This is a genomic window from Pseudonocardia sp. DxW, from assembly GCF_058448985.1.
In genome coordinates this window covers 1-57309 of sequence record NZ_JBZFLK010000017.1, presented here as the reverse complement: position 1 = coordinate 57309, position 57309 = coordinate 1, and the positions used below count along the sequence as shown (strand labels likewise).

At 74.8% G+C, this 57309-nt stretch carries 49 protein-coding genes and 1 pseudogene (1 of these 50 only partly in view); 28 read left to right on the top strand and 22 right to left on the bottom strand.

Annotated features, from left to right (window positions below):
• From mdo to ACVJO7_RS24320, 4 genes are all read left to right on the top strand, one after another.
• Nucleotides 1-929: the 3' portion of an NDMA-dependent methanol dehydrogenase gene (gene mdo, locus ACVJO7_RS24335; protein WP_491674799.1), read on the top strand. Its footprint begins 364 nt before the window's first position; only the last 929 of its 1293 coding nucleotides appear in the window; the start codon falls outside the window, past its left edge; its stop codon occupies nucleotides 927-929.
• Nucleotides 930-1062: 133 nt separating this feature from the next.
• The gene (locus tag ACVJO7_RS24330) at nucleotides 1063-2328 is read left to right on the top strand and encodes an AAA family ATPase (RefSeq protein ID WP_344021026.1); all 1266 of its coding nucleotides are present in this window, start codon (nucleotides 1063-1065) and stop codon (nucleotides 2326-2328) included.
• Nucleotides 2329-2337: 9 nt separating this feature from the next.
• Entirely contained in the window at nucleotides 2338-3879 is a 1542-nt protein-coding gene (locus ACVJO7_RS24325; protein WP_491674798.1) for a VWA domain-containing protein, read from the top strand.
• 118 nt (nucleotides 3880-3997) lie between these two features.
• Nucleotides 3998-4603, top strand: coding sequence for a hypothetical protein (locus ACVJO7_RS24320; RefSeq protein ID WP_491674797.1), 606 nt, complete (start codon nucleotides 3998-4000; stop codon nucleotides 4601-4603).
• Between the two features lie 19 nt (nucleotides 4604-4622).
• Here the strand turns inward: ACVJO7_RS24320 and ACVJO7_RS24315 are convergent, their stop codons facing one another.
• Complete coding sequence (locus ACVJO7_RS24315; RefSeq protein ID WP_491674796.1) at nucleotides 4623-4775, bottom strand: hypothetical protein; 153 nt, start codon at nucleotides 4773-4775, stop codon at nucleotides 4623-4625.
• Nucleotides 4776-5320: 545 nt separating this feature from the next.
• Here ACVJO7_RS24315 and mftM point away from each other — a divergent pair.
• On the top strand, nucleotides 5321-6070 hold the full coding sequence (gene mftM / locus ACVJO7_RS24310) for a mycofactocin oligosaccharide methyltransferase MftM (protein ID WP_491674795.1): 750 nt from the start codon (nucleotides 5321-5323) through the stop codon (nucleotides 6068-6070).
• Here the strand turns inward: mftM and ACVJO7_RS24305 are convergent.
• On the bottom strand, nucleotides 5991-7163 hold the full coding sequence (locus tag ACVJO7_RS24305) for a DUF418 domain-containing protein (RefSeq protein WP_491674794.1): 1173 nt from the start codon (nucleotides 7161-7163) through the stop codon (nucleotides 5991-5993). The genes mftM and ACVJO7_RS24305 overlap by 80 nt on opposite strands.
• Nucleotides 7129-7752: a hypothetical protein gene (locus tag ACVJO7_RS24300; protein ID WP_491674793.1), complete on the bottom strand. Its 624-nt coding sequence runs from the start codon at nucleotides 7750-7752 to the stop codon at nucleotides 7129-7131. Before ACVJO7_RS24300 ends, ACVJO7_RS24305 begins: the two co-directional genes overlap by 35 nt.
• Nucleotides 7753-7863: 111 nt before the next feature.
• Here ACVJO7_RS24300 and ACVJO7_RS24295 point away from each other — a divergent pair, with 111 nt between their 5' ends.
• Nucleotides 7864-9174 (top strand): sensor histidine kinase, encoded by a 1311-nt coding sequence (locus ACVJO7_RS24295; RefSeq protein ID WP_491674792.1) that lies wholly within the window; start codon nucleotides 7864-7866, stop codon nucleotides 9172-9174.
• On the top strand, nucleotides 9171-9809 hold the full coding sequence (locus ACVJO7_RS24290; protein WP_491674791.1) for a response regulator transcription factor: 639 nt from the start codon (nucleotides 9171-9173) through the stop codon (nucleotides 9807-9809). The genes ACVJO7_RS24295 and ACVJO7_RS24290 overlap by 4 nt, the downstream gene beginning before the upstream one ends.
• A gap of 962 nt (nucleotides 9810-10771) precedes the next feature.
• Here the strand turns inward: ACVJO7_RS24290 and ACVJO7_RS24285 are convergent.
• From ACVJO7_RS24285 to thiD, 4 genes are all read right to left on the bottom strand, one after another.
• Nucleotides 10772-11596 (bottom strand): FAD binding domain-containing protein, encoded by an 825-nt coding sequence (locus ACVJO7_RS24285; RefSeq protein ID WP_491674790.1) that lies wholly within the window; start codon nucleotides 11594-11596, stop codon nucleotides 10772-10774.
• Nucleotides 11593-12141: a (2Fe-2S)-binding protein gene (locus tag ACVJO7_RS24280; protein WP_344021067.1), complete on the bottom strand. Its 549-nt coding sequence runs from the start codon at nucleotides 12139-12141 to the stop codon at nucleotides 11593-11595. The genes ACVJO7_RS24285 and ACVJO7_RS24280 overlap by 4 nt, the downstream gene beginning before the upstream one ends.
• Nucleotides 12138-14396, bottom strand: a complete 2259-nt coding sequence (locus tag ACVJO7_RS24275; protein WP_491674789.1) for a xanthine dehydrogenase family protein molybdopterin-binding subunit — start codon at nucleotides 14394-14396, stop codon at nucleotides 12138-12140. The genes ACVJO7_RS24280 and ACVJO7_RS24275 overlap by 4 nt, the downstream gene beginning before the upstream one ends.
• 154 nt (nucleotides 14397-14550) lie before the next feature.
• Nucleotides 14551-15408, bottom strand: a complete 858-nt coding sequence (thiD, locus tag ACVJO7_RS24270; protein WP_491674788.1) for a bifunctional hydroxymethylpyrimidine kinase/phosphomethylpyrimidine kinase — start codon at nucleotides 15406-15408, stop codon at nucleotides 14551-14553.
• A gap of 579 nt (nucleotides 15409-15987) precedes the next feature.
• On the opposite strand from thiD, the gene ACVJO7_RS24265 reads away from it, so the two are divergent.
• Nucleotides 15988-16230: a Uma2 family endonuclease gene (locus ACVJO7_RS24265; protein WP_491674787.1), complete on the top strand. Its 243-nt coding sequence runs from the start codon at nucleotides 15988-15990 to the stop codon at nucleotides 16228-16230.
• 52 nt (nucleotides 16231-16282) lie between these two features.
• Here the strand turns inward: ACVJO7_RS24265 and thiC are convergent, their stop codons facing one another.
• A complete protein-coding gene (thiC, locus tag ACVJO7_RS24260) occupies nucleotides 16283-17920 on the bottom strand; it encodes a phosphomethylpyrimidine synthase ThiC (protein WP_491674786.1) in 1638 nt (545 codons plus the stop codon).
• Nucleotides 17921-18126: 206 nt separating this feature from the next.
• Here thiC and ACVJO7_RS24255 point away from each other — a divergent pair, with 206 nt between their 5' ends.
• The gene (locus tag ACVJO7_RS24255; protein ID WP_491674785.1) at nucleotides 18127-18561 is read left to right on the top strand and encodes a nitroreductase family deazaflavin-dependent oxidoreductase; all 435 of its coding nucleotides are present in this window, start codon (nucleotides 18127-18129) and stop codon (nucleotides 18559-18561) included.
• 189 nt (nucleotides 18562-18750) lie between these two features.
• Here the strand turns inward: ACVJO7_RS24255 and ACVJO7_RS24250 are convergent, their stop codons facing one another.
• Nucleotides 18751-20904, bottom strand: coding sequence for an FtsX-like permease family protein (locus tag ACVJO7_RS24250; RefSeq protein ID WP_491674784.1), 2154 nt, complete (start codon nucleotides 20902-20904; stop codon nucleotides 18751-18753).
• Nucleotides 20901-21680, bottom strand: coding sequence for an ABC transporter ATP-binding protein (locus ACVJO7_RS24245; RefSeq protein WP_491674783.1), 780 nt, complete (start codon nucleotides 21678-21680; stop codon nucleotides 20901-20903). Before ACVJO7_RS24245 ends, ACVJO7_RS24250 begins: the two co-directional genes overlap by 4 nt.
• A 231-nt stretch (nucleotides 21681-21911) precedes the next feature.
• Here ACVJO7_RS24245 and ACVJO7_RS24240 point away from each other — a divergent pair, with 231 nt between their 5' ends.
• Both ACVJO7_RS24240 and ACVJO7_RS24235 read left to right on the top strand, forming a co-directional pair.
• Entirely contained in the window at nucleotides 21912-23084 is a 1173-nt protein-coding gene (locus tag ACVJO7_RS24240; protein ID WP_491674782.1) for a sensor histidine kinase, read from the top strand.
• Nucleotides 23081-23722, top strand: coding sequence for a response regulator (locus ACVJO7_RS24235; RefSeq protein ID WP_358485293.1), 642 nt, complete (start codon nucleotides 23081-23083; stop codon nucleotides 23720-23722). Before ACVJO7_RS24240 ends, ACVJO7_RS24235 begins: the two co-directional genes overlap by 4 nt.
• Nucleotides 23723-23726: 4 nt before the next feature.
• Here the strand turns inward: ACVJO7_RS24235 and ACVJO7_RS24230 are convergent, their stop codons facing one another.
• Together ACVJO7_RS24230 and ACVJO7_RS24225 are read right to left on the bottom strand one after the other, a co-directional pair.
• Nucleotides 23727-24005 (bottom strand): hypothetical protein, encoded by a 279-nt coding sequence (locus ACVJO7_RS24230; protein ID WP_491674781.1) that lies wholly within the window; start codon nucleotides 24003-24005, stop codon nucleotides 23727-23729.
• Between the two features lie 107 nt (nucleotides 24006-24112).
• Entirely contained in the window at nucleotides 24113-24703 is a 591-nt protein-coding gene (locus ACVJO7_RS24225) for a peptide deformylase (RefSeq protein WP_491674780.1), read from the bottom strand.
• Between the two features lie 214 nt (nucleotides 24704-24917).
• Between ACVJO7_RS24225 and ACVJO7_RS24220 the strand changes: the two genes are divergently transcribed.
• Together ACVJO7_RS24220 and ACVJO7_RS24215 are read left to right on the top strand one after the other, a co-directional pair.
• Nucleotides 24918-25232 (top strand): DUF3263 domain-containing protein, encoded by a 315-nt coding sequence (locus ACVJO7_RS24220; protein WP_491674779.1) that lies wholly within the window; start codon nucleotides 24918-24920, stop codon nucleotides 25230-25232.
• A 58-nt stretch (nucleotides 25233-25290) separates the two neighbouring features.
• On the top strand, nucleotides 25291-25983 hold the full coding sequence (locus ACVJO7_RS24215) for a LytR C-terminal domain-containing protein (protein ID WP_491674778.1): 693 nt from the start codon (nucleotides 25291-25293) through the stop codon (nucleotides 25981-25983).
• 82 nt (nucleotides 25984-26065) lie between these two features.
• On the opposite strand, the gene ACVJO7_RS24210 is transcribed toward ACVJO7_RS24215, so the two are convergent.
• The 4 genes from ACVJO7_RS24210 to moeA form a co-directional block, all read right to left on the bottom strand.
• Nucleotides 26066-28492: an AAA family ATPase gene (locus ACVJO7_RS24210; protein ID WP_491674777.1), complete on the bottom strand. Its 2427-nt coding sequence runs from the start codon at nucleotides 28490-28492 to the stop codon at nucleotides 26066-26068.
• Between the two features lie 17 nt (nucleotides 28493-28509).
• Nucleotides 28510-29520 carry a CDP-diacylglycerol--serine O-phosphatidyltransferase gene (gene pssA / locus ACVJO7_RS24205; RefSeq protein WP_344021098.1) on the bottom strand — a complete coding sequence of 337 codons (1011 nt, stop codon included), beginning with the start codon at nucleotides 29518-29520 and terminating at the stop codon, nucleotides 28510-28512.
• A gap of 5 nt (nucleotides 29521-29525) precedes the next feature.
• Nucleotides 29526-30248, bottom strand: coding sequence for a phosphatidylserine decarboxylase (locus ACVJO7_RS24200; RefSeq protein ID WP_491674776.1), 723 nt, complete (start codon nucleotides 30246-30248; stop codon nucleotides 29526-29528).
• A 498-nt stretch (nucleotides 30249-30746) separates the two neighbouring features.
• On the bottom strand, nucleotides 30747-32009 hold the full coding sequence (gene moeA, locus ACVJO7_RS24195) for a molybdopterin molybdotransferase MoeA (RefSeq protein WP_491674775.1): 1263 nt from the start codon (nucleotides 32007-32009) through the stop codon (nucleotides 30747-30749).
• 216 nt (nucleotides 32010-32225) lie between these two features.
• Here moeA and groL point away from each other — a divergent pair, with 216 nt between their 5' ends.
• Nucleotides 32226-33854, top strand: coding sequence for a chaperonin GroEL (gene groL / locus ACVJO7_RS24190; protein ID WP_344021104.1), 1629 nt, complete (start codon nucleotides 32226-32228; stop codon nucleotides 33852-33854).
• Nucleotides 33855-34180: 326 nt separating this feature from the next.
• Here groL and ACVJO7_RS24185 read toward each other — a convergent pair whose 3' ends face one another.
• The 3 genes from ACVJO7_RS24185 to ACVJO7_RS24175 all read right to left on the bottom strand — a co-directional run bounded on the left by ACVJO7_RS24185 (nucleotide 34181) and on the right by ACVJO7_RS24175 (nucleotide 36874).
• A complete protein-coding gene (locus ACVJO7_RS24185; RefSeq protein WP_491674774.1) occupies nucleotides 34181-34807 on the bottom strand; it encodes a PspC domain-containing protein in 627 nt (208 codons plus the stop codon).
• A gap of 80 nt (nucleotides 34808-34887) precedes the next feature.
• Nucleotides 34888-35106, bottom strand: a complete 219-nt coding sequence (locus ACVJO7_RS24180; protein WP_491674773.1) for a hypothetical protein — start codon at nucleotides 35104-35106, stop codon at nucleotides 34888-34890.
• A 106-nt stretch (nucleotides 35107-35212) separates the two neighbouring features.
• Complete coding sequence (locus ACVJO7_RS24175) at nucleotides 35213-36874, bottom strand: DNA repair helicase XPB (protein ID WP_491674772.1); 1662 nt, start codon at nucleotides 36872-36874, stop codon at nucleotides 35213-35215.
• Between the two features lie 408 nt (nucleotides 36875-37282).
• Here ACVJO7_RS24175 and ACVJO7_RS24170 point away from each other — a divergent pair, with 408 nt between their 5' ends.
• The 4 genes from ACVJO7_RS24170 to ACVJO7_RS24155 are packed head-to-tail and all read left to right on the top strand — an operon-like array spanning nucleotide 37283 to nucleotide 43407.
• Entirely contained in the window at nucleotides 37283-41683 is a 4401-nt protein-coding gene (locus tag ACVJO7_RS24170; protein WP_491674771.1) for a nitrate- and nitrite sensing domain-containing protein, read from the top strand.
• Entirely contained in the window at nucleotides 41680-42108 is a 429-nt protein-coding gene (locus ACVJO7_RS24165) for a roadblock/LC7 domain-containing protein (RefSeq protein WP_085910464.1), read from the top strand. Before ACVJO7_RS24170 ends, ACVJO7_RS24165 begins: the two co-directional genes overlap by 4 nt.
• Before the next feature lie 53 nt (nucleotides 42109-42161).
• Nucleotides 42162-42809 (top strand): DUF742 domain-containing protein, encoded by a 648-nt coding sequence (locus ACVJO7_RS24160; protein ID WP_344021119.1) that lies wholly within the window; start codon nucleotides 42162-42164, stop codon nucleotides 42807-42809.
• The gene (locus ACVJO7_RS24155) at nucleotides 42790-43407 is read left to right on the top strand and encodes a GTP-binding protein (RefSeq protein ID WP_425563600.1); all 618 of its coding nucleotides are present in this window, start codon (nucleotides 42790-42792) and stop codon (nucleotides 43405-43407) included. Before ACVJO7_RS24160 ends, ACVJO7_RS24155 begins: the two co-directional genes overlap by 20 nt.
• Here ACVJO7_RS24155 and ACVJO7_RS24150 read toward each other — a convergent pair.
• Entirely contained in the window at nucleotides 43404-45680 is a 2277-nt protein-coding gene (locus ACVJO7_RS24150; protein WP_491674770.1) for a helicase-associated domain-containing protein, read from the bottom strand. The genes ACVJO7_RS24155 and ACVJO7_RS24150 overlap by 4 nt on opposite strands.
• Before the next feature lie 112 nt (nucleotides 45681-45792).
• On the opposite strand from ACVJO7_RS24150, the gene ACVJO7_RS24145 reads away from it, so the two are divergent.
• Both ACVJO7_RS24145 and ACVJO7_RS24140 read left to right on the top strand, forming a co-directional pair.
• A complete protein-coding gene (locus tag ACVJO7_RS24145) occupies nucleotides 45793-45975 on the top strand; it encodes a hypothetical protein (RefSeq protein WP_344021125.1) in 183 nt (60 codons plus the stop codon).
• 2 nt (nucleotides 45976-45977) lie between these two features.
• Nucleotides 45978-46604, top strand: a complete 627-nt coding sequence (locus ACVJO7_RS24140; protein WP_491674769.1) for a nucleotidyltransferase family protein — start codon at nucleotides 45978-45980, stop codon at nucleotides 46602-46604.
• Here the strand turns inward: ACVJO7_RS24140 and ACVJO7_RS24135 are convergent.
• A complete protein-coding gene (locus ACVJO7_RS24135; RefSeq protein WP_344021129.1) occupies nucleotides 46594-47196 on the bottom strand; it encodes a LysM peptidoglycan-binding domain-containing protein in 603 nt (200 codons plus the stop codon). The genes ACVJO7_RS24140 and ACVJO7_RS24135 overlap by 11 nt on opposite strands.
• A gap of 442 nt (nucleotides 47197-47638) precedes the next feature.
• Here ACVJO7_RS24135 and moaC point away from each other — a divergent pair, with 442 nt between their 5' ends.
• Together moaC and ACVJO7_RS24125 are read left to right on the top strand one after the other, a co-directional pair.
• Complete coding sequence (moaC, locus tag ACVJO7_RS24130) at nucleotides 47639-48136, top strand: cyclic pyranopterin monophosphate synthase MoaC (RefSeq protein WP_344021132.1); 498 nt, start codon at nucleotides 47639-47641, stop codon at nucleotides 48134-48136.
• Nucleotides 48133-49037, top strand: a pseudogene (locus tag ACVJO7_RS24125) (molybdenum cofactor biosynthesis protein MoaE). The gene moaC and the pseudogene ACVJO7_RS24125 overlap by 4 nt, the downstream one beginning before the upstream one ends.
• 131 nt (nucleotides 49038-49168) lie before the next feature.
• Here ACVJO7_RS24125 and ACVJO7_RS24120 read toward each other — a convergent pair.
• Entirely contained in the window at nucleotides 49169-49729 is a 561-nt protein-coding gene (locus tag ACVJO7_RS24120; protein WP_344021138.1) for a LysM peptidoglycan-binding domain-containing protein, read from the bottom strand.
• A 550-nt stretch (nucleotides 49730-50279) separates the two neighbouring features.
• Between ACVJO7_RS24120 and ACVJO7_RS24115 the strand changes: the two genes are divergently transcribed.
• The 6 genes from ACVJO7_RS24115 (at nucleotide 50280) to ACVJO7_RS24090 (ending at nucleotide 56889) form a co-directional block, all read left to right on the top strand.
• Nucleotides 50280-51179, top strand: coding sequence for an AAA family ATPase (locus ACVJO7_RS24115; protein ID WP_491674768.1), 900 nt, complete (start codon nucleotides 50280-50282; stop codon nucleotides 51177-51179).
• Between the two features lie 2 nt (nucleotides 51180-51181).
• Nucleotides 51182-52315: a vWA domain-containing protein gene (locus ACVJO7_RS24110; protein WP_491674767.1), complete on the top strand. Its 1134-nt coding sequence runs from the start codon at nucleotides 51182-51184 to the stop codon at nucleotides 52313-52315.
• Nucleotides 52308-53423, top strand: a complete 1116-nt coding sequence (locus ACVJO7_RS24105; RefSeq protein WP_344021147.1) for an XdhC family protein — start codon at nucleotides 52308-52310, stop codon at nucleotides 53421-53423. The genes ACVJO7_RS24110 and ACVJO7_RS24105 overlap by 8 nt, the downstream gene beginning before the upstream one ends.
• Before the next feature lie 94 nt (nucleotides 53424-53517).
• Nucleotides 53518-54798, top strand: a complete 1281-nt coding sequence (locus ACVJO7_RS24100; protein WP_491674766.1) for an iron-containing alcohol dehydrogenase — start codon at nucleotides 53518-53520, stop codon at nucleotides 54796-54798.
• Nucleotides 54799-54823: 25 nt separating this feature from the next.
• On the top strand, nucleotides 54824-56200 hold the full coding sequence (locus tag ACVJO7_RS24095; RefSeq protein ID WP_491674765.1) for a MadS family sensor histidine kinase: 1377 nt from the start codon (nucleotides 54824-54826) through the stop codon (nucleotides 56198-56200).
• Nucleotides 56197-56889: a MadR family response regulator transcription factor gene (locus ACVJO7_RS24090; protein WP_344021153.1), complete on the top strand. Its 693-nt coding sequence runs from the start codon at nucleotides 56197-56199 to the stop codon at nucleotides 56887-56889. The genes ACVJO7_RS24095 and ACVJO7_RS24090 overlap by 4 nt, the downstream gene beginning before the upstream one ends.
• Nucleotides 56890-57309 lie beyond the last annotated feature (420 nt).

The following is a 57309-nucleotide window of genomic DNA, read 5'->3' as shown; positions in this document are numbered from 1 at the left end:
ACGGCCGCAACGTCAACGAGTTCGAGGGCTTCAACAAGTCCGAGAACCCGGCGAACCCGCCGCACATCGCGGTCTCGACGACGGCCGGCACCGGCTCCGAGACCTCCTGGGCGTACGTGATCACCGACACCACGACGGACCCGGACAACCCGCACAAGTACGTCGCGTTCGACGACGCCTCGGTCACCACCCTGGCGATCGACGACCCGGTGCTCTACTACGACTGCCCGATCGACTACACCGCGCAGTGCGGCTTCGACGTGCTCGCGCACGCCTCCGAGCCCTACGTCTCCCGGCTGAACTTCCAGCCGTCGCTGGGCAACGCGCTGCACGCCATCAAGCTGACCTCGCAGAGCCTGCGCCAGGCCGTGTGGAACGGCCAGGACCTGGCCGGCCGCGAGGGCATGATGTACGCGCAGTACATCGCCGCGCAGGCGTTCAACTCCGGTGGCCTGGGGATCATCCACTCGATCTCGCACGCGGTGTCGGCCTTCTACGACACCCACCACGGCCTGAACAACGCCATCGCGCTGCCGCGGGTGTGGGCGTTCAACATGCCGGTCGCCTACGAGCGGTTCGCCGACATCGCCGAGGCGATGGGCATCGACACCAGCGGCATGACCAAGCCGCAGGCCGCCGACGCCGCGCTCGCCGCGTCCATCCGGCTGCTGCGCGACGTGGGCATCCCGGAGAAGTTCGCCGACGTCAAGCAGGACACCTACTCGAAGAACCGGCTCGGGATCGGCCCGACGAAGTTCTACGAGAACGCGCCGACCATCATCGGCGACGCGGCGGACGTCGACCGGATCACCAACCACGTCCTGGGTGACGCCTGCACCCCGGGCAACCCGAAGGAGTGCACCTTCGAGACCGTCCGCCCGGTCGTCGAGCACTCCATCAACGGCGACCTGGACGACCTGCTCACCTGATCGTCCGATCAGCCCGACCCGTTCGCGCCTGCGGGCCCACTCCGTGCGAGGTCATACTCGCCACGGGTGGGCCCGTCGGCTGCGCGGCCCGCCGCACCCACCTCCGGTGCGGCCTGTGAAGGAGATTCCCAGCGTGACTCCCGTTCCCGGCTCCACGAGCGCTGAGAGCCCCGTCCCGAACACGGCGCCGTTCGAGTCCGTCGACGAGGTCGTGGAGACCCTGCGCGAGCAGGGCTACATCGCCGACACCCGGCTCGCGACCACGGTCTTCCTGCTCACCCGGCTGGACAAGCCGCTGCTGCTGGAGGGGCCCGCCGGCGTCGGCAAGACCGAGCTGGCGAAGATGCTCGCGCTGGCCACCGGGCGCCGGCTGCTGCGGCTGCAGTGCTACGAGGGCCAGGACGAGACCAAGGCCCTCTACGAGTGGGACTACGGCAAGCAGCTCATGTACACCCAGATCCTGCGCGAGAAGATCGGGCAGGTCGTCGAGGACGCGCCGGACCTGGCGTCGGCCGTCGACCGGATCGGGTCGCAGGAGAGCGTCTTCTTCTCCGAGCGGTTCCTGGCGCCGCGCCCGCTGCTCGAGGCCATCCGGTCCGAGCAGCCGTGCGTGCTGCTGATCGACGAGGTCGACCGGGCCGACGAGGCGCTCGAGGCGGTGCTGCTGGAGACCCTGGGCGAGTACCAGATCTCGGTGCCCGAGGTCGGGACGTTCCTCGCGAAGCACCGCCCCTACGTGCTGCTGACCTCGAACAACACCCGGGACCTCGCGGCCGCGCTGAAGCGCCGCTGCCTGCACCTGTTCCTCGACTACCCCTCGGCCCAGCGCGAGCTGGAGATCGTGCGGTCGAAGAAGACCGGGCTCGCCGACCAGCTGGCGGAGGAGCTCGTGGGCGTGGTGCGCGGGCTGCGCGAGCTGGAGTTGCGCAAGGCGCCGTCGATCTCGGAGACGATCGACTGGGCGCGCACGCTGGCCGTGCTGGGCGTCGAGGAGCTGAACTCGCAGGTCCTGTCGGACACCGTCTCGGTCGTCGTGAAGTACGACAAGGACGTCCGCAAGGCGCTCGACGCGATCCCGAACCTGGTCGACCCGAACGCCGTCGTCACCGAGCCGGGGCACGGCCACGGGCACGGGCACGGCCACGGGCACGGGCACGACGGGGACCACTCGCACGACGCGGGCCATGCGCCCGACACCGGCCCCGGCCGCCGTCCCGACGACGGGCCGGACGACGGCGACGTCGACGGGCGGGCCCGCCGCGCCGCCAAGGACCAGCCCGGCCGGCACGCCGACGGCTACGGCAACAAGGCCGCGGCCGGGCGGTCCGCGCCGCCGCTGCGTTCCGTCACCCCCGGCCAGGGGGCCCGCTCGTTCGGCGCCCGCAAGCGCCCGATCTGAGGCCGCGACGTGGAGGCGAGCATCCACCGCTTCGTCCGGCTGCTGCGGATCCGGGCGGTCCGCATCTCGGTCTCGGAGGCGCTCGACGCGATGGCCTGCGCCGCCCAGCCCGGGGTGCTGGCCGACCGGTCCGTGCTGAAGGAGGCGCTGCGCGTCGCGCTGGTGAAGGACCGGCGCGACGAGGCCACCTACGACGAGGTCTTCGACCTGTTCTTCGCCCTGGTCAAGGTCGGCGAGTCGGACACCGGCCACGGGCACGGGCACGGCCACGGCGACATGAGCGACGACACGCCGCTGGAGAACTTCACGCTGTCCGAGGAACCGTCGGAGACCCCGCAGGAGGGCCACGACCACGGCACCCCCGCCGACATCCGGGACTTCTTCGATCCCGAGGACCTGGCCGAGCAGTACAACCTGCACCAGGAGGCCAACAAGATCGACATGGCGTCGATGACCGACGAGATCGTGCTGTCCAAGGAGCAGGCCGGTGACGTCGCCGACGGGCAGCGGGTGCAGATCGAGACCGACCGGTTCTCCGGTGGCGGCCTGCCCGGTGACATCTCGCAGGCCCAGGGCACCAAGGTCGACGCCGATCTCTCGGTCGCCCAGCAGGACGCGCTGCTCGGCTGGCTGACCTCGGAGGAGGACCGGCTCGCCGAGGAGGCGCAGGGCACCGAGGACGACGCCGCCGCGCTGCGCCGCCGGCTGGCCGGGGTGCTGGAGAACCTGCCCGAGCTGCTCAAGGCGCACCTGGAGAAGCTGCTGGAGATCGAGCAGCGGATCGTCGAGGGGCACGACGACGCCGAACGCGTCGCCGAGGTCGACCGGGCGTCGGAGACCGAGCGGATGCAGCTGGAGGACTCGCTGCGCCGGCTCGCCAAGTCGCTGCACGGCGCGCTGACCCACCGGCGCCGGGTGTCGCCGCGCGGCCGGATCGACTCGGCCCGGACGATGCGCCGCAACATGCGCTACGACGGGGTGCCGTTCGCCCCGGTCACCGTCGCCCGGCAGGAGGACAAGCCGCGGCTGGTGGTGCTCGCCGACGTCTCGCTGTCGGTCCGGGCCACCGCCCGGTTCACCCTGCACCTGGTGCACGGCCTGCAAGACCTGTTCGGCCAGGTGCGCTCGTTCGCGTTCGTGGCCGATCTGGTCGAGGTGACCGACCTGTTCGCCGACCATCCGGTGGAGCACGCCCTCGGGCTGATCTTCGGCGGGGACCAGCTCGACGTCGACGCCAACTCGAACTACGGCCTGGCGTTCGGCCAGTTCCTGGAGGACCACGGCTCGGCGGTCACCCGGCGGACCACGGTGCTGGTGCTCGGCGACGGGCGGGGCAACGGCAACGACCCGAACACCGAGGCGTTCGTCGAGATCACCCGCCGCGCCCGGGAGACGATCTGGCTGACCCCCGAGCCCCGCTACTCGTGGGGGCTGGGCCGCTGCGACCTGCCCACCTACGCCGAGTTCTGCGACCGGGTCCGGGTGGTCCGGGACCTGTCCGGCCTGGAGACGACAACGAACGAGATGGCGGGCGAGCTGATCGGTCGCTGACCCGGGGCCGCACCGGGTGCGCACCCGGTGCGCTCTAGGCCGTTCGACCGAATCGTCATCACGTTCCGTTCCCGCGGAGGTACAGTCGGTCGTCCCCCCTGTGAAGGAGCGTCCGGCGATGGGTGACGGTGGGCTGGTGGTCCGCCTGCTCGCGCGCATGTGTACCGCGATGTGGGGATACATGCCGGGCGTGATCCCGGCGATGGTGGCGACCATGGGCAACGGGCCGGCGCTGCGCTGGTTCGCGCTGAACTTCCCGCGCTTCCTGGTCACGCTGCGGTTGCTCGGGCCGGTCCGGACCCATCTCGCCGGGCTCACCATCTCGCTGGCGAACGGCTGCGTCTACTGCGCCTACGGCCGGGCGCACGCCCTGGAGCTGATCTGGCTGCGCGACCGCGGGAAGCTGTTCCCGCTGGACGCCCGCACCCTGGAGAGCTGGAACGGCCTGACCCGGCACGAGATCGCCGTCCGGCTGCGCGTGGTGCTGGAGCAAGCCGGGCTGCACGCCGAGGTGATGTGGGTCGACCGCACGCTGGCCCTGGTCGAGGGTCTCCCGCCGATCGACGCGACCGAGCGCCGCATCGCGCACCTGTGCCGGATGGTCGGCACCATGAACGCGATCGCGGTCGCCGCGGGCACCGTCCCGGACGGCGCGCACGACCCGGTCAACAAGGACGTCGCGCTGAAGGCCCGGCTGGTCGCGGCGCACGACGCCGCGGCCTGAGCCGGGCCGGGTTCAGCGCTCAGCCGGTGGCGGGCGCCCCGGCCAGCGGGGAGACCATCCGCAGGAACTGGAACACCGGCCGGGTGCCCTGCTCCAACAGCGCCGACGAGCCGACCGCCAGCCCGATCGCGGCCCGGCTGTTCGACCGGGAGGGTATCCGCGCCGTCGGCATCGACCGGCTGATCGCCACCGCCGGGGTGGCCCGGGCCAGCCTCTACAGTCACTTCCGGTCGAAGGACGCGCTGGTCACCGCCTACCTGGAGCGCGCGGACCGGGAGGACCTGCAGCGCCTGCGGCGCGCGGTGCGCGGGCTCGGCGACGACCCGCTCGGCCGGATCCGGGTCGTCTTCGACCTGGTCTCGTCGGCCGCCCGCCGGCGCGGCTACCGCCGTCGTCGCCGAGCACCGGGCCCGGCAGCGCACCGCCTTCCGCGGCGCGCTGGTACAGCTCGGCCACCCGGACCCGGACGAGACCGCCGCCCGGATCCAGCTCGTCTAGGACGGGCGGGCTGGCCGGGCCGAAGGCCGAGCGCAGCGCGGGGCCGACCACCCGGGCCGCCGCGCTGGCCGAGGTCCCGCCGCGGCGACGGCCGGCCGGGGAGCCGGCCGGCCCACCCTCGCCCGGCCGTCCGGAGGGGGAGGACCCGGAGGGTCGGAGATGGTGCGCCGCGCACCCGACGACCTAGCGTGAGGGTGACCGCCCAGCCCAGGAGCGCCGATGATCGACACCGACCGGCTCAGCAACGACCTCGCCGGCTGGCTGGACCGCACTCTCGTCCAGCCGGGGCTGCTCCCCGCCGAGCGGTTCGAGGAGGCGTTCGTCGCCTGCGTCGCGAGCGCGGCGAAGGACCCGGAGTTCCCCGACGACGCCTGGCTCGCCTTCTACCGCAACACCCTCGACGCGCTGACCGGTGAACCCGAAGCGGGCGGCACGAACGCCGAGACCGCGCCGGTGCACGCCAGGGCCCGCGAGCTCGTCGCCGGCACCGACGTCCTGGAGCTGGGCTGCTGCTTCGGGTTCCTGTCCCTGCAGCTGGCCCGCGACGGGCACCGGGTCACCGCCACCGACCTCACCGGCGGCACCGTCGACCTGCTCGCCCGGATGGCGCCGCAGCTGGGCGCGGACGTCGAGACGCACGTCGCCGACGCGCGCGCCGTCGCACTCCCGGACCGCTGCGCCGACACCGTCTTCGCGGTGCACCTCATCGAGCACCTGCCCGCGGCCGAGGGCGACGAGGTGGTCGCCGAGATGCTGCGGCTGGCCCGGCGGCGGATCGTGGTCGCCGTCCCGTTCGAGGACGAGCCGAACCCGGCCTGGGGGCACGTGCGGACCTTCGACGTCGCGACCCTGCAGCGGCTCGGCGAGCGCACCGGACACCCGTTCGAGGTCACCGAGCATCACGGCGGCTGGCTGGTCGTCGACCTGCACGGCGCCGGAGATCCCGCGGCGCCGCCGCCAGGTGCGTGAGCGCCTCCAGCGGGCCGCGGTCGTGGGACCGCAACCGGCGCGCGGCCGCCACCGCCGACACCGTCATCACCCCCGTCCACACCGCGACCACGACGACCGTCCGGACCTGCGGTGACATCCCGGCGAGCGCACCGGCCAGCCCGAACCCCCAGTCGTGGAACAGCACCGCGGCCAGCACGTTCTGACCGACGTAGCAGGTCATCGCCGTCCGCCCGATCGCCGTCAGGCCACGCCGCACCGGCCCGGCCGGACCGCGCAGCCGGCTCAGCACCTCCGGCACCAGCCCGAGCAGCCCGGCCGCCACCAGCGGCGCGACCAGGTACCGCTCGACGGCGAACCAAGCCGGCCCGCCGAGCGACGTCATCACGTTCAGCAGCACCCCGGCCACCCCGAGGAGCACCAGCCGCCGGCGCAGCCGGGCCCCGCCGTCGTCGAACACGCCCGCGCGCAGCAGGGCCGAACCGGCCAGGAACAGCACCACCGCCGACGGCACGATCAGCACCAGCTCGATCCGGAACAGCAGCGGCTGGGTGAGCCGCAGCCACACCTGCCCGGTCCAGGTCGACGGGTACGGCGGGAACGCCGGCTCGCCGGCCCCGGTGAGCATGCCGAGGGTGAGCACCCCGACGACGAGCAGCACGAACGCCCCGGCGAGCCCGGCGGCGGTCAGCCGCACCGTCCGCGAGCGTCCGATGAGCCAGGCCACCGGCGCCGATGCGATCGCGTAGCCCATCAGCACGTCGAACTCGAACACCAGCAGGTAGTGCAGCAGCCCCTCGGCGAGCAGGATCCCGGCCCGGGCGAGGTAGCGGCCCGGCCACCGCAGCCCGCGGCGCACCGCGGAGCGGTACTGCAGCTCCATCCCGATCCCGAACAGCAGGGTGAGCAGCGCCAGGAACTTCCCGTTGCTGACCGCGAGCAGCACCCCGTCGAGCCACCAGCCGCCGGCGAACCCGGCGAGCACCGCGCCGGGGCCGCCTGGATCGGCGAACACCCACACGTTCGTCGCGAACGTCCCGGCGATCGCCAGCCCGCGCAGGACGTCCGGTGCCGCGAGCCTAGGACCGGACACGGTCACCCTCCCGGTCGTCACCGGGCAGCACGGTGGCCCACAGCGGGCCCGCGACGAACCAGATCGCGGCGACCAGCGACAGCCGTCCCAGCCAGGCCCACATCGGGTCGGCCGGCCACTGCGCGGGCTCCGGGAACGGCTGCCCACCGACCGCGGTGAGCAGGCACAGCAACCCGGCCGCGAGCAGCCAAGCCAGTACCACCCGCCCGAACCCGCGCCACTCGTGACGGACCCGGGCCGGGCCGCCGCGCGGGGGCCGCACCGGTCGCGGCCCGCCGGCGAACCGGTGCGCGAACCGGGCGTCCGCCCAGCGGATCATCGGGTGTCCGAACGCGACGGTCGCGCCCAGGTACACCGCGGCCAGGCCGTGCACCCGGGACGGCTCCCCGCCGGACGCCACGTCCGCGACGGCGGCGACGACCAGCACCACGTCCATCAGCGGCACACCGACCAGCAGCGCGGCGCCGAGAGCCGGGCGGCGCAGCAGGTAGCGGGCGGCGAGCCCGGCCACCAGGAACACCCAGAACGCGATCTCGGCGGCGCCGATCAGCCACAGCAGCGTTTCGGCGAGCAGCAGCTCCACCACGGTCTCCCCCACGGATTCCCCCATGGCCGACGATCGTGTCCACCGGCGCGGTCCCGGTCGTCCGGCGCCCGACCGATCCGGCACTACCACCTTCGACGGACGCCCGGACCGCCCGGGACGTGCTGGGATGTCCGGATGCCCCGTGTCCGCGCCGATCTCGGTTCCGGTCGCTCCGCCGGCCCCTCCGCCGCCGGTCACTCCGCCGACCCGTCCGCCGGTCACTCCACCGGGCCGTCGGCAGGTTTCGGGGGCCTCAAGGGCCTCGGGGGCCTGCCGCTGCCGGTCCGGGACACCGGCGTCGCGCTCGGCTGGTTCGCCTTCGGGCTGCTGCTGATGTGGGCGCTCCCGGAGATGCGGGTGCCGTGGTCCGGTGCGGCCCTGGGGGTGACCGTCCCGGCGGTCACCGTCCTCGCCGCCGCCTGCCTGGGCTCGGTGCTGCGGCGGGCCGCCGCCCCGGCCGGACTGGTCGTCGGCACGCTGGCACTGGCCGCGGGGGTGGTCTGGGAAGGGCGCACCGACCTCGGCGTCCTGCTGGTGCTCACCGACCTGCTCTACTGCGCCGTCCGGCACCCGCCGCGGCGGACCGCGCAGGTCGTCGCGGCCTGCGCCGGGACCGTGGTGGCCCTGCTCGCCGCCGCCGCACTGGTGCTCGGCGGCGGGCGGCTGGCGATCCTCAGCCTGTTCAACCTGGTCCTGATCGTCGGGGTGCCGACGGTGTGGGGGCTGGAGGTGCGCAGGCACGCCGACATCGCCGACGCCGAGCGGGCCCGCGCCGAGGAGGCGGCCAGGGCGGCGGCCCGGGAACGGGACGCGGCGGTCGCCGAGGAACGGGCCCGGATGGCGCGGGACCTGCACGACGTCGTCGCGGGACGGCTGTCCGCGATCGCGCTGCAGTCCGAGGCGGCGCTGCACTCGGGCGCCGATCCGGCGGTGATGCGCCGGGTGCTCGGCACCGTCCGCGAGTCCGGCGTGGCCGCGCTCGGCGAGATGCGCACGATGATCGGGCTGCTGCGCACCGGCGGCCCGCACGACCCGCCCACCGCACCCGCCCGGCTGTCCGAGCTGGACCGGCTGCTCGACGAGGCCCGCGCCGCCGGGCTGGCCGTCCGCTACGACGACGAACGTCCCCCCGACACCGAGGTCGGCGCGCCGGTGGAGCTCACCGGATTCCGGATCGTCCAGGAGTCGCTGACCAATGCCGCGAAGCACGCCCCGGGCGCGCCGGTCGCCGTCCGGCTGCGGACCGCCGGGGAGGCGCTCACCATCGAGGTCCGCAACGGGCCCGGCACCCGGCCGGCGACCGGCGGCCCATCGCTGCACGGCGGCACCGGTCTGGCCGGGCTGGACGAGCGGGCCCGCGCGGTCGGCGGCACCCTGGACGCCGGACCGGACGGCGACGGCTGGCTGGTCCGGGCCTCGCTCCCGTTCGGCGGAGGTGCCCGGTGAGCGTCCGCGTGGTGGTGGCCGACGACCAGGAGGCGGTCCGCACCGGGCTCGTGCTGATCCTGGGCTCGGACCCGGACATCGAGGTCGTCGACGAGGCCGGGGACGGGATCGGCGCGGTGCGCGCGGCGGAGACGCACCGGCCCGACGTCGTCCTGATGGACATCCGGATGCCCGGGATCGACGGCATCGAGGCGACCCGGCGGATCCTCGCCCGGAGCCTGTCCCAGGTCCTGGTGCTCACCACGTTCGATCTCGACGATCTCGTCGACGGCGCGCTCGCCGCGGGCGCGGCCGGGTTCCTGCTGAAATCGGTCGACGCCGTCCGGCTGCTCGACGGGGTGCGCGCCGTCGCGCGCGGCGAGGGCGTGCTGGCGCCGGAGGTGACCCGGAGGGTGATCAGCCGCTACGCGGGCGCTCCCCGGCCGGGCCGGGTGCCCGGGCTGGACCGGCTCACCGCCCGGGAGACCGACGTGCTCGCGGGGCTCGGCCGGGGGCTGTCCAACGCCGAGCTCTCGGCGGAGCTGGTGATCTCGGAGGGGACGACGAAGACGCACGTCTCCCGGGTGCTGGCGAAGCTGGGGTTGCGCTCACGCACCCAGGCCGCCATCGCCGCGCAGGAGGCGGGGCTGGTCTGAACCGGTGTGAAACCACCCAGGCCACGCTCACCGTGGTCCGCCGCACGCCGCACGCCGCCGTGGTCCGCCACACTCCGCTCTGAGCCGGCGCGCTCCGCCGCGCTCCACCGGGGTCAGCTGTGAGCCGCCGTAATCCTCTGATCCGCTGGGGTCCACCGTGGTCCGTCACGCAGGACCGTGATCCGCTGTGATCCGCCCTGGCCCGCGGCGATCCGCCACCCGGCACGTTCCGCGGAACGCGCCGGGCCCAGCCCGGCGGCCGTCCCCGGGTTCGCGCGCCACCGCCCGGACGGACCCGAGCGGCGCGGCCAGGTTCGCGTTCCGCGGAACGCAGCTGCACCCGGTGGAGAAGCCCGAGAGAACCCTCCGCGTCACGCTCCTGCCGGGGCGAGGGGCGAGGGCAGGTCGCGCGTTCCGCGGAACGCGACGCGGCCCCGTCGTGGGCCCGGCGAGCACGCTCCATAACACGCGACCCGGCCGGGGAGCGCTCCCGCTCAACAGGCCCCGCGGAACCGCCCCGATCCGGTGCCAGGGCCCCGCCAAACGCGTTCCGCGGAACGCGGCACGCGCTACGCCCGGTCCGGTCCGGTCCGGTCCACCGAGCACATCCCGGGGAACCCGGCGTCAGCAACAGCGGCCCAGGTCGCGTCCACGGTCCGGCGCCGGTCGTGGGTGCGTTCCGCGGAACGCGGTCCCGGCCCGCGAGCACGCTCCGCGGAACCCGCCCGACCCGGTGCCGGACCCTGCCGACGCGTTCCGCGGAACGCGGCCGATCGGGTCGAAGGCCCCGCGGGCACACCCCCGCCGAACATCTGCCGCCCGGGCGCGAGCGCGCGGGAACACGTCCCGCGGAACGGTCGCCGGCCCGTCCCCCGGCCGGCCGGCCGCACGGCACGGCACGTCGCAGCACAGCGCACGACAGCGCAGCGCAGACGGGCCGGGGACCACCCACTGTGCGTGCGTCAGCGCCCGCCGCGGGACGTCTCCAGCGCCCGCCGGGTGAGCACCTGCACCAGGTGCGTCCGGTAGGCGGGGGTGCCGTGCGTGTCGGACGGCGGCTCGGTGCCCTCGGCGGCCAGCACGGCCGCCTCGGCAATCGAGCGCCCCTCCGCGAGCGCCTGCTCGGTCGCGGTGGCCCGCAGCGCCGTCGACCCCATGTTGACCAGGCCGATCCGGTCGTCCGACACCGCGACGGCGACGATCGCCCAGTCGTTGCTGCGCCGGGTGAACTTCTCGTAGGCCCACCCCTTGTCCCCGCTGCGCGGGAACCGGACCTCGACGATCAGCTCGTCCGGCTCGCGGACGGTCGAGAAGACGCCGGTGTAGAACTCGCCGATCGGCACGGTCCGCTTACCGCGCGGGCCCTGCAGCACGATGGTGGCGTCCAGCGCGAGCGCCGCGGCGGGCAGGTCGGCCGCCGGGTCGGCGTGCGCCAGGGTGCCGCCGAGGGTGCCGCGGGCCCGGATCTGCGGGTCGCCGACGGTGCGGGCGACCGCGGGGAGCAGCGGGACCTCGGCCGCGAGCAGCTCGGAGTCCACCACGTCCCGGTGCTTGGTACCGGCACCGACGGCGACCTCGCCGGCCGCCTCGTCCAGCGTGATGTAGGACAGCTCGGACAGCCGGCCGATGTCGATCAGGAACTCGGGCGCGCCGAGGCGCACCTTCATCACCGGGATCAGCGAGTGGCCGCCGGCCAGGACGCTGGCGTCCTCGCCCTTCTCGGCGAGCAGCGCGATGGCGTCGTCGAGGGTGTCCGGGCGGGCGTAGTCGAAGGCGAGGGGGATCATGCGCCCGCCTCCCCGCGGGAGAAGCCCGGTGCGGTGCGCAGCGCGTCGGACTCCGCCTCGGCCTTCTGCTCGGCGTCCGGGTCCTTGCCGGCGGCGACCAGCACCGCGCGGACGATGTTGTGGTAGCCGGTGCAGCGGCAGAGGTTGCCCTCCAGCCCCTCCCGGACCTTGCGCTCGTCCAGGTCGCTGTCGTGGCTGATCAGCGACACCGCGGACATCACCATGCCCGGGGTGCAGAACCCGCACTGCAGGCCGTGCTCGGCGTGGAACGCCTTGGTGACCGGGTGCTCCGGCCGGCCGTCGCCGGCGCCGTCGAGCCCCTCCATGGTGGTGACCGACTGCTGGTCGGCCTGCACCGACAGCACGGTGCACGACTTCACGGCCTCGCCGTCGAGCAGCACCGTGCAGGCGCCGCAGGAGGTGGTGTCGCAGCCGATGTTGGTGGCCTTCAGCCCCACGGTGTCGCGCACGTAGTGCGCGAGCAGCTGCCGGGGCTCCACGTCGGCGCTGGTGCGCTCGCCGTTGACGGTGATCTCGACCTTCACTTGGAGGCCTCCTGAATGGCTTCCCAGACCCGCAGCGGGGTCAGGGGCATGTCGATGTGCGTGACGCCCAGGTGCGACAGGGCGTCGATGACGGCGCTCTGCGTCGCCGGGGTGGACCCGATCGTCCCGGCCTCGCCGATGCCCTTGTAGCCCATCGGGTTGACCGGGGTCGGGGTGGTCATCTCGACCAGGTCGAAGCTCGGGAGCTCGGCCGCCGAGGGGATGCCGTAGTCGGCGAAGGTGCCGGTGAGCGGCTGGCCCTCCTCGTCGTACATCACCTCCTCGAGCAGCGCCTGCGCGATGCCCTGGGCGATGCCGCCGTGCCGCTGCCCGTCGCAGAGCAGCGGGTTCAGGATCGGGCCGGCGTCGTCGACCGCGACGATCCGCTCGACGGTGACCTTGCCGGACTCGGTGTCCACCTCGACCACGCAGACGTGCGCGCCGAACGGGAAGGTCGGCTTCTGGCCGTCCCAGGTGGTGTCGACCTTCAGCTCCTCGCGCGACGCCAGCTCGGCCAGCGTCACCGACTTCCCGGGCACGCCCGCGACGGTGATCGCGGCGTTCGCGGGATCGAGCTCCAGGTCGTCCACACTGGCCTCGAGCAGCTCGGCGGCGCGCTGCTTGGCGAGATCGACCAGCTCACCGGACGCCTGGTGCACCGCGACGCCGCCGGTCTGCAGCGAGCGCGATCCCATCGTGCCGCCGCCGCGCGGCACCAGGTCGGTGTCGCCGTGCTTGACGGTGATCTTGTCGATCGCGATGCCGAGCTGCTCGGACGCGAGCATCGCCCACGCCGTCGCGTGCCCCTGGCCGTGCGGGGAGGTGCCGGTGAGCACGGTGACCGTGCCGTCGGGGTGCACCTGTACCGAGGCGTCCTCGGCGTAGGCGCCACCGCCGGTGATCTCCACGTAGGACGACACGCCGATCCCGAGCTGCCGGACGTCGCCGCGCTCGCGGCGCTCCGCCTGCTCCGCGCGCAGCCGCTCGTAGCCGGACTCGGCCAGCGCCAGGTCGAGCGCCTTGGCGTACTCGCCGGAGTCGTACTCGACGCCGCCCTTGGTCTGGAAAGGGAACTTCTCCGGGGCGACGACGTTGAGCCGGCGCACCTGCGCCGGGTCCATCCCGATCTCGGCGGCGAACAGGTCCATCGCGCGCTCGATCGCGGCGGTGGCCTCCGGTCGGCCGGCGCCGCGGTAGGCGGCGATCGAGGTGGTGTTGGTGACGACGGCGCGGGCCCGCGAGTCGACGTTGGCGATGTCGTAGGTGCCCGGCGCCATCATCCGGGTGAACATCGGCAGGAACGTGCCGAGCCGCGGGTAGGCGCCCAGGTCCTGCACGACGTCGAGCCGGTAGTGGGTCACCCGGCCGTCGCGGCTGCCGCCGATCGTCACGGTCTGGCGCTGGGCGCGGCCCTGCACCATCCCGGTCATGTTCTCCGAGCGGGACTCGTTCCAGCGCACCGGACGGCCCTGCTGCCGGGCGAGCCAGGCGACCAGCGCGAACTCCGGGTCGGAGCCGATCTTCGCGCCGAACCCGCCGCCGACGTCCGGCAGGATCACCCGGACCTTGTCCTTGTCCAGGCCCAGCCAGCCGGCGACCTCGTCGCGGCCGCCCTGGGCGTTCTGGTTGGACATGTAGACGGTGAGGTGGTCGCCCTCCCAGAACGCGCTCGCGGCCCGGGTCTCCAGCGGCGCGGCGGCCAGGCGCTGGTTCACCAGGTCCCGGGTCACCACGACCTCGCAGCCGGCGAAGAAGTCCGCGTCGGGCTCGGAGTCGTGCCCGTAGGCGGCGGCGGTGTTGGTGCCGGCCTCCGGGAAGAGCAGGGTCTCGTCGTTCGCGGCGGCCAGCGGGTCGATCACCACCGGCAGCGGCTCGTACTCGACGTCGACCAGCTCGGCGGCGTCCTCGCCCTGGTAGAACTCCTCGGTCAGCACGGCGGCGACCGGCTCGCCGACGAAGAGGACCCGGTCGGTCGCCAGGAACGGCCGGGTCATCGCCTTGTTGGCGCCCGGGAACAGCAGCGCCGGCGCGATGTCGAGATCGGCCCCGGTGACCACGGCGACCACGCCGGGCGAGTCGAGGGCGGCCGAGGTGTCGATCGAGGTGATCGTCGCGTGGGCCAGCGGCGAGCGGACGAGCGTCAGGTGCAACGCCCCGGTCAGCCGTTCGTCGGTCAGGTCGTCGGTGTAGGTCGCGCCGCGCGTGAGGAAGACCGGATCCTCGGTGCGGACGACGCGGGTGCCCAAGATACTCATCGTCGCCGAGCGTATAGCCGTCCCGGGCCGTATGCGACGCGCGAAACCGGAAGATCGCGCAGGTCAGGGCACCCTTACTCGGGGCGGGATCCGCATCTGCGGCCCCGATCCCCCGCACAGTCCGACCATCAGGAAACCTGCGAACGACCGCGCGCTAGCGGCCCGGTTCCTCCCACCACGGCCGGATCGCCCAGAGCGGCGAGACCGGACCGTGCCCGGCGCCCAGCGGGTAGGAGTGCCGGACGGCCTCCACGATGTACCGCTTCCCGAACCGCACCGCGTCCTCCAGGCCGAGCCCGCGGGCCAGCCCGGAGGCGATCGACGCGGCCAGCGAGTCGCCGCCGCCGTGCGTGTTGCCGGTGTCGAAGCGCGGCCCGGGCAGCTCGACGAAGGTGTTGCCGTCGAACAGCAGGTCCAGGCAGCCGTCGGTGTCCTCGGTCAGGTGCCCGCCCTTGACCAGGACGGCGCCGGGCCCGAGCGCGTGCAGCGCCTTCGCGGCGGCGTACTGGCCGTCCCGGTCGTGCACGTCGTGCTCGACGAGCAGCCGGATCTCGTCCAGGTTCGGGGTGACCAGGGTGGCCCGCGGGAACAGGGTGTGCCGGTAGGCGTCCAGCGCCTCGGTGGCCAGCAGCGGATCGCCGTGCATCGACGCCGCGACCGGGTCGACGACCAGCGGCGTGGCCCGGTCCCGGCCGATCCCGTTGTCGTCGCAGGCCGCGGCGACGGCCTCGATGATCCCGGCGGTCGCGAGCATCCCGGTCTTCGCGGCCTGCAGCCCGATGTCCCCGGCGACGCTCGCGATCTGTCCGGCGATCGTCTCGACCGGGATCGTGTGCACGCCGGTGACGCCGACCGTGTTCTGCACGGTCACCGCGCACACCGCGACGCAGCCGTGCACCCCGCAGGCGGCGAACGCACGCAGGTCGGCCGGGATGCCTGCGCCGCCGCCGGAGTCGGTGCCGGCGATCGTCAACACCCGCGGCGGGGTCGTACCGACGGTGGGTTCGGCCATGGTCGAGTCCTCACTCCCTGGCCGGCATTACCCGGCCGGTCCGCGGTCGGCGGCAACTCCCCGCCCTCTCAGCCCGCTCGTCCGCGAGCTCCCGCACCTGCGCACCCGACCGTAACCCGGACCTGGGACGCGCGGTCGCGGCGGCCGGGGATGTCGGTGCCGCGTGGGACACTCCGCGTCGAGAAGGCCAGATGAGTGCACAACCCTCTGATCCAGCGCCCGGCCCGGGGTCCGTCGCGGCGCCCGGCTGGCGCAGGCCGGTGCCGCCGCCGCATCCGCTCACCGTCGCCGAGTACCTGGCGATCGGGGAGGTCGAACCCGGCTACACCGAACTCGTCGAGGGGCAGATCCTCATGTCACCGGGCTCGTCCCCCGACCACAACCATGCCGCCATGGAACTCGCCTTCCAGCTGCGCGGCCGCATCCCCGCCGACCTCGAGGTCCTCGCCGAGCTCGAGGTGGACCTCCAGCTCGCGCCGCCGGACGCTCCCGGATCGGTCCGGCGCCCGGACCTGGTCGTCGTCGACCGGGAGCGCGGCGCCGGGTGCGCCGCGAGGGCGGCGTCCTCCGGCCGCCGAGGTGACCCTGGTGGTGGGGATCCTCTCCCCCGGGTCCCGCCGGACCGACCACGTGACCAAGCGCGGCGAGTACGCCGACGCCGGGATCGGCCACTACTGGATCATCGACCTGGGCGAGCCGGTGTCGCTGCTCGCCTGCCACCTGGCCGGCGAGTTCGGCTACGCCGACGGCGGCGTGGTCACCGGCCGGCACACCGCCGACCGGCCGTTCGCGGCCGAGATCGATCTCGACGCGCTCGGCTGAGCACGGTGCGGGACGACCCCCCGACGGGCCGTCCCGCACCTGCCCCGGCCGGTCAGTCCCCGGCCGGCGCGATCGGCAGGTGGACCCGGCCGCCCGCGTCGCGGAACTCGGCGGACTTCTCGTCCATCCCGGCCTCGATCGCCTCGACGCTGGTCAGCCCGTGCGCCTCGGCGTAGTCCCGGACGTCCTGGGTGATCTTCATCGAGCAGAACTTCGGCCCGCACATCGAGCAGAAGTGCGCGGACTTCGCGGGCTCCGCCGGCAGCGTCTCGTCGTGGTAGGACTGCGCCGTGTCCGGGTCCAGGGACAGCGCGAACTGGTCCCGCCAGCGGAACTCGAAGCGGGCCTGGGACAGGGCGTCGTCACGGGCCTGCGCGTGCGGGTGCCCCTTCCCCAGGTCGGCCGCGTGCGCGGCGATCTTGTAGGTGATCACGCCGATCTTCACGTCGTCCCGGTTCGGCAGGCCCAGGTGCTCCTTCGGGGTGACGTAGCAGAGCATCGCGGTGCCGGCCTCGGCGATCCGGGCGGCGCCGATCGCCGAGGTGATGTGGTCGTAGCCGGGCGCGATGTCGGTGGCGAGCGGGCCGAGGGTGTAGAACGGCGCCTCGTCGCACCACTCCTCCTCCAGCCGCACGTTCTCCACGATCTTGTCCATCGGGACGTGGCCGGGGCCCTCGATCATCACCTGCACGTCGTGCGCGCGGGCGATCCGGGTCAGCTCGCCGAGCGTGGCCAGCTCGGCCAGCTGTGCCTCGTCGTTCGCGTCGGCGATCGATCCGGGACGCAGCCCGTCGCCGAGCGAGAAGGTGACGTCGTAGCGGCGCAGGATCTCGCACAGGTCGGCGAACCGGGTGTAGAGGAACGACTCACGATGGTGCGCCAGGCACCAGGCGGCCATGATCGACCCGCCGCGGGAGACGATCCCGGTGACCCGCTTCGCGGTCAGCGGCACGTACCGCAGCAGCACCCCGGCGTGCACCGTCATGTAGTCGACGCCCTGCTCGCACTGCTCGATCACGGTGTCCCGGTACACCTCCCAGGACAGCTTCGCCGGATCGCCCTGCACCTTCTCCAGCGCCTGGTAGATCGGCACCGTGCCGATCGGGACCGGCGAGTTGCGCAGCAGCCACTCGCGGGTCCGGTGGATGTCGGAACCGGTGGACAGGTCCATCACAGTGTCGGCACCCCAGCGGGTCGCCCACACCATCTTGTCCACCTCCTCGGGGATCGAGGAGGTCACCGCGGAGTTCCCGATGTTCGCGTTGACCTTGGTGAGGAACCGCTTGCCGATGATCATCGGCTCCGATTCGGGATGGTTGACGTTCGCCGGGATCACCGCGCGGCCGCGGGCGACCTCGGAACGCACTAGCTCGGCGTCGCACCGTTCGCGGATCGCGATGAACCGCATCTCGGTGGTGATCACCCCGGCCCTGGCGTACGACAACTGGGTCCCCGGCTCCCTCGAGGAGATCCACGGAGTGCGCAGCGCGGGCAGGCCCGCCCGCACGTCGATCTCCGCATCGGCATCGGTGTAGGGGCCGGAGGTGTCGTAGACGTCGTGGTGCTCGCCGTTCGAGAGGCCGATCCGGCGGACCGGGACCCGGATCCCGTCCGGACCGTCCACGTAGGACTTGGTGGATCCGGCGATCGGCCCGGTGGTGACCTGCGGGCGCACGTGAGCGGTCGTCATGACGACAGTCCTCCCTGGCCGGCATTACCCGGCCGGTTCTGCGGTCGGCGACCGATCGGTCCGCCCTCTCAGCCCCGCGCGCCGGAGCTCCCGCGTGTTCAGATGTGCCCCAACCGTAGGCACCGTCCGGCGCGACACGCCAGCCCCCGGCGCTTCTCACCCGGATGCCGGGAATGATCTTCGCCGGTTCGTGGTTCTCCACCGGCATGACACAGAGAGCCGAACTGAGCCCGACCGACTGGGTGCGCGGGCAGACCGAGCAGATCCTGGAGAGCGGGACGACCGAGGGCGTGACGGTGCTGGACCGTCCGGTCGTGCTGGTGACGACGACCGGCGCGAAGTCCGGTACGAAGCGCTACGTACCGGTCATGCGGGTCGAGCACGACGGCGCCTACGCGATGATCGCGTCCAAGGGCGGTGCGCCGGAGCACCCCGCCTGGTACCACAACGTGAAGGCACATCCCGAGGTCGAGCTGCAGGACGGCACCGCGACCGGTGTGTACGTCGCCCGGGAGCTGCCCGAGGGCCCCGAGCGGCAGGCCTGGTGGGACCGCTCGGTCGAGGCGTACCCGCCCTACACCGACTACCAGGAGACGACGTCCCGGCTGATCCCGGTGCTCGTGCTGGAGCCGAAGGGCTGAGCACCGCCGGGCGCCCGCCCCCCCCCCCCCCCCGGGGGGGCCCCCCCCCCCCCCCCCCCCCCCCCCCGGGGGGGGGCGCCCCCCCCCCCCCCCCCCCCCCGGGGGGCGGGGGGCCCGCGCCCGCCGCCCCCCCCCCCCCCCCCCCCCCCCCCCCCCCCCCCCCCCCCCCCCCCCCCCCCCCACCGCGGTTCACCCGACGACGCCGTGTGCGGGCTCGACCCGCCCGGCGCGCCGCATCGGGGCGACCGACGCCGCCACCGAGACCACCGTGACCACCGCCGCCAGGCCCACCAGCTGCCCGACCGGCGGGGTCCCGCCGTCCATGCCCATGGCGCGCAGCGCCAGCAGCCCGTAGACGGCGCCGAGCAGCACGCCGACGACGGCCCCCACCGCCCCGGCCAGCCCGGCCTCCGCCGCGACCGCACGCCGCGAACCCGCCCGGGTCAGGCCGAAGGTGCGCAGCAGCGCGATCTCCCGGGTGCGCTCGCCGACTGAGAGCGCGAGCGTGACCGCGACCCCCACCACGGCGACGACGACGGTCGTCCCGATCAGTCCGGCGCCGATCGTCCGCGCGACCGACAGCCCGGACTCCATCTGCTCCCGCACGTCCGCCGTCCAGGTCACCGAACCGGCGTCACCGATCACCCCGGCGACCGCCTCCCGGACGGCCCGCGGATCGGCACCCGGCACCGCGTCCACCCGGACCTCGGCCCCGGCGGCGTACGCCTCCAGCTGCGGCTCCGCGTCCAGCGTGACGGCGAGCTGCTGCGCGGCCGCGGCGCGTGCCGCGTCGTCGCCCTGCCACACCGGGAGGATCACCGCATCGGCCGGGTAGGCCCGGTCGATCGAGGCCCGCGCGTCGTCCGAGGCCCCCGCGACGGCCACCAGCAGCGCCGCGGTCAGCCCCACGCCGAGCGCCAGCACCGTCGTCATCGCTGCGGTCCGCCGGGACAGCCTGCGGGCGTTCGCCACCGCCAGCCGCAGCGGGCCGGACCGGTCCGCCACCGGACGTAGCAGCGTCGCGGCCGCCGAGATCAGGAACGGCCCGGTCACCACCAGCGCCGCGAACAGCAGCAGCCCGCTGAGCGCGATCACGGCCAGCCCGGCGAGCTGGTCGCCGAGCGTGACGCCGATACCGGCCGTCCCGGCCGCCAGCACGGCCAGCACCGCGGCGGCCGGCAGCCGGGTCCGGGCCCGCGGGGCGCGTGCCTCGGTCGCGTCCGCGGCTCCGAGCGCCACCATCGGCGGCACCCGGCCCGCGGCGCGGGCCGGCGGCAGCGCGGCGAGCACCGTCGTCAGCACCGCCAGCAGCACGCACCCGGCCAGCCACAGCGGCTGCACCGCGAGCGCCGGGGCGTCCACACCGGACATCCGGGCGACGGTGATCCCGGCGAGCCCGGCGCCGACCGCGGCCGCCGTCCCGAGCACCCCGGCGGCCAGGCCGGTGATCGCGGCCTCGGCGAGCACCGACCGGGTCACCTGCCCGCGGCTCGCGCCGACACAGCGCAGCAGGGCCAGGTCGCGGCTGCGCCGGGCCAGCACGATCCGGAACGTCGAGGACACCACCACGGCCGCGGCGACCAGCGCGAGGCCGACGAAGACCGACAGCCCGGCGAGCACCGCCAGCACCGACGCCGACGCCTCGGCGATCTCGGCGTCCCGCTGCTCGGCGGCAGTCCGCACCCGCTCCCCGCCGGCGGCCGCGCCGAGCGCCGCGGTGTCCGCGTCGCCCGCCACGTCGATCCGGGAGGCGTACAGCGCCCCGTCCAGCGCGAGCGCGTCCTGCGTGGTCAGCACCAGCGAGTCGAGCGACTCGAACGGCAGCCGGACCACCCCGGCGACGCGCAGCGACCGGTCGCCGAGCGTCACGGTGTCACCCAGCGCCAGACCGGTGCGTTCCGCCGTCGCGCTGCCGATCAGCACCTCGCCCGGACCGGCCGGGCGGCCCTGCTCCGGCGCGGGCAGCGCGGTCAGCGGACCGGTCATCGGGTCCGAGCTCACCAGCCAGTCGCCGCTGGTCGTCCCGGCCGCCAGCGGGACGACACCGCCGAACACGGGCGCCACGTCGGTCACCCCGGGCACCTCCCGCAACCGCTGCGCGATCGCCACGGTGCCGGTGTCGGGGCCGGTGTCGGGGCCGCGCACGGACACCACGTGCGACGCGCCCGCCGGGGTGTGCACCATGTCCTCGGTGAGGGCGGCGCGCAGGGTGCCGGTCAGCAGCACCGCCCCGGCCGCGAACGCCGTCGCCACCAGCACGGCGAGCCCGGTGAGCAGCAGCTGCCGGGGGCGGCGGCGGATCCCGGCGACGGCCGCGCGGGTCGCCGGGTTCAGCAGGCTCATGCCCGGGCCCCCTGCCCGGCCGGCCGGACGCCGGTGGCGCGCTCGCCGGACAGCGCCCCGAGCGCGGCGAGCACCGCGTCCGGGGTGGGGGCGACCAGCCGGCCCGCGGCGAGCCCGTCGCGCAGCAGCAGCACCTGGTCGGAGACCGATGCGGCGAGCGGATCGTGGGTGACCATGACGACGGTCTGCCCGTAGTCGTCGACGCAGGCCCGCAGCAGTCCCAGCAGCTCCCGTCCGGACGTGGTGTCCAGCGCGCCCGTCGGCTCGTCCGCGAAGACGATCTCCGGCCGGGTGAGCAGCGCCCGGGCCACCGCGACCCGCTGCCGCTGCCCGCCGGACAGCTCCGAGGGCAGGTGTCCCAGCCGCGCGCCGATCCCCAGCCGGTCCACCAGCTCGGCCCGCCATGCCCGGTCCGGGCGGTGCCCGGCGAGCGCGACGGCCAGGTCGATGTTCTCGCCCGCGCTCAGGTGCGGGAGCAGGTTGCCGTCCTGGAAGACGAAGCCCATCCGGTCCCGGCGGACCCGGGTCAGCTCGGCGTCGCCGAGCGTGCCGAGCCGGGTGTCGCCGAGCAGCACCTGGCCCGACGTCGGCCGGTCCAGCCCGGCGAGACAGTGCAGCAGCGTCGACTTCCCGGACCCGGACGGCCCCATCACCGCGGTGAACCGCCCGGCCGGGACGTAGAGCGTGATCCCGGCCAGCGCCGACACCGCGCCAGGTCCCGATCCGTAGCGCCGGACCAGTTCGACGGCACCGGCCGCCGCGGCAGCACCCGTCACAGCTGCTCCCCCCAGCCCTCGAGCAGCGGCAGGGCCGCCATCGACAGCAGCATCAGGAACAGCACGACACCGCCGGTGACGGCGACCGCGTTCATCAGGACCTCGATCATGTCCACAACGGTGCCGGGCGGCGGCGCCGCGCACCTCGGACCACGGGACGGTCTTCCCGGTCGGGTGGCTCGTACTTCCGGCTGAGGCCGGGCCGGCCGTCTCAGCCCTACGGTGATCGCCATGACGTCCCCGACGGTCGTCCTCCCGCGTGGTCCCGCCCGGCCGACCCGCTCGCTGGTGTTCACGCTGGAGGCCTTCGCCTACCTGTTCTGGCTGGTGCTCGACCTGTTCGCGGCACCAGGCCTGTCCGACGGCCGCGGGCTGTGGATCTCCGGGGTGCTCGCCGGTGTCGCGGTGGCCGGCGTGGTGCTCGCCCGGTACCGGTACCCGGTGGTCGGCACCGCCGTGGCCGCGTTCACGGCGTCCGCGCTGCTCTCGGTGCTGGCCTGGCCGTCCGGGGCACCGCTGGTGTCACTGGCCGAGCTGTTCGCGCTCGCCGTCGTCACGGTGGCGGTGATCCGGCGGACGGCGGGCGGCGCGGCGGTCGGGTTCGCCGTGGCGTCGTTCGTGGTGATCGTCGGGATGCCGCTGCTGCGGTTCGACGATCCCGACCGGCCCACCGCGATGGCGCTCGCCGGGCTGGGCTGGGCGAGCACGGTCGCGGTCGCGGCGGTGCTGCGCGAGCTGGGGGTGCGCCGGGAGGCCCGGCTCGCCGCCACCCGCAACGACGAGCGGATGGAGCTGGCCCGGGAGCTGCACGACGTCGTCGCGCACCACGTCACCGGGATCGTGGTGGCCGCGCAGGCGGCGGTCGCCGTCGCCCGGACCCGCCCCGAGCAGGCCGGCCCGGCGCTGGAGTCGATCGAACGGGCCGGCGCGGAGGCGCTCGCCGGGATGCGCCGGATGGTGGGCGTGCTGCGCGGCGGGGAGGAGGCCGCCCGCGCGGTCTCGCACGGCCCGGACGACGTGGCCGAGCTGGTCGGCCGGTTCGACCCGGCCGGCGAGCGGACCGTGCTGGAGATCGATCCCGGGCTGGACCCGGCGCGGCTCGCACCCGGGGTCGGCGCCACCGCCTACCGGGTCGTCCAGGAGGCGCTGACCAACGTGCACCGACACGCGCCGGACGCGACGTCGGTGCAGGTCCGGCTGGAGCTGCGGGACGACAGGCTGGCGGTCGGCGTGCGCAACGAGGGCGGTTCCCCGGAGCGCAGGCCGCGCCCGCACGAGCGCGGCGGGTTCGGCCTGGCCGGGATGGCCGAGCGGGTCGGCGCGCTGGGCGGCACGCTGCGGGTCGGCCCGGACGGGCCGGGCGTCTGGGAGGTGCTGGCGGAGCTGCCGGCGGTGGCCCGGTGAGCATCGGCGTGGTGCTCGCCGACGACCAGGAGATGGTCCGGACCGGCTTCCGGCTGATCCTCTCCGCCGAGGACGACATCGAGGTGCTCGGCGAGACCGGCACCGGCACCGGCGCGGTCGCGCTGGCCCGCGAGGTGCGCCCGGACGTGGTGCTGATGGACATCCGGATGCCCGGGATGGACGGCATCGAGGCGACCCGGGCACTGTGCGCCGATCCGTCCCCGCCGCGGGTCGTCGTGGTGACGACCTTCGATCTCGACGAGTACGTCTACGGCGCGCTGCGGTCCGGGGCCTGCGGGTTCCTGCTGAAGGACGCCGGCCCACGCCTGCTGGTCGAGGCGGTGCGGGCGGCCGCCGCCGGGGACGCGCTGGTGTCGCCGTCGGTGACGGTGCGGCTGCTGGAGCGGCTGACCGAGCCCGTCGCGCCGCGGCCGGCCGCGCTGGCGGCGCTGTCCGCCCGGGAGCTGGACGTGGTGCGGGCGGTCGCGCGGGGGCGGACGAACCACGAGATCGCCGGGGACCTGTTCGTGTCGCTGTCGACGGTGAAGACCCACATCGCCAACATCGGGTCCAAGCTGGACGCCCGCAACCGGGTCGAGATCGCGGCCTGGGCCTGGGAGAACAAGCTCGTCGAATGACGCCTCAGTGGACGGCGCGCAGGGCGGCGGCGGGCCGGCGGGGGTGCGGGACGGACAGCACCGCGCTGACGTCGCCGAGGGCCTCCGGGAACGCCGGCGGCATCCCCGTCTGCACCGGCACCGCCACGGGCACCGGGGCCGGCACCGGCCGGGCCTGCCCGGCGGCGGCCGCGGCGCACTCGCGCTCGGAAGCGCGGTTGTCCCAGAGTTCGAACAGCGGCTGCGCCGCCATGACCAGCAGCACGGCGAGGACCGGGAGGACGGCGAGGATCGTGAGCACCATGGCGTCCACGATGCCCGGCCGGGGCGGCCTCCCACATCGGCCGCAGGACCGGTTCCTGCAGGTCAACCCCTAGTACCGGGGTATGAGTCCCGGGGTCGGTCTCGGGGTCAGCCCCGGGGTACGTCCTCCGCGTCGACCGCCGAGGGGTCCCACGAGTCCGACGGCCCGCCCCAGCCGTTGCGGCGCAGCATCTTCCTGGCGCCCCGCTGGTTGCGGCCCATCAGCCGGTCCAGGTAGAGGTGGCCGTCGAGGTGGTCGACCTCGTGCTGCAGGCAGCGGGCCAGGAAGCCCTTGCCCTCGACGTCCACCGGGTTGCCGTCGACGTCGGTGCCGGTGACCCTGGCCCAGTCGGCGCGGCCGGTCGCGAAGCTCTCGCCGGGGACCGACAGGCAGCCCTCCTGGTCCTCGTCCGGGTCGGGCATGATCTCCGGGATCTCGCCGGTCTCCAGCACCGGATCGAGCACGTGTCCGCGGCGCATCGTGCGGGTCTCGGGATCCGGGCAGTCGAAGACGAACAGCCGCAGGTCGATCCCGACCTGGTTGGCCGCGAGCCCGACCCCGTTGGCCGCCGCCATCGTCTCGAACATGTCGTCGACGAGCGTGCGCAGCTCGTCCTCCCCGATGTCCGCCGACGCCACCGGGCGGGTGGGTCGGTGCAACACGGGATCGCCGACCATGCGGATGCGCAGAACCGTCACCGTCGCAGGGTACGGTCGCGCCGCGCGGTGCCCGCTCCGGGTGACGGGGCCGCCCCCGACCGATGGGTTCGGGCGCCCCGGGGCGCGTCGCGGCGACTCGCCGTCGGTCCCGTGTGGTTCAATCCGACCTCGAATGACAGCCGTGTCATTCGGCATCGGCGGTGGCCCTCCGGAGGGCCGTCGCCGTCAGATCGTCGGCCGCTCGAGGAGCGTGATGGAGTCCGCTGGGTCCCTCTCGGAACGCCGCGGAGCGCACCGGCGCTCCGCAACCCACTCCCGCGAGCTCGACCGCCGGGAGCGCGAGATCCTCGCGTTCGAGGCCCAGTGGTGGAAGTACGCGGGCGCCAAGGAGCAGGCGATCCGCGAGCTCTTCGACATGTCCGCGACCCGCTACTACCAGGTGCTGAACGCGCTGGTCGACAAGCCCGAGGCGATGGCCGTCGATCCGCTGCTCGTGAAGCGCCTGCGCCGGCTGCGTTCCAGCCGTCAGCGCACCCGCGCCGCCCGCCGCCTGGGTCTCGAGCCCTGAGACCGGGAAGCCCGGAGGCAGCCGTGAGCCGCAGCCCGAGCCCCAATCGGAGGTCACGATGACCGCACCCGCGTCCGGCGGAACCTCGCCGCTGAAGATCGCCGGTATCGCACTGATCGGCGTCGGTGTGCTGGCCGGTGTCGTCGGGCTGTCCGGTATCGGCGGCGGCGGTGACGAGAGCCCGCAGGCCGCGCCGCCGCCGGCGACGGCCGATCCCGCCCCTGGCGGGGACGGCGCAGCACCCGCCCCCGGCGAGGACGGGGCCGATGGCGCCGACGGGGCCGCCCCCGGCGGCGAGGGCACCGACGGGGCCGCCCCGGGCACCTCGCCGTTCACCCCCGGCGCCCCGGGCACGCCCGGTTCCCCCGGCTTCGACGGCACCGGCGCGGACGGCGCGCCGCCGCCGCCCGCCGCGTCCGGGCCCGCCCCGGGCGGCACCGCGAGCGAGGGGTCCGCCGTGGCCGTCCGGCCCGCCGTCCGGATCTACAACAACTCGACGATCCGGGGTCTCGCCGAGCAGGCGGCCGGGAAGTTCCGCAGCAACGGCTGGACCGTGTCGCAGGTGCAGAACTACTCGGCGGGCGTGATCCCCACGACCACCGTGTACTACCGGACCGGCACCGCCGAGAAGGCCGCGGCGGACGAGATCGCCCGCGCCTTCGGCATCCGGGCCGAGCCGCGCTTCGACGGCATCCAGGACGCGACGCCCGGCGTGATAGTGATCGTCACCCGGGACTTCTCGGCGGCCTGACACCGAACCTGCTCCCCAGCGCGCCGACGACCCCGGACGGGCATCCCGTCCGGGGTCGTCGTCCGTCGGGGACCGGCCGGGCTCAGTCGCTGCGCCGCCGCGCGTACGCCTCGAGCTCGGCGACCTGCTCCGGGTCCAACGAGGGCCGGACCGCCCGCCGGGCGGCCGCGACGTGCGCCGCGGTCACCTCGCCCGCCTCCAGCGACTCGCGCATCGCGGTCAGCGCGGCCTCCCGCAGCAGCGCGGCGCAGTCCGCCGCCGAGTAGCCGTCCAGGTCGGCGGCGAGCTCGTCCAGGTCGACGTCGTCGCCGAGCGGGACGTCCCGGCCGGCGGCCCGGAGGATGTCGGCCCGGGCCTCGGCGTCCGGCGGCGGGACGAACACCAGCCGCTCCAGCCGGCCCGGCCGCAGCAGCGCCGGATCGATCAGGTCCGGCCGGTTCGTCGCCCCCACGACGACGACCTCGCGCAGCGGCGTCGCACCGTCCAGCTCGGTGAGCAGCGCCGCCACCACCCGGTCCGCGACGCCGGCGTCGGTCGATCCGCCCCGGCGCGGGGCGAGCGCGTCGACCTCGTCCAGGAAGATCAGCGCCGGGGCGGCCTCCGCGGCCCGGCGGAACAGCTCCCGGACCGCCCGCTCGGACTCGCCGACGTACTTGTCCAGCAGCTCGGCGCCCTTGACCGCGAACACGTTGAGATCGCCGGTCCCGGCCAGCGCGCGCAGCAGGAACGTCTTGCCGCCGCCGGGCGGGCCGTAGAGCAGCACGCCGCGCGGCGCGTCCACCCCGAGCCGGGCGAACGAGTCGGGATGGCGCAGCGGCCACAGCACCGCCTCGGTCAGCGACTGCTTGACCTCGGTCATGTCGCCGACGTCGTCGAGGGTCAGCCCGCCGTGCCCGAGGGCGCCGCCGCCGGACAGCGAGATCGGCCGGACCGAGCCGACGGCGCCGAGGAGGTCCTGCTGCCGGACCTCCTCGATCCCGTCGGTGCCCTCCCCCGCGCCGCGCAGCGCGGCGGCGATCGCCGCCTCCCGGCGCACCGCCGCGAGATCGGCGACGACGAAGCCCGGTGTCCGGGCGGCGATCACCCCGAGATCGACGTCCCGGCCGCGCGGGACGCCGGCCAGCAGCCGCTCCAACAGTGCGCGGCGGGTCGCGGCGTCCGGCAGCGGCACCGTGAGCTCGCGGTCGACCAGGTCGGGTGCGCGCAGGCGCGGATCCAGCGACTCCGGTTCGGCACTGGTGACGACGAGTGCGGGCCCGCCGGGCGCGGTGGCCGCGCGCAGCTCGTCGAGCACCAGGGTGGCCAGCGGCGGCGGGTTCGACGCCGGGAGCAGCGCGTGCGCGTCGTGCACGAGCAGCACAGCGGGTTCGTCCGCGGCCGGGCGCGCGTCGGCGATCGCGGCCCGGACCCGCTCGGCCGCGGCCGCCGGTTCCAGGGCGGCGACGGCCGGCGCGACGAGCTCCACGCAGCGGGCGCCCGCGGCGGCGGCGGCGCTGCGCACCAGCGTCGCCTTGCCCACCCCTTCCGGCCCGCTGACGAGCACGCCGAGCCGGGCCTCGCCGCCGAGCCGGGTGAGCAGCTCGGGACGGCGGAACATCAGCTCCAGCCAGTCCAGCAGCCGCCGGGCGACCGGCTCGTTCGCGGCCAGGTCGTCGATCGACGGGGGCGGCTCGGCCTCGGGCACCGCCCGATCCCCGGCGGTGTAGTCCCCGACAGCAGGGTCCCCGACAGCAGGGTCCCCGACAGCATGGTTCCGGGCAGCAGGGCTTCCGGCAGCAGGGGTCCCGGCAGCAGGGGTCCCGGCGGCAGGGCTTCCGGCATCAGGGCTTCCGGCCGTGCCCGCACCGGCGGCCCCGGCGCCGGCAGCGCGCTTCCCGGGCCCCACCGCTGCTGCCCCGCCCGGCCCGGCACCCGCCCGCACCGCGACCGTCCCGGTGTCCGCGCCGCCCTGCCAGCCGACCACGGTGGACGGCGCCACCACGACCGGCCCGCCGGCCGGCTCGGCGACGGCGACCGTCAGCAGCTCCGAGGTCCACGCGCCACCGACCGCCGCGGCCAGCGCCCGGCGCACCGAGTGCACGTCCGCACCGGGCGGCGGGGCGATGTCCTGCGGCAGCAGCGAGACCGCGTCCCCGCGCAGGAGCACCTTCCCCATCAGCGCCAGCCGCAGGGTCGCCGGGCCGACGGTCGCGGTCGCGAGCCGGGAACCGATCAGCCGGACCTCGCGGGCGGCGGACACCTCCGCGGGCGCGACGACGACGGCGGCGCCGTCGGTCAGACCGGCGTTGGACAGGGTCACGTCGTCGAGCCGGGCCTGGCCGTGCGGCTCCGAGGCGTCACCGGCGACGGCGAGCGCGGCGGTCGGCCGGGAACCGGTGAGCAGCACCGCGTCCCAGGACCGCAGGCCGAGCCCGGCGAGCACCTCGGGATGCAACCGGATCACCCCCCGCCGGGCGTCGGTGGCCGCCGGGGCCAGGCGCGCGACCAGGGTCAGCGAGGGGTCTCCCACCCGCGTCACGCTAGTGGTCAGCGACGGCGCAGCCCGAGGCGGCGCCCGGACCCGCGGGGGGCCGGCGCGACACCGGGGCCGTGCACCGCCCGGCCGTTGCCGGACCGGCTGTTCTCCCGGCGGGCGGCGCCGTCCGGGTCGAGCCGGCGCCGGACCCCGCGGGCCATCGCACCGGCCCGGCCGGCGACCCGGCGGCGCAGCGGCGGCCGCAACCCGAGCCGGCGGGCCGAGCGGGCGGCCCGGGCGACGGCCCGGCGCTGCCGGGTCGGGACGTCCCACGCCTCCGGGTGCCGGGCCAGCCAGCGGTACCGGTAGGCGGTGTAGGGCAGCAGCAGCAGGTAGCCGGTCGCGGCCACCGTGACGCCGAGGAAGGGCACCGTGAACAGCGCTGCGGCGATCGCACCGACGCCGACCAGCAGCGGGGCGATCGCCCGCTGCGGCACGCGGACCGCCTTGAGCGACACGGTCGGGATCCGGCTGACCATCAGGCCGGCGGTGAACAGCGCCCAGACCGCGACCACCGGCTCGGCCGACCACCAGCCGGGCCCGAGGTGCAGCCACAGGTAGAGCGGGATCCCGGCGGTCATGGCCGCGGCCGGGGCCGGGACGCCGACGAAGAACTCGCGGGCGAACGGCGGCGCCTGGTCGTCGTCGAGCAGCGTGTTGAACCGGGCCAGCCGCAGCGCCATGCAGACGGCGAAGACGAGCGCGACGATCCAGCCGGCCCGGGTGTCCTCGAACGCCCAGATGTAGATCACCAGGGCCGGTGCGACGCCGAACGACACCAGGTCGGCGAGCGAGTCCAGCTCGGCACCGATCCGGCTGGACGCGTCGAGCAGCCGGGCGAGGCCGCCGTCCAGGGCGTCGCAGAGCGCCGCCGCGAGCACCGCACCGATGGCCAGGTCGAACCGGCCCTGCAGGGCGAAGTAGACGGCCGACAGGCCGGCGCAGAGGTTGAGCACGGTGACCGCGTTGGGCAGCAGTCGCACGCCGGCCGGGTACCCCTTCGCCGGAGGCCCGATCGTCATCCGGCTCAGCCCTCCGCCGGGGGGACGACACCGAGCACGGTCTCGGCGCCCACGGTGCGCTGGGCGGGGTGGACCAGCGGTTCCGTTCCCGGCGGGAGGTAGGTGTCGACCCGGGAGCCGAACCGGATCAGCCCGAAGCGCTCGCCTGCGGCGACCTCGTCGCCGGTCGAGAGCCCGCAGACGATCCGGCGGGCCAGCAGCCCGGCGATCTGCACGACGCCGATCCGGTGCCCGTCGGCCCCCTCGGGACCGGCAGCGAGGAAGGTGATCGCGTTGCGCTCGTTGTCCTCGCTGGCCTTGTCCAGGTCGGCGGACAGGAACGTGCCCGGCTCGTAGCGGACGCCGACGACGCGGCCGTGCACCGGCACCCACTGCACGTGCACGTCCAGCACCGTCAGGAAGATCGAGACCCGCGGGTGCGGCACCCGCGGGAGGTCGAGCTCGGCCGGCGGGACGACCTCGGTGACGGTCGCGACGGTGCCGTCCGCGGGGGCTAGCACCGCGCCCGGCCGCTGCGGTGGGGTCCGCGCCGGGTCCCGGAAGAACAGCGCGGTGGCGCCGGTGGCGAGCAGCCCGGGCAGTGCGCCCCGGCCGCTGAGTGCGCGCACCCCGGCGGCGACGAGGGCGACCGCGGCGACGATCGGCCTGCCCCCGGGGTGCATCGGCGGGATCGCGTCGCGGACCAGACGGGCGATGTGGGTCGGCGAGGTCCCGGTTCCTTCGGCCATGGCGGGTCGTCGGCTCCTGATGCTCCGGTTGGGGATCGCCACGCTACGCGGGAGCCGGTGACACAGCTCCGGCGGGACGACCCGACCCCGGTGCAGGACGCGGATGCGGACCCTGGCACGATCGCCCGCTCCCGGAGACGAAAAAGGGCCGGGGCCGCCGTCCCCCGAGACGACGACCCCGGCCTTGGAACCGCTCGTCCGCTCCCCAGCGACGGGCGGTGGGTCCTGTGCTGTGAAGGGGTTACCCCTTCGCGAGCAAAAGTATTCCTCCCCGACGACCGGCAGTCCAGATCACGATGGATGTCCACCGTGATCTACCTCTTTCGGCCGAACGCCTACACGGATAGACGTCGCTCGCGGTGAGATCGTTGCCCCTTATTCCTATGAGGTGGCTCACACTTTCGGCGCAGCCTTGGCGCCGGGCGAGTGAAGACCCTGTCGCACAGTGCATCGTCGCCGCAGATCAGGCGGCGACCGTTCGGCGCGAGAAGGGGTCGCCTACGGCTCGATCAACCACACCGCGACGGGTGATCCGTCGGCCACCGTCGTCACGTCCGGGGGGACGTCGATCAGGCAGTCGGCCCGGGCCAGCGCCGCGATCAGGTGCGATCCGGTGGAGCCGATCTCGGCGACCGTCCCGATGGCCGCGTCGAGCACGCCGCGGCGGAACTGCCGCTTGCCGGCCGGCGAGGACAGCTCCCCGGCCAGCCGGGCCGTCACCACCGCACGGTGCGGCGCCGGATGCCCCATCGCGGCCCGCAGCGCCGGCCGGACGAACGCCTCGAACGACACCAGCGAGCTGACCGGGTTGCCGGGCAGGGTCGCGACCGCGACGTCCGTCCCGCCGAGATCGAGCCGCCCGCAGCCCTGCGGGCCGCCGGGCTGCATCGCGACCTTGCCGAACTGCACGCCGTGCCCGGTCATCGCGTCCTTCACCACCTCGTAGGCCCCGGCGCTCACCCCGCCCGAGGTGAGGACCAGATCGGGCCGGAGCGCGGCCGTCGAGGCGGTGACCCGCTCGGCCAGCACAGCGCGGAACCGCTCGACGTCGTCGGGCACGAACGAGAGCAGCTCCGCGGTCGCACCCGCCTCGCGGACCGCGACGGCGAGCATCGTCCCGTTGGACTCGTAGATCCGGCCCGGCCCGAGCGGCTCGCCGGGGGCGACCAGCTCCGAGCCGGTGGACAGCACCAGCACGTGCGGCCGGCGGCGGACCGGCAGCTCCGGGCGCCCGACGGCGGCGGCCAATCCGATCTGCGGCGCCGCGAGCACCGTGCCCGCCCGCAGCAGCACCGCCCCGGCGACCGTGTCCTCACCCGCCCGGCGGACGTAGGCGCCGGGCTCGGGTGCGGCGGCGATGCGCACCTGCCCGGTCCCGCCGTCGGTCCGCTCGACCGGGACGATCGCGTCGGCCCCCTCGGGCACCGGCGCACCGGTCATGATCCGGGCGACCGTGCCGGGGGCCAGCGGCGGCACCGCGGTCCGCCCGGCCGGGATGTCCTCGGCAACCGGCAGCGTCACCGGATCGGCGTCCGAGGCGCCGGCGAGCTCGGCGGCCCGCACCGCGTACCCGTCCATCGCGGAGTTGTCGAACGGCGGCAGCGCCACCCCGGCGGTCAGGTCCTCGGCCAGCACCCGTCCGCTCGCATCGGCCAGCGGCACCCGCTCGACGCCGGTCGGCGGCAGCAGTGCGGCGACCGCGGCGGCGTGCTCGGCGACCGATCGCGGACCGGAGTTCGACCAGGTGGGTGCGGTGGTCATGGGGCCATCCTGCCCACGCTCCCGACCGGCCGACATTCGGACCCCGTCGCTTGCACTCACCCCACCCGAGTGCTAGAAACGGGCACAGCATCCACTGGCACTCGTGCCCGTGGAGTGCCAGGTCGGGTGGGTGAGGCCGGCGCAGGGTAGCCGGCCGTCCGTCGCGGGCACCGCATCCGATCACTCGACTCACCTCTATCGGAGGGCAACACCCCCATGGCGAAGCAGATCGCGTTCGACGAGGAGGCCCGTCGGGGCCTCGAGCGGGGCATGAACACCCTCGCCGACGCCGTCAAGGTGACGTTGGGCCCGAAGGGTCGCAACGTCGTGCTCGAGAAGAAGTGGGGCGCGCCGACCATCACCAATGACGGCGTGTCGATCGCCAAGGAGATCGAGCTCGAGGACTCCTGGGAGAAGATCGGCGCCGAGCTGGTGAAGGAGGTCGCCAAGAAGACCGACGACATCGCCGGTGACGGCACGACCACCGCCACCGTGCTGGCCCAGGCGCTGGTCCGCGAGGGCCTGCGCAACGTGGCCGCCGGCGCGAACCCGATGTCGCTCAAGCGCGGCATCGAGAAGGCCACCGAGGCCGTCTCCCAGGCGCTGCTCAAGTCCGCCAAGGAGATCGAGACCAAGGAGCAGATCGCTGCCACGGCCTCCATCTCGGCCGCCGACCCGCAGATCGGCGAGCTCATCGCCGAGGCGATGGACAAGGTCGGCAAGGAAGGCGTCATCACGGTCGAGGAGTCGCAGACCTTCGGGCTCGAGCTCGAGCTCACCGAGGGCATGCGCTTCGACAAGGGCTACATCTCGCCCTACTTCGTGACCGACGCCGAGCGTATGGAGGTCGAGCTCGAGGACCCGTACGTCCTGCTCGTCTCCTCCAAGATCTCGACCGTCAAGGACCTGCTCCCGCTGCTGGAGAAGGTCATGCAGTCGGGCAAGCCGCTGGCGATCATCGCCGAGGACGTCGAGGGCGAGGCCCTGGCCACCCTGGTCGTCAACAAGATCCGCGGCACCTTCAAGTCCGTCGCCGTCAAGGCCCCGGGCTTCGGTGACCGCCGCGAGGCGATGCTGGCCGACATGGCCATCCTGACCGGTGGCGAGGTCATCTCGGAGAAGGTCGGCCTCAAGCTCGACACCGCCGACCTGTCGCTGCTCGGCACCGCCCGCAAGGTCGTGGTGACCAAGGACGAGACCACCATCGTCGACGGCGCCGGTGACGCCGACCAGATCGCCGGCCGGGTCTCCCAGATCCGCGCCGAGATCGACCGCACCGACTCCGACTACGACCGCGAGAAGCTGCAGGAGCGGCTCGCGAAGCTGGCCGGTGGCGTCGCCGTCATCAAGGCGGGCGCGGCCACCGAGGTCGAGCTCAAGGAGCGCAAGCACCGCATCGAGGACGCCGTCCGCAACGCGAAGGCGGCCGTCGAGGAGGGCATCGTCGCCGGCGGCGGCGTCGCCCTGATCCAGGCCGGTGCCGGCCTGTTCGAGGGCCTCGGCCTGGACGGTGACGAGGCCACCGGCGCGAACATCGTCAAGGTCGCGCTGGAGGCTCCGCTCAAGCAGATCGCCATCAACGCCGGCCTCGAGGGTGGCGTCGTGGCGGAGAAGGTCCGCAACCTCCCGACCGGTGAGGGCCTCGACGCCGCCACCGGCGAGTACAAGGACCTGGTCAAGGCCGGGATCATCGACCCGGCCAAGGTGACCCGCTCGGCGCTGCAGAACGCAGCCTCGATCGCGGCGCTGTTCCTGACCACCGAGGCGGTCATCGCCGACAAGCCGGAGAAGGGCGGCGGCGCGCCCGCCGACCCGACCGGCGGCATGGGCGGCATGGACTTCTGATCCACGCCTGCTCACGCAGCAGCACCACCCGCGGGGGCGGTACCGGTTCGCCGGTGCCGCCCCCGCGGCGTCGGCGTCCCCGCCTGCCGGTGTGCTCCGCCGGCTCCCCGTCGTCAGGGTGAGCTCCGGGCGGCCGCGCTGGCGGCCGCGCAGGTCCACCTCCCGGCCGCCGTGCGCGGCGGGCCCGTCCCGTTCGCCGCGGTGGTCGAGCCGGCCCCGACGCCGGTCCGACCGAGCGGCTGGCGAACTGGTCCGGCCACCGGCGCTGAGCGACCGTGTCCCGACGCGACCCCCTGGCGCGTCGGGACGTCCTGTGCCGCCGGCCGTCATCCGACCGGGGCGACCAACCAGACGGCCAGGTAGACCAGTGCCGCGGCGCCGCCGGTGGCCAGGGTCAGCACCAGGACCAGGATCCGGAGCAGCGCGGGATCGACGCCGAGGTCCTCGGCCAGGCCGCCGCAGACGCCGCCGAGCATCCGGTCGGTGGCGCTGCGGCGCAGCCGGAACGCGGCGAGCCGGTCGCCGAGCGCCGGCCCGCCCGCGCGCGGCGGGACGGATCCGGCACCGGATCCGGTGCCCGGACCGGCATGCGGGCCGGAGTACTGACCGGCGTGCGGGCCGGAGTACTGACCGGCGGCCGGGCCGGAGTACGGGTCGGCGCCCGGGCCCGTGTGCGGGGCGGCAGCCGGGCCGGTGTGCGGGCCGGTGTGCGGGTCGGAGTACTGACCGGCGTGCTGGTCGGCGGCAGTGGCCGTGGCCGACGCCATGGGCTGGTCGGCGGCCGGGCCGGCGCCGGTGTGCTGACCGGCAGCCGGGGCGGCGTGCTGGTCCGTGGCAGTGGCCGTGGCCGATGCCGCCGGCTGATCGGCGGCGGCCGGAGCGGCGTACCGGTCGGTGGCCGGGTCCTGCGCTGCGGGGTCCTGCGCTGCGGAGTTCTGCGCTGTGCTGTCCATGTATCCCACGGTGCCCGGCGCGCGCCGCCGCGGACTCCGGATCGCCCCGGAGACCGACCCCGGACCCGGGGCCTGCGGGATCAGGGACGCGGGTGCCGGCCCCCTCCGGGCTGCGGCGGCTCCGCGGCGCGCCGCGGCCGCGGCGCAGCGGTCCCCTCGCCGCCGCCCGGCTGCTCGTCCGGCGGGCCGGGGGACTCCCGGTCGCGCATCCGGATCATCCGGCCGAGGACGAGCGCGACCGCCAGGCCGACGAGCACCCACGCGGCGAGGCCGACGAGGACCCACATGGTCGTCGACACGCGTCCCTCCCCGGATCGAGCGGCACCGGAACCGCCAGTGTGCCCGTGAACACCTCGGCGCGCCGGGTTCGCGCCCCCATCGGGTGCCGGTGTGTCGGCCCTGCGGTCAGCCGGCGTCCGGGAGCGCCGGGCCCAGCAGGTCGTCGGCGTCGACGATCCGGTAGGCGTAGCCCTGCTCGGCCAGGAACCGCTGCCGGTGCGCCGCGTAGTCGGTGTCCACGGTGTCCCGGGAGACGACCGAGTAGAAGTGCGCCTGCCGTCCGTCACCCTTGGGCCGCAGCAGCCGCCCGAGCCGCTGCGCCTCCTCCTGCCGGGAGCCGAAGGTGCCGCTGACCTGCACCGCGACCGTCGCCTCGGGCAGGTCGATCGAGAAGTTCGCGACCTTGGAGACGACCAGCCGGTCGATCCGGCCGCTGCGGAACTCCTCGAACAGCCGCTCCCGCTCCCGGTTGCGGGTGGAGCCCTGCACGATCGGCGCGTCCAGCTTCTCGCCCAGCTCCTCCAGCTGTTCCAGGTAGGCGCCGATGACCAGGGTCGGCTCGCCGCGGTGCCGGTCCAGGATCGCCTGCACGACGTTGAGCTTGGTGCGCGCCGTCGACGCCGTCCGGTAGCGCTCCTCGGAGTCGGCGGTCGCGTAGGCCATCCGCTCGGCGTCGGTCAGCGTGACCCGCACCTCGACGCACTCGGCCGGGGCGATCCAGCCCTGCGCCTCGATGTCCCGCCACGGGGCGTCGTAGCGCTTCGGCCCGATCAGCGAGAACACGTCGCCCTCGCGGCCGTCCTCGCGGACCAGCGTCGCGGTGAGCCCGAGCCGGCGCCGGGACTGCAGGTCCGCCGTCATCCGGAACACCGGCGCGGGCAGCAGGTGGACCTCGTCGTAGACGACCAGGCCCCAGTCCCGCGAGTCGAACAGCTCCAGGTGCTTGTACTCGCCCTTGGTCCTGCGCGTCACGACCTGGTAGGTCGCGATCGTGACCGGGCGGATCTCCTTGCGCTCGCCCGAGTACTCGCCGATCTCGTCCTCGGTGAGCGAGGTCCGGGCGACCAGCTCGCGCTTCCACTGCCGCCCGGCGACGGTGTTGGTGACCAGGATCAGCGTGGTCGCCCCGGCCCGGGCCATCGCGGCCGCGCCGACCAGGGTCTTGCCCGCGCCGCAGGGCAGCACGACCACCCCGGAGCCGCCGTCCCAGAACCCGTCGACCGCCTGCTGCTGGTAGTCGCGCAGCGTCCAGTCGTCCTGCACCAGGTCGATCGGGTGCGCCTCGCCGTCGACGTAGCCGGCCAGGTCCTCGGCCGGCCAGCCGACCTTGAGCAGCGCCTGCTTGAGCCGGCCGCGCTCGGACGGATGGACCACCACCGTGTCGTCGTCGATCCGGGTGCCCAGCATCGGGCTGATCTTCTTCTGCCGGAGGATCTCCTCCAGCACCGCGCGGTCCAGCGCGGTCAGCACCAGGCCCTGGGTGGGGTGGTTGGACAGCTGCAGCCGCCCGTAGCGGCCCATCGTGTCGACCACGTCGACCAGCAGCGGCTGCGGGACCGGATAGCGGGCCCACCGGACGAGCGCGTCGACGACCTGCTCCGCGTCGTGACCGGCGGCACGCGCGTTCCACAGGGCGAGCGGTGTGACCCGGTAGGTGTGCACGTGCTCCGGAGCCCGCTCCAGTTCCGCGAACGGGGCGATCGCCGCGCGCGCCTCGGCCGAGTCCGGATGGTCGACCTCCAACAGAAGGGTCTTGTCGGATTGCACGATCAGTGGACCGTCGGTCACGGAACGGATCCCTTCGACGTCGGTAATCGGAGCAGTGCAAGACCGCCGGGCGACGAGCGGAGACGAACGGTCGGCGTGCGTCACGTCACGTGATCGGACGGTGAGGGCTGCTACGCCGCTCGGGACCACCCCGTCGTGGGGGCTAGACTCCTGAGCCGTCCGTCATGCACAGACGAGACCCTGCACGATCATATCCGCCCGGCTCCCCCGGAGCGCGGCAGCCGCCGCATCCGTGTCGGCGCGGGGAACGGTCGGGAGGGTTCGTCGTGACCCGAAAGGCGCACCGGACCCGCTGATGCTCCCCCTCCGCGACGCCACACGGCCGGCCCGGCCGCCCGCCGCCCGCCGGGAACACCCGGGAGCGCCCTTGCCCGTGCCCGGACCGGAGACCGACAGGGAGACCGCGCCGTGACCACCGTGACCAACACGGAACGCCCGACCACCCTCTCGGAACGACTCGACCCCCGGAACTGGAGCCTGGTCACCAAGCTGGTGGTCGTGGGCCTGGTCCCGACGGTGCTCGCGCTGAGCATCGGCGCGATCCGGGTCGTCGACCAGGCCAACGTGGCCGAGGAGCTCGGCCGCGGGAGCGGCCTGGTCCAGGTCCACCAGCAGATCGAGACGCTCACCGGGGCGCTGCAGGCGGAGCGCGACGTCGCCGCCACCTTCGTCGCCGGCAACCGGCTCGGGGACCGCGCGCACGTCGACGGCGCGCAGGCCACGACCGACGAGGCACTGCGGAACACCACCGCACAGCTCGACGCCGCCGAGGAGCAGGAGCCGCAGCTGGCCGCCGCCCGCCGGCAGGCCGAGACGACGCTGGGCCAGCTCCCGGTGATCCGCTCGCAGGTCGCGGGCGGCCCGACCCCCGCGGCCGACGTGACCACCCGCTACACCTCGATCGTGCAGCGCACGCTCGCGCTGGACCGGGCGCTGGTCGGTCGCCTGCAGACCGCCGACACGGCCGGTCTGACCACCGCGATCGCCGCCGGCGCCACCGCCCGCGAGTCGCTCCAGCTGGAGCGCACCGTGGTGAACACCGCGCTCGCCGCCGGTCAGCTCGACGAGGCGTCCCGGGCCCGGATGAACACCGCCGAGGCCGCCTTCCGCACCGCGGCGGGCGACGTGCAGCTGGCGCTGACCCAGGACCAGGCGGGCGCGTTCGGCGACTTCGCCGCCGGCCCGGTCGACGCCGAGCGGACCGCCCTGCGCGACCAGGTGCTGGCCACCCCCGCGGGTGAGGCGCCGCAGGTCGACGCCGCCGTCTGGAACACCGCGGTGGACCGTTCGACGCAGGCGGTCGACGAGTCGACGCAGGCCGCGGAACAGGCCTTCGTGGACCGGCGGACCGCCGCCGCGGAGCAGGCGGGCAACACCGCCGGCCTCAACTCCGTGCTGCTGATGCTGACCCTGCTGCTCACCGGCGGCATCATCCTGCTGCTCGGCAGGCAGATGGTCCGCTCGCTGCGGCTGCTGCGCAGCTCGGCGCTGGACGTCGCGGAGCGCAAGCTCCCCGCGGCGGTCGAGGGCATGCGCTCCGGCCAGGCACCGAACGCGCTGGTCGAGCCGGTGCCGCTGGACAGCCGGGACGAGATCGGCGAGGTCGCCAGGGCGTTCGACGCCGTGCACGGCCAGGCGATCCGCCTGGCGGCCGACCAGGTCGCACTGCAGCAGAACGTCAACAGCATGTTCGTCAACCTGTCCCGGCGTTCGCAGGCGCTGGTCGAGCGCCAGCTGCAGCTGATCGAGCAGCTGGAGAGCAACGAGCAGGACCCGGACCAGCTGTCCAACCTGTTCCAGCTCGACCACCTCGCGACCCGTATGCGGCGCAACAGCGAGAACCTGCTGGTCCTCGCCGGCACCGACCTCGCCAAGCGGAACGTGGCGCCGGTGCAGGTGGTGGACGTGCTGCGGGCCGCGGTGTCCGAGGTCGAGCAGTACCAGCGGGTCGTCGTGCAGACCCCGCCGAACGCCACGATCGCCGGCCGCGCCGCGAACGACCTCGTCCACCTGCTGGCCGAGCTGCTGGACAACGCGACGAACTTCTCGCCGCCGGACTCCCAGGTCATCATGAGCACCACCCGGACCGCGGACGAGTCGCTGCTGATCGAGATCTCCGATCGCGGTGTCGGCATGCTCGACGCCGAGCTGGCGGACGCGAACCAGCGGCTCTCCGGCCCGGCCGAGGTCGACGTCTCGGCGTCCCGCCGGATGGGCCTGTTCGTGGTCGGCCGGCTGGCCGCCCGGCACCGGATCGGTGTCCGGCTGGCGTCGGCGGCGGTCGGCAGCGGTTCCGGCGGGCTGAACGCCTCGGTGACCGTCCCGGCGAACCTGGTGCCCTCGGCGCAGCTGCCCGAGCAGCGCCGCGACGGCGGACCGGCCGCGGCCCTGCCCGCGGCCCCGGCCCCGCAGGCCCCGCCGCCGCCGGCCCCGGAGCCGCCGGAGTCCCCGGCCCCCCGTCCGGCACCGGACGGCGGCGACCGCCGGGTCGCGATGAACGGTTCCGGTCGCGGCGGCTCGCTGCCGTCGATGGTCGCCGGGTCCGACGGCCCGCTGACCCCGACGTTCGAGGCGGGCAGCACCGCCACCGGCGGCGCCCGCAACGGCTCCGCGGCGGCGCTGCCGACCCGCAGGCCCGGCTCGTCGCTGCGCAAGAACGCCCCGGAGCCCACCGGCGATGCGGTGAACGGGACGGAGGCCGCGCCGAACGGGTTCGCCCCGGGCGGGCTGCAGGCCTTCGCGCCGTCCCCGGGAGCACCGGCGGGCGATGACCGCACCCCGGCCGACGTCTTCACCCCGGCCGGCGACCCGGTCACCGGTGGCAGCGGTCCCGCGGGCACCCCGGGCGACGGGGCGCTCCCGCCTCAGGGCACCGGGCCGGACCTGCCCGGCGTCCCGGCCGGCGGCCGTGACGGCGCGGAGCCGGGCTCCGGCCACGGCTCCGGGTACGACCACGGCCCGGACCTCGGCACGGACCCTGACACGGACCACGGCACGACCGACGGGACCGACACCTCCGACGCGGCGGCCGACCTGGCCGGCGGTGCCGGCGACCCCACCGGCACCGCCGACACCTCCGACGACGCCGCGGCGGCCGAGCACACCGCGGCCGGCAACGCCGTCTCCGCCGGCGACCCCGTCGGCGGCACCGACATGGCCGACCCGTTGGCCGACGGCGCCGACGCGGCAGCGGACGGAGCCGGCACCCGGAGCGGCGCCCAGAACGGCACCGAGAGCGGCAGCAGCACCGACAGCAGCACCGCCACCGACGCCGCCGGGATCCCCACCACCGAGCGCGCCGGGAGCGTCGCCGCGGACGGCACCGGGACCGACCCGGCTGCTGCCGGGGACCGGACGCCCGCGGACCGGTCCGGGATGGGCCCCGCGGCCGCGCTCGGACTCGGCGGTGCCTTCGCGGCAGGTGCCGCGGCCGCCCGGCGCGGCGACCGCGACCTGGACGACACGGTCGTCATGGACGCCGCCACCGAGGACGGCCCGGCCCCCGCCGACGCCGCGGCGGCCGGGACCGCTTCGACCGGGGCCGCGTCCACCGAGCCCGCGGACGCCGGAACCTCGAATGCCGGAACCTCGAATGCCGGGACCTCGAATGCCGGGACCTCGGACGCCGGGACCTCGGACGCCGGGACCTCCGGTGACGCCGACGCGGGCGCCGGGGAGTCCCCGGCCGGCACCGCCGAGATCGCCGGGTTCACCGAGGGCACCGGGACCGCCGCACCGGCCGGCTCCGGCAGCACGGACACCACCGACGCCGGCCCGGACGGCGGCGCCACCGGCCCGGCGACCGACGACGAGCGGACCGGCGACCGGCCCGGCGACGCGCCCGGTTCGGACGGGTCCACCGGGTCCGCCCCGGCCGCGCCCGCACCGGGCCCGGCGACCGACACCCGGTCGTTCCCCGCGGTCCGGCCCTCCGGCCGGGAGCCGATGGGCGGCCCGCCCGGGACCCGGCCGAACGGCAACCGTCCCGGCCCGTCGCCGCGTCCGGTGATGCCGGGCGGCCCCGGCCCGGGCCTGCCCGTCCGCCGGCCCTCGCCGGGCCCCGGCCGGGGCGGCCCGGTGCCGCACCCGGACGGCGCGCTCACCCGCGGCCCGAACGGCGCCCCGCTGCCCAAGCGGCCGGTCACCGCACGCGGACCGGCCGAGGGCAGGCCACCGGCCGGGCGGCCGGGACCGAACCAGGACGAGCTGTTCGCGCCGAAGGTGCCGGTCGAGGGTGACCGCGGCCAGCTGCGCCGTCCGGGGGCCCTGGAGGCGGCCCGGTCGCAGCAGAACGGCTTCGACATGAGCCAGACGACGCCGATCTTCGACGACATCGCCTCGGCCTGGTTCCGGTCCAACCGCTCGGTGCCGGTCCGCTGGCAGGACGGCTCGCCCGCCCAGGCCGACGGTCCCGCGGCACAGCCCGAGGCGCCGTCCGGACGGACCGGTGCGGCGGGCTTCTCCTCCCCGGCCGACGACGCCTGGCGGCAGGCCCGCGAGGTCGCCGGTGAGGAGCCCGGGACCGACGAACCGGACGAGACCACCTCGGCCGGACTGCCCAAGCGGCGACCGCGGGCGCGGTTGATCCCCGGCAGTGCGGCAGGATCCACCGTGCTCAGCCCCGCTCCGGCAGGCGAGTCGCGGAACGCGGAGAGCGTGCGCGGCCGGCTGGCGAGCTACCAGCAGGGCGTGCGCCAGGGCCGGGAGAGCGCGTCCGGCAGGCAGTACGCCTCGCGCACGACGACCGACGGCACCCCCGAGCCGTCCGGTGACCGAACGAACCAGTCCGACCCTGAGGAGAACCAGTGAGGGCACCGCAGGCACAGCCCAGCCAGAGCCGTTTCGGCTGGCTGGTCACCAACTTCGCAGAGCGTGTCCCCGGCGTCGCGCACGCGATCGTGGTGTCGGCCGACGGGCTGCTGCTGACCGCGTCGGACCGGCTCCCGCGGGACCGGGCCGACCAGCTCGCGGCGGTCGCGTCCGGCCTGATCAGCCTGACCCAGGGCGCGGCCCGCTGCTTCGACGCGGGTGGTGTGGTGCAGACCGTGGTCGAGATGGACCGCGGGATCGTGCTGCTGATGTCCATCAGCGACGGTTCCTGCCTGGCCGTGCTGGCCTCGCCGAGCTGCGACATCGGCCTGGTCGGCTACGAGATGACGCTGCTGGTCGACCGGGTCGGCCAGCTCCTCACGCCGGAGCTCCGCGCGGAGCTGCAGGGCTCGTTCGGTCCCTGAGCAGACGTCATGACCCCCATCGCAGCAGGATCGGCCAGGGTAGGTGAGATCCGATGACACAGGACCCGGGCGGGCAGGGCCCCGAGCCCACGTTCGCCGACGTCATGAACGGGTTCAGCCTGGACTCCAGGCGCAAGCCCAGAAAACGGCGATGGGGCTGGGGCCGGGCCGGGGACGACGTACCGGAGGAGAGCCCCCGGCAGGCGCCGCCGCCGTCGCCCGCCGAGATGACCGGACCGATCAGCGGGTCGGCCGCCTACGGGCTGCCGCCCACCCCCGGTGAGCGGGACGCGATCCGCGGCGACCAGCCCTCCCCGTACCCGGGTCCGGCGGCCGCGCCGCCCCCGCCCGCTCCCGGTGGGGCCTCGTTCGTGCGGCCCTACGCGTGGACCAGGGGACGCACGAAGTCGGGCTACGAGCTGGCCGTCGAGACCCTCGTCTCGGTCAGCAGCCGGGCCCGCAACCAGCTGGAACGGCTGCCGATGGAGCACCGCACCGTCGCCGACCTGCTGGCCGAGCAGACCCGCTCGGTCGCCGAGGTCGCGGCGCTGCTCTCGCTCCCCCTGGGCGTTGCCCGGGTACTGCTCGGGGACATGGCCTCGAGCGGCACGGTGACCGTTCACCAGACCGCGAGCACCCCCGGCGACGTGCCGGACCTCGCGCTGATGGAAAGGGTGTTGAGTGGACTCCGTCGGCTCTAGGCCACAGCCGCCACAGCCGCCCAGGCCCGTCGCGCGTACCGCGACGATGTCGGCCAAGATCGTCGTCGCCGGTGGGTTCGGCGTCGGCAAGACCACCTTCGTCGGGTCGGTCTCGGAGATCATGCCGCTGACCACCGAGGCGGTGATGACCGAGGCGAGCTCGTCGCACGACGACCTCTCGGCCACCCCCAACAAACGTTCGACGACGGTCGCGATGGACTTCGGCCGCGTCTCGCTGGACTCCGACCTGGTGCTGTACCTGTTCGGCACGCCCGGCCAGCAGCGCTTCTGGTTCATGTGGGACGACCTGGTCCGCGGCGCGATCGGCGCCGTGGTGCTGGTCGACACCCGCCGGCTGGCCGACTCGTTCGCCGCGATCGACTTCTTCGAGGACCGCAACCTGCCGTACGTGATCGGGGTGAACGTCTTCGACGGTCACCTGCAGCACGAGCTGGAGGACGTCCGCGAGGCGATGTCGATCGACCCGTCCGTCCCGATGGTGGTGTGCGACGCCCGGCACCGGCAGTCGACCAAGGAGACGCTGATCGCGCTGGTCCAGCACGCCATGCACCAGCGGATGGCGGCCGGCGCCCGCTAGCGCTCGACCGGCGCGATCGACGTGATCCGGTGCAGCTGGATCCGGCGCAGCTCACCGTCGAGCGCGTCCCGGCCCTCCACGACGCCCCCGCCGACCGAGGTGGGGGCCAGTACCCGGTCGCCCGCGACGCCGTGGCTGTCGACGAACCCGATCCAGACGGTCCGGCCCTCGCGCACCGCGGCCTGCAACGAGGCGAGGTTGCCGGTGGACCCGGTGGCCTCGCGGCGGCCGGCGACGCTGTCCCGCACCCCGGCGAGCGCATCCCCCGCGCGCAGCCGCTCGACCAGCTCGTCGGTCCGGTCGACGGGGCCGTCCGCCCCGGCCGCTCCGGCCCGCGGGCCGGCCCCGCGCCGCCGCGACTCCGCCCGCCTGCCCCGGGCGGCCAGGTCGAGCACCGCGCCGCCGGCGTCCTCGGCGGCCGGGCTGAACCCGGCGGCCCGCAGCCCGTCCAGCACCTCGGCCAGCGGCAGCGAGCTCACCAGCACGGTCGGCGCGATCCGGCGCAGGCCCAGCTCCGCGGTGCCCTCCTTGGCGAGCACCTCGGAGAGCAGCACCTCGTCGTCGGAGCGGAGGAAGCAGGCGACGGCGGCGCCGCGCAGCCTGCCGTGCCGCCGGGCGACGTCGTCGACCAGGTAGGTGAGGGTCTGCGGGACCGGTGTCCGGGAGCGCTGGGCGAGGAGGTCCTTGACGTCCTCGGCGGTGCGGCCGGTGTCCAGCGCGCGGCGCAGGCTCCGCTCGGTGAACCGGTAGACGGTGGCCCCGCCCGCCGACTCGACCTCGGCGATCATCGCCAGCTCGTGCGCCAGGTCGGCGGACAGCCGGCCGGGTGCGACGGCGGTCAGGTCGGCCTGCAGCAGGATCTCCTCGACCGGTGCGGGCAGCGCCGCGTGCAGCGCGGCCGCCACCGCGGTCGGGTTTCGCGCCTCGCGGGTCGCCGGATCGAGCAGCACCCGCCCGGCGGTGGTCAGCGCGTCGAGCGCCACGACGCCGATGCCGGTCGCCTCGGCGACCGTCCAGCTCACCAGCTCGTCGCGCAGCCGGCCGCCGCGCCGCGGCGCCGCCCAGGCCAGGATCCGGGCCAGGTCGGCGGCCGAGCCGACCGAGGTGCCCGGCGGCAGATCGGCGAGCGACTGCAGGATCCGCCGCCGGTCCCGCGCCGCGGGCGGCCTGCGCGGCCCGTCGGAGAGCGCGGTGACCGGCTTGTCGGCGTCGTCCCGGCGGCCGACCAGCCCGGGCAGCCGGGGCAGCTCCAGCCAGGTCCGGGCCAGCACCGCCCAGCGCGACTCCTCGGGCGCGCTCCCCCAGATGTCCGACGACGGCGTGGGCAGCCACTCCGGCGTGGTCGAGTCGCTGTCGCCGATCAGGTCGGCGCCGTGCAGGACCTCCAGGATCAGCGCGGCCGTCGCCTCGTCGGTGTCCGCCGCCTTGGCGGCCCGGCGCAGGTCGCGCACCCCGAACCCGCCGGAGCGGAGCACCCCCGGCCCGTCGGTCGCCAGGAACTCCAGCACGAGATCGACCCGGCGCAGGAACTCCAGCGCCGCACCGGCACCGGTGCCGTCCACGACGGACGGATCCCGCTCGCGCAGCGGCACGTCCGGCCGGGACAGGTCGAGCGGGCCCATCGGGCGGTCGCCGCGCAGCGCGAGCGCCACCTGCCGGGGCAGCTCGACGGTGTCCGGGTCCCGGCGCAGCAGCAGCCCGCGCGAGACCAGCGCGCCGACCGCGCCGGACCCGTCGCCCGCGCCGCGCGAGCGCCCGATCGGCGGGCCGGCGGCGAGCACCTCGAGCACCTTGCGCTCCTCGGCCGTGACCTCGGCCAGCAGCGCGTCCAGTTCGGAGCCGGCCGGCCCGGCCGCCTCCCGGCCGAGCCCGGCCGGGAACGGCCCGACCACCTCGGCGGCCGCCGGGACCGTGGCGAGCGCGTCGTCCGGGCCCCACACCAGCGCCCTGGCGCGCAGCGGGACCAGCCCGTCGGCGAAGGTCCGCCGGTCGACGTCCGGGCCGAGCCAGCCGCGCGGCCCGCCGGTGGCCCGGGTGCCGTCCACCGGGGCGCGGGTCGCACCGGCCAGCACGAGCGCCTCCAGCACGGTCAGCGCGACCGTGCCGAGGTCCTCGCAGGCGCGTTGCACCGACGCCCGGATGGAGGCCCGGGTCGCCAGCACCGTGAGATCGGCGGGCGGGGGGACGGCGAGGTCAGGGCGCGCGCGGAGCAGCGCGGCGAGGAACCCGTCGTCCTGCCCGCGCAGCCACTCGACCAGGGACGTCTGCACCACCGCCAGGGTAGTCGGGTGGTGTGGGCCGCACCGGGGCGGACGGGGACGGCGGACGTCGGCGATACTGGGTGCCGACACTGGACGGCGACACCGCCCGATGCTGGAGGAACCGATGGCGTCCAAGCCCGCCGACACCAACCGGATCGACCCGAACTGGCCGCACCTGCCGGACGGCGGGCACGCGGTCACCGAGCTCATGGGCACCGTGCAGGGCAACATGTCGCCGTTCGGCGACGTCGAGTTCCCTGTGGACAGCGTGCCGTACGAGCACCCGGTCACCGAGATCAACCGCTGACCGTGGTCGCCGGACTGCTCCTCGCCGGTGGCGCCGGGCGTCGCATGGGCACCCCGAAGGCGCTGGTCCGGCTGCACGGCGAGCCGCTCGCGGTCCGCGCGGTCAAGGCGCTGCAGGCCGGCGGCTGCGGCCCGGTGACGGTGGTGCTGGGCGCCCGCGCCGACGACGTCACCGACGTGCTGCGGGCCGCCGGCCTCGGCACCGCGGGCAGCGACGTCGGCGTGGTCGTCGCCGAGGACTGGGACGAGGGGATGGGCGCCTCGCTGCGGCGCGGGCTGGGTTCGCTGACCCACCTGCCCGGCACCGGGGCCGCGCTGGTGCACCTGGTGGACCTGCCCGGGGTGGGCCCGGAGGCGATCCGCCGGGTCGCCGACGGCGCCGGCCACGCCTCGCTGCGCCGGGCCGCCTACGACGGCGTCCCCGGCCATCCGGTGCTGCTCGGCCGGGACCACTGGTCGGGCGTGGTGGGCAGCTCCGCGGGCGACGCGGGCGCCCGCGGCTACCTGGCCGGGCACCCGGCGCTGGAGCTGGTCGAGTGCGCCGACATCGCCGTCCCCGACGACGTCGACACCCCGGCCCAGCTGCGTCGGCTGGCCGGGGTGTCACCCGCGACCGGGGTCAGACGTTGACGACCTGACCCGGGTGGATCAGCTGGCCGGCACCCAGGTGCGGGTTCTTGGCCAGCAGGTTCTTCCAGTGCCCGACGCCGTGTGCGGCGGCGATCTTCCCGAGGGTGTCGCCGGCCTGCACGGTGTAGGTCCCGCCCGAGGAGGCCGGGGCGCTGAGCTTCACCCGCTCCGGGGCCTGGCTGCCGGCGTCGCGCTCGACGGTGCGCGGGGTGGCGGACCCGGAGGCACCGGTCTTCTTCGAGCACGACGGCCAGGCGTTCCAGCCCTGCCCGGCCAGCACCTTCTCGGCGACGGCGATCTGCTCGGCGCGGGTGGCCTGGTGCGCGGACGCGGCGTACTCGGTCCCGCCGAACGCCTTCCAGGTGCTCGGGCTGAACTGCAGCCCGCCGTAGTAGCCGTTGCCGGTGTTGATGGACCAGTTGCCGCCGCTCTCGCACTGCGCGAGCCGGTCCCAGGTGGCGTCGCTGGCCGCGTTCGCGGCCGGGACGATCGCCAGCATGGGGGCGCCGAGCACGGCGCCCGCGACGGCCGTCCGGGCGATCGTCCGCCCGGTCGTGCTGGGTTTGCGGTGCTTGCCGCGGTATCGAGCCATGGCACGGATCTCCCCCGTGGCGCCGTCCGACCTGCGCCCGGGGAGGTGGGCGCCGGATCCGTGGCCGGGGAGTGGCCGCCGGATCCGCCTGGCTGTCGGCCCTGTCCCACGTAGAACCTCGGGGACCGGTGGCCGCCGGACAGGGAGCACTGCGGCACCGGGGCCCGTCCGCGATCGGGGAGTCGGTCGGGCCGGACTCGAAGGTAGGTGACGTCAGGTCGACGCGAAAGCCGACGGCCACCCGGCGTGTCTTCGGACGTTCCGGACAGATCAAGATCGAATAAATGGTTTCCGCAGGTGGCAATGCCCGATCACGAACGCGAAACGCGCATCGGAACAGAGTTCTGTTAAGAACAAACGTGATGCACATCACACTTTATCGTGTGGCCGGGGTGCCGGGCCGACCACCCCGCGCGTGCGGCGCCGCCGTAGGGTCGGCGGGGTGAGTACCGAGCTCAGCCACGTCGACGAGGCCGGGGCGGCCCGCATGGTGGACGTCTCGGAGAAGCAGCCCGGGCGCCGCGCCGCGGTCGCCACCGGCGTCCTGCGGACCACCGCCGAGGTCGTCCGGCTGCTGGAGTCCGACGGCCTCCCCAAGGGCGACGCACTGGCCACCGCCCGGATCGCCGGGATCATGGGCGCCAAGCGCACCCCGGACCTGGTCCCGCTCTGCCATCCGATCGCGATCAGCGGGGTCACCCTGGACCTGGTCCCCGGCACCGAGGGCGCCCACGGCCGGATCGAGATCCGCGCCGAGGTGCGGACCACCGACCGCACGGGCGTCGAGATGGAGGCCCTCACCGCGGTCACCGTGGCCGGCCTCACCCTGCACGACATGATCAAGGCGGTGGACCCGGCGGCCGTGCTGGACGCGGTCCGGGTCGAGCGCAAGGACGGCGGCAAGACCGGGCACTGGACCCGGCCGGCGGACCGCTCGTGAGCGGCCGCAGCGCGCGGGTGGTCACCGCGTCGAACCGGGCCGCCGCGGGCGTCTACGCCGACCGGGCCGGGCCGGTGATCACCGAGTGGCTGCGTGCGCGCGGCTACGAGACCCCCGATCCCGCGGTCGTCCCGGACGGCGAGCCGGTCGGCGGCGCGCTGCGCGCCGCGGTCGACGAGAGCGTCGACGTCGTGATCACCACCGGCGGCACCGGCATCTCGCCCACCGACGCCACCCCGGAGGCCACCCGGGCGGTCCTCGACCACGAGATCCCCGGGCTGGCCGACGCGATCCGGCGGGCCGGCGAGTCCGCCGTCCCCACCGCGGTGCTGTCCCGGGGCGTCGCCGGGGTGGCCCGCAGGACCCTGGTCGTGAACCTGCCCGGCTCCCCGGGCGGGGTGAAGGACGGTCTCGGGGTGCTCGAGCACGTGCTCGACCACGCCGTGGACCAGCTGCGCGGAGGAGACCACTGATGGCAGCAGAGGTGCTGCGGGCCGCCGTCGGCGAGCAGCCGCTGGACGTCGACGAGCACGCCCGGCTGGTCGAGCACGCGGCGGCCGGCGCGGTCGTCACGTTCGCCGGGGTGGTCCGCGACCACGACGGCGGGAAGTCGGTGCACGGGCTGGAGTACAGCGCGCACCCCACCGCGGCCCGGATCGTCGCCGAGGTGGCCGAGCAGGTCGCCGCCGGCAGCCCCGGCGTGCGCGCACTCGCGGTGAGCCACCGGATCGGCCCGCTGGCGATCGGCGAGGTCGCACTGGCCTGCGCGGTCGCGGCCGAGCACCGCGGCCAGGCTTTCAGCGCCTGCGCCGAGCTGGTCGACGAGGTGAAGCGGCTGCTGCCGGTGTGGAAGCACCAGCGGTTCGCCGACGGCACCGACGAGTGGGTCAACTCGACCTGAACGACGCAGCGGCCCGGGTCCGCTCCGCGCAAGGAGCGGACCCGGGCCGTCGTCCGCCGGGGCGGGTGCTGGGGACACCGCGCCCCGCGCCGCGGCCCCGGATGGCGGTCCGGGGCGGCGGGAGCTCCTGCTCAGCCCAGCTTGAGGGTCTGCCCCACGCTGATCAGGTTCACGTTCGAGATGCCGTTCAGCGAGGCGAGCCGCGCGACCGAGGTGCCGTTCGCGGCGGCGATGCGGCCCAGCGTGTCACCGGCCTTGACGGTGTAGCTGCCGCCGCCGGACGACGCCGCCGGGGCGGCGGGCGCGGCCGGGGCCGAGGCGTTCACGCGCTTGCCGGGCTCGGCCGCGTGGCCGCGGATGCCCAGCTTCGACGAGCAGGCGGGCCAGGCGCCCCAGCCCTGCGCCGCGAGCACCCGCTCGGCGACCGCGATCTGCTCTGCCCGGCTGGCGTTGTGCGCCGACCCGGTGCCCCCGAAGGCGCGCCAGGTGCTCGGCGCGAACTGCAGCCCGCCGGAGTACCCGTTGCCCGTGTTGATCGACCAGTTGCCACCGCTCTCGCACTGCGCGAGCTGGTCCCAGACGCTGTCCGGGGCGGCGTTGGCGGTACCGGCGATCGCAGCCGTGGCGCCGACCGTGACGAGGCCCGCCACGGCCACGCGCAGGAGACTTCGGCCCTTGGGTCCCTGAGACATTGCTGTGCTCCCACCGCGCCGGCCCGGTCAGGTCACACCGCCGCGCAGTGGTCCCCGGGCACAGGTGTGCCCACCGTTCGTCGCCGGGGAGCGTCGATCGGGACCGGGGAGCGACGTCGACGACGCCCGCGGAAGTGTTCGCTACCGTCCCCGTCCCGTTCCTGGTCCTCGACGGACCGGGCTGCCGCAGGACGGGGGTGGTTCGGCGCGGCGGGCCCGGATGTTGGCTCGTTCAACTGGCCGCTCCGGTCGGACCGGCCGCCGAGAAAGGTGAATGCAGGAAAAGAATTCGTCAAACAGCGAGAGGGTGAGCGAAATCATGGTTGCAGGCTTGTAACTATCAGATCGACCCTAAAGCCGCTGGTCAACGACGTCACATCACGTACGTATCACGCGGGTATGAACTGTTCCTGATCGGAAGCACCTCGAACCTTCCGGGCCTCCCGCTCGTCGGTACGGGGATGGGCGCGTGCCGCCTGCCCCACCCCCGGCGGGGGTCCGGGACCTCCTGCTGTGGCCCTCCGCAGCACCCGTCCGGCATGCTGGTTCGGTGAACGACTCCGCACCCGCCGGCCCGACCGGCCCGGCCGAGCTCGCCGCCGCTCTGCGCGCGACCGGCTACCTGGCCGACGACGGGCTCGCGACGGCGACCTACCTGGCGATGCAGATGAACCGCCCACTGTTCTGCGAGGGCGAGCCGGGCACCGGCAAGACCGCACTCGCACAGGCACTCGCCCAGGTACTCGGCGCACCGCTGATCCGGCTGCAGTGCCACGACGGCATCGACGCCGGGCAGGCCCTCTACGACTGGGACTTCCCCCGCCAGCTGCTGCACCTGCGCACCCTCGAGGCCACCACCGGCACCGAGGGCACCCTCGATCCCGACACCGTCGAACACAGCCTGTACGACGAGCGGTTCCTGCTCGCCCGCCCCATCCTGCGCGCCCTGCGCACCAGCCCCTCGGTACTGCTCATCGACGAGATCGACCGCGCCGACGACGAGTTCGAGGCCTTCCTGCTGGAGGTGCTCACCGAGCACGCCGTCACCATCCCCGAGCTCGGTGAGATCCGGGCGCAGACACCGCCGGTCGTCGTCCTCACCTCGAACCGCACCCGCGAGGTGCACGACGCCCTCAAGCGCCGCTGCCTCTACCTCTGGCTGGAGCACCCGACGATCGAGCGGGAGATCGAGATCCTGCACAGCAGGCTGCCCGAGGTGCCCGAGCGGCTCGCCGCCGCCGTCGCGCGGGCGGTGCAGAAGCTGCGGCACAGCGACCTGATCAAGCCGCCGGGCGTCGCCGAGACCCTCGACTGGGCACGCGCGCTGCAGCTGATCGGGGCCCGGCACCTCGATCCGGAGTCCGCCGCACGCACCCTCGGCGCCGTGCTCAAGTACCGGGAGGACGCCGACCGCGTGCACAAGCAGCTCGACGCGCTGCTGGCGTCCTGACCGTGCCGCCGGTCGAACAGCTGCACGCCGACACCCTGCTCACCGGGCTGGTCGGCTTCACCGAGGTGTTGCGCACCGCGGGGGTGCCGGTGACCGGGGACCGGGTCGCGGCGTTCGTGGAGGCGCTCGACACGCTCGACGTGACCGACCGGGACCAGGCGTACTGGGCCGGGCGGCTGACCCTGTGCGGGGACCCGGACGACGTCCTGCGCTACGACCTGGCGTTCCCGGCCTGGTTCGAGCCGTCCCAGGGGCGCCGGGCGTCCAACCGCGACGAGCGGCCCCCGGCCCCGCCGAAGCTGGCCGCGCTCGTCCCCGGGCGGGAGGGCTCCGGCGACGACGACACCGAGGACGGCCCGCAGATCAAGGCCGCGGCCACCGGCACCGAGGTGCTGCGCAGCCGCGACCTGGCCGAGCTCTCGCCGGCCGAGCGCGAGCACCTGCGCCGGCTGATGGCGCTGCTCCGGCCGGAGCCACCGACCCGCCCGTCCCGCCGCAAGCGCCGCGCCCCGCGCGGCGTGCCGGACCCGCAGCGCACCCTGCGCACCGCGCTGCGCAACCAGGGCGAGCTGTCCGCGATCCGCCGCCGGAGCTCCTCCCGACGGCCGCGCAAGGTGGTGCTGCTGATCGACGTGTCGGGCTCGATGGAGCCCTACGCGGACGCGCTGATGCGGTTCGCGCACGCGTTCGTGCGCCGGGCGCCGCGCTCGGTGGAGGCGTTCACCCTCGGCACCCGGCTGACCCGGATCACCCGCGAGCTGCGCCAGCGCGACGCCGAGCGCGCGCTCGGTGCGGCCGGGAAGGCGATCCCCGACTGGTCGGGCGGGACCCGGCTGGGTGAGGTGCTCAAGGCGTTCGTGGACCGCTGGGGGCGCCGCGGGGCGGCCCGGCGCGCGGTCGTCGTGGTCTTCTCCGACGGCTGGGAGCGGGGCGGGACCGAGCTGCTCGGCGAGCAGATCGAGCAGCTCTCCCGGCTCGCCCACCGGCTGGTCTGGGTGAACCCGCACGCGGGCAAGGACGGCTACGCGCCGGTCCAGGGCGGAATAGTCGCGGCCCTCCCGCACTTGGACGATTTGCTGGCCGGGCACAGCCTGGACACGCTCGAGAAACTTCTGAAGGTGGTCAGAGATGCGTGACGTCATCGACCAGCTGGAAGGCTGGTGGCGCAAGGGCGAGCCGGCTGCGCTGGCGACGGTGGTCGGGACCTTCCGCTCCGCGCCGCGCCAGCCGGGCGCGTCGATGCTCGTCGGACCCGGCGGCGAAGCGGTCGGATCGGTGTCCGGCGGCTGCGTCGAGGGCGCGGTCTACGAGCTCGGCCAGCAGGTGCTGGCCGAGGACCGACCGGTGCTGCAACGCTACGGAGTCTCCGACGACGACGCGTTCGCGGTCGGCCTGACCTGCGGCGGGATCCTGGACATCTTCGTGGAGAAGGTGACCCCGGAGACCTACGAGCAGCTCGGCCGGATCAGCGAGGCGATCCGGTCCGAGGAGCCGGTCGCGGTCGCGACCGTCGTCGCGGGGCCGGTCGAGCGGCTCGGGAAGCGGCTGATCGTGTGGCCGGACCGGGTCGAGGGCGGGACCGGTTCGGACCGGATCGACGACGCCGTGCGCGACGACGTGCGCGGGCTGCTCGACTCCGGCCGCAACGCCACCCTCACCTACGGCGTCAACGGCGAGCGCCGCGGCGAGGGCCTGCAGGTCTTCGTCGAGTCGTTCGCGCCACCGCCGCGGATGATCGTGTTCGGCGCGATCGACTTCGCGGCGGCAGTGGCCAGGATGGGCTCGTTCCTCGGGTTCCGGGTGACGGTGTGCGACGCCCGCCCGGTGTTCGCGACGGCCAGCCGGTTCCCCGGCGCGAACGAGGTCGTCGTCGAGTGGCCGCACCGCTACCTGCAGGCCGAGGCCGACGCGGGCCGGATCGACCAACGCACCGCGCTGTGCGTGCTCACCCACGATCCGAAGTTCGACGTGCCGCTGCTGGAGGTCGCGCTGCGGCTGCCCGCGGTCGGCTACATCGGGGCGATGGGCTCGCGGCGCACCCACGACGACCGGATCGAACGGCTGCGGGAGAAGGGCGTCACCGACGCCGAGATCGCCCGGATGTCGTCGCCGATCGGGCTCGACCTGGGTGCCCGGACACCCGAGGAGACGGCCGTGTCGATCGCCGCCGAGATGATCGCCCAGCACTGGGGCGGAGCCGGGATCCCGCTGGCCGAACGGGAGGGACCGATCCACGCATCCTGAGGATCCCCCGCTTTCGGAGAGGGCGGCGCACTCCCCCGACCTGCGGATCTCCCTGTACCGTGGGCCGCACGCTCGACAGCGGGAGGGGGGCAACGTGGTCCTCACCGGTCCATCCGGCAGCGCCGCGCGGGACACCGTGCTGGTACTCGACGGCGGTCCCGCGCATCCCGGCTCCGACGGCGGGTACACGGTCCGGTCGCCGGCCTGCCCGCCCGAGGCGCGCCCCCGGTTGTCGAAGTTCCACGCCCCCGAGATCGTCTTCGGGCCGGACTCGCTGCCCGAGTCGGCACACGCGGCCGTCCGACTGGGTGCCCGGCGGCCGTTCGTCGTCACCGACCCGGGCGTGACCGAGGCGGGCTGGCCGGCCGAGCTGCTGCGCCACCTGCGGTCCGCGGGCCTGCGCCCGCAGCTGTGGAACGAGATCACCCCGAACCCCAAGGACCACGAGATCCAGGCCGGGTTCGAGCGCTACCAGAGTTCCGGCTGCGACGTCGTGGTCGGCATCGGCGGCGGCTCGGTGATCGACGCCGCGAAGGGCATCGCGCTGCTCGCCGCGAACGGCGGCGCGATCGGCGACTACGAGGGCATCGACCGGATCTCCAACCCGATCCCGCCGCTGGTGATGGTGCCCTCGACCTCGGGCACCGGGGCGGACGTCTCGCAGTTCTGCATCATCACCGACACCGCCCGGCTCACCAAGATCACCATCATGGGCCGGGCACTGGTGCCGGACGTCTCGGTGATCGACCCGCGGCTGCTGGTCACCATGCCGGACTGGCTGAACGCCGCCACCGGGCTGGACGCGCTGACCCACGGCATCGAGGCGTTCGTCTCGCTGGCACACGGCCCGCTGACCGACACGCACGCGCTGCACGCCGTCGCACTCGTGCACGCCAACCTGCCGACCACCATGATCCGCCGGCAGGACGACGGCCCGCGCACCGCGATGGCCCAGGCCGCACTGGAGGCCGGTCTCGCCTTCACCAACGCGATCCTCGGTGCGACGCACGCGATGAGCCACCAGGTCGGCGGCATGCTGGACCTGCCGCACGGGCTGATCAACGGCGTGCTGCTGCCGCACGTCATCCGGTTCAACGGCGCCCAGGAGCCGGCCCGGTTCGTCCCGATCGCGCAGGCGATGGGCCTGCCGGCGCGGCCCGGGATGCCGGGCGACGAGGCCGTCGACATGGTCGCCACCGAGGTCCGCAAGCTCGCCGACGAGGTGGGCGTCCCGACCGGGCTGGCCGCGATCGGGGTCCGCGAGGCAGACGTGCCGCGACTGGCCCGGCTCACCCTGGGCGACGCCTGCCTGACCACCAACCCGCGCACGGCGAGCGTCGCCCAGATCGAGAACCTGTTCCGGGAGGCCCTCTAGTGCCGCCCGCAGCGTCCCCCGTCCGATGACCGCCGCGGCACGTTTCCCGAGCCGCCGGACGCCCGCGCCGGCCGCCGAGCGGGCGCCAGGGCCCCGGCCGCGGCCCGATCTCGACGCGCTCACCGGCCTGCGTTCGGGCAAGCCGTCGTTCTACCCGGAGTACCGGGTCAACGCCGAGCGGCTGCGCCGGGTCATCGGCTCGCTGGACCGGATCTCGGCCGCGCTGGTGCGCACGATGGAGGGTTCGGAGGCGCTGGTCCGCGCGGTCGCCGACGCCGCCGCCGATCACCTGTCCGCGGACTGGGTGGTGCTGGCACTGGTCGACGGGGAACTGACCGACGCCGAGCCCCGGCACGTGGTGATCGGGCCGGACGGCGTCGAGTGGTCCGAGCTGCGGCTGGTCCCGGACCGGGTGCGCAGGCACATCAGCCTGCTGCAGGGCGGCACCGGCGCCGAGGACGACGACGACTCCGACCGACGGCACCTGCACGTCCCGATCCGGTTGAACGGCCGCACCGTCGGCGGCTTCGTCGCCTGGACCCCGCCGGACCGGGAGATCGACGACACCGACCACTCGGTGCTGCGCATCCTGGCCGGCCAGACCGCGTCGGCGTTGCAGAACTGCGCCCTGCTGGACCGGGCAGAGCGGCTGCACGCCCGCACCGCGGCGCAGGCCGAGGACCTGCGCACCCGCAACGACGAGCTGATGCGCACCCAGCAGGCGCTCGGCGCGGCCCGCCAGCGCGAGGTGCTGGACAACGAGCGGCACCGGATCGCCCGCGAGCTGCACGACAGCGTCACCCAGTACGCGCTCTCCGCGGGAATGCACATCGAGCTGTGCCGCAGCGAGATCGACGACCCCCGGTTGCTGGAGCACCTGGACACCGCGAAGGACCTCACCCGGCGCGCGGTGGAGCAGCTCCGCTCGGCGATCTACGCCCTCAACGACGACGACCACGCCGACAAGGACCTGCCCTCGATGCTGCGGCAGCTGTCCACCGTGCACATGCCCGACGAGCTGCGGGTCGAGGTCACGATCGGTGGCACCCCGGTGGCGCTGCCGCACGAGCACGAGCAGTCGTTGTTCCGGATCGCCGGCGAGGCGCTGTTCAACACCGCGATGCACGCGTCGGCGTCCCGGGCGGTGGTGCGGCTGGCCTACCAGCCCGACCGGGTCCGGCTCTCGGTGTCCGACGACGGCGGTGCCGCCCCCGACCAGATCCGGCGCACCCTGCGCGCGGCGTCGGTCCGCGGCCCCTCCGGTGAGCATCGTGGACTGGTCAACATGGACGCGCGGGCCCGCGAGATGGGTGGCACGCTGCGGTTCCGCCGGTCCCGGATCGGCGGGCTGCAGGTGCAGGTGGACGTCCCGTTCGGGACGACCGGGAGGGAGACCCCGTGAGCACCACGGACGTGCGTGGTGGCGGGACCGCCCGCCGGGAGCCGCCGGCCGTCCGGCCGATCCGGATCGTGCTGGTCGACGACCACTCGATCATGCGGCAGGGTCTGCGCGCGGTGCTGGAACGCGAGGAGGACCTGCGGGTGGTCGGCGAGGCGGGCAGCGCCGCCGAGGCCATCGCCGCGGTCGCCGCCAGCCGCCCGCAGGTGGTGCTGCTGGATCTCAAGCTGGCCTCCGGGCCGCAGACCGACGGCCTGGAGGTCTGCCGCAGGCTGTGCGCCGACCATCCCGGCATCGGCGTGCTCGTGCTGACCACCTTCGCCGAGGACCGGCTCGTCGTGGAGTCGGTGCAGGCCGGGGCCCGCGGCTACGTCGTGAAGGACGTCGACACCACCGAGCTGGTCCGGGCGATCCGCGCGGTGTCCCGCGGGGAGAGCGCCTTCGACGCCCGCTCGGCCTCGGCGATGGTGCGCTCGCTGTCCGGCGGGATGCCGGACCGGGAGCGGCTCACCGATCGCGAGCTGGACGTGCTGCGGCTGCTGGCCCGGGGGCTGTCCAACCGCGCGATCGGCACCGAGCTGTTCATCTCCGAGACCACGGTGAAGTTCCACGTCGGGAACCTGATGCGCAAACTGATGGTGTCCCGGCGCGCCGAGGCCGTCTACGCGGCCACCAAGCTCGGGTTGCTCTAGGCCCGGCGCCGGCCCAGCCCGCCCCGCCCCGCCCGGCCCGCCCGGCCCGCCCGGCTCGGCCCGGCCCGGCGGGGACGTTCGTCCCGCTCAGCGCCCCCCACCAGGCGGCCCAGCCCACCCGGCGGCACAGTCCACCCGGCGGCACAGTCCACCCGGCGGCACAGTCCACCGGACGACACAGCCCACCGGGCGACACAGCCCACCCGGCGCGTTCCGCGGAACGCGGCCGGTGGGATCCCGGCCAGAGCCGGATCGGGTCGCCGGGCGGCCGGGCCCGGCCGGGACCCCGCAGTCGGCCGGGACACGGGTGACGTGCCGGGCGCGTTCCGCGGAACGCACGCCGGCCGCCGCCGCCGCAGACACCCCCGTGCGGTGCGCGGGACGCCCCCCGAACCACCCCCCCCCCCCCCCAACAAGGGC

Coding starts and splice junctions, on each gene's coding strand:
- ACVJO7_RS24095 (WP_491674765.1), top strand. CDS start 54,824: ATGACCGCCGCGGCACGTTTCCCGAGCCGCCGGACGCCCGCGCCGGCC.
- ACVJO7_RS24215 (WP_491674778.1), top strand. CDS start 25,291: ATGACCGCACCCGCGTCCGGCGGAACCTCGCCGCTGAAGATCGCCGGT.
- ACVJO7_RS24160 (WP_344021119.1), top strand. CDS start 42,162: ATGACACAGGACCCGGGCGGGCAGGGCCCCGAGCCCACGTTCGCCGAC.
- groL (WP_344021104.1), top strand. CDS start 32,226: ATGGCGAAGCAGATCGCGTTCGACGAGGAGGCCCGTCGGGGCCTCGAG.
- ACVJO7_RS24105 (WP_344021147.1), top strand. CDS start 52,308: ATGCGTGACGTCATCGACCAGCTGGAAGGCTGGTGGCGCAAGGGCGAG.
- ACVJO7_RS24230 (WP_491674781.1), bottom strand. CDS start 24,005: ATGGTGCTCACGATCCTCGCCGTCCTCCCGGTCCTCGCCGTGCTGCTG.
- thiD (WP_491674788.1), bottom strand. CDS start 15,408: ATGGCCGAACCCACCGTCGGTACGACCCCGCCGCGGGTGTTGACGATC.
- ACVJO7_RS24135 (WP_344021129.1), bottom strand. CDS start 47,196: ATGGCTCGATACCGCGGCAAGCACCGCAAACCCAGCACGACCGGGCGG.
- ACVJO7_RS24145 (WP_344021125.1), top strand. CDS start 45,793: ATGGCGTCCAAGCCCGCCGACACCAACCGGATCGACCCGAACTGGCCG.
- ACVJO7_RS24240 (WP_491674782.1), top strand. CDS start 21,912: ATGACGTCCCCGACGGTCGTCCTCCCGCGTGGTCCCGCCCGGCCGACC.
- ACVJO7_RS24120 (WP_344021138.1), bottom strand. CDS start 49,729: ATGTCTCAGGGACCCAAGGGCCGAAGTCTCCTGCGCGTGGCCGTGGCG.
- pssA (WP_344021098.1), bottom strand. CDS start 29,520: ATGACGATCGGGCCTCCGGCGAAGGGGTACCCGGCCGGCGTGCGACTG.
- thiC (WP_491674786.1), bottom strand. CDS start 17,920: ATGACGACCGCTCACGTGCGCCCGCAGGTCACCACCGGGCCGATCGCC.
- ACVJO7_RS24320 (WP_491674797.1), top strand. CDS start 3,998: ATGGGTGACGGTGGGCTGGTGGTCCGCCTGCTCGCGCGCATGTGTACC.
- ACVJO7_RS24220 (WP_491674779.1), top strand. CDS start 24,918: ATGGAGTCCGCTGGGTCCCTCTCGGAACGCCGCGGAGCGCACCGGCGC.
- ACVJO7_RS24300 (WP_491674793.1), bottom strand. CDS start 7,752: ATGGGGGAATCCGTGGGGGAGACCGTGGTGGAGCTGCTGCTCGCCGAA.
- ACVJO7_RS24255 (WP_491674785.1), top strand. CDS start 18,127: ATGACACAGAGAGCCGAACTGAGCCCGACCGACTGGGTGCGCGGGCAG.
- ACVJO7_RS24185 (WP_491674774.1), bottom strand. CDS start 34,807: ATGGACAGCACAGCGCAGAACTCCGCAGCGCAGGACCCCGCAGCGCAG.
- ACVJO7_RS24250 (WP_491674784.1), bottom strand. CDS start 20,904: ATGAGCCTGCTGAACCCGGCGACCCGCGCGGCCGTCGCCGGGATCCGC.
- ACVJO7_RS24285 (WP_491674790.1), bottom strand. CDS start 11,596: ATGATCCCCCTCGCCTTCGACTACGCCCGCCCGGACACCCTCGACGAC.
- ACVJO7_RS24315 (WP_491674796.1), bottom strand. CDS start 4,775: ATGCCGACGGCGCGGATACCCTCCCGGTCGAACAGCCGGGCCGCGATC.
- ACVJO7_RS24200 (WP_491674776.1), bottom strand. CDS start 30,248: ATGGCCGAAGGAACCGGGACCTCGCCGACCCACATCGCCCGTCTGGTC.
- mftM (WP_491674795.1), top strand. CDS start 5,321: ATGATCGACACCGACCGGCTCAGCAACGACCTCGCCGGCTGGCTGGAC.
- moeA (WP_491674775.1), bottom strand. CDS start 32,009: ATGACCACCGCACCCACCTGGTCGAACTCCGGTCCGCGATCGGTCGCC.
- ACVJO7_RS24295 (WP_491674792.1), top strand. CDS start 7,864: ATGCCCCGTGTCCGCGCCGATCTCGGTTCCGGTCGCTCCGCCGGCCCC.
- ACVJO7_RS24275 (WP_491674789.1), bottom strand. CDS start 14,396: ATGAGTATCTTGGGCACCCGCGTCGTCCGCACCGAGGATCCGGTCTTC.